This window comes from Pseudogulbenkiania subflava DSM 22618 (genome assembly GCF_900177275.1).
Taxonomy (GTDB): domain Bacteria; phylum Pseudomonadota; class Gammaproteobacteria; order Burkholderiales; family Chromobacteriaceae; genus Pseudogulbenkiania; species Pseudogulbenkiania subflava.
The window spans coordinates 108,823-163,141 of record NZ_FXAG01000008.1; the positions used below are offsets into that span (position 1 = coordinate 108,823).

At 65.1% G+C, this 54,319-nt stretch carries 56 protein-coding genes, 4 tRNA genes and 2 riboswitches (2 of these 62 running past the window's edge); of the genes, 24 read left to right on the top strand and 36 right to left on the bottom strand.

Going from position 1 to position 54,319, the window contains the following annotated elements; genetic code table 11:
- The 3 genes from B9N72_RS09335 to B9N72_RS09345 form a co-directional block, all read right to left on the bottom strand.
- A protein-coding gene (locus B9N72_RS09335; RefSeq protein ID WP_085276136.1) for a cation diffusion facilitator family transporter crosses the window boundary here: on the bottom strand, nt 1-609 show its 5' portion. Its footprint begins 531 nt before the window's first position; only the first 609 of its 1,140 coding nucleotides appear in the window; its start codon is at nt 607-609; its stop codon lies beyond the left edge, outside the window.
- 101 nt (nt 610-710) lie between these two features.
- The gene (locus B9N72_RS09340) at nt 711-1,199 is read right to left on the bottom strand and encodes a diheme cytochrome c (RefSeq protein WP_085276137.1); all 489 of its coding nucleotides are present in this window, start codon (nt 1,197-1,199) and stop codon (nt 711-713) included.
- 9 nt (nt 1,200-1,208) lie between these two features.
- The gene (locus tag B9N72_RS09345) at nt 1,209-1,610 is read right to left on the bottom strand and encodes a DUF1924 domain-containing protein (RefSeq protein ID WP_234985932.1); all 402 of its coding nucleotides are present in this window, start codon (nt 1,608-1,610) and stop codon (nt 1,209-1,211) included.
- Between the two features lie 142 nt (nt 1,611-1,752).
- On the opposite strand from B9N72_RS09345, the gene B9N72_RS09350 reads away from it, so the two are divergent.
- Nucleotides 1,753-2,274, top strand: coding sequence for a cytochrome b/b6 domain-containing protein (locus B9N72_RS09350; RefSeq protein WP_085276138.1), 522 nt, complete (start codon nt 1,753-1,755; stop codon nt 2,272-2,274).
- A gap of 100 nt (nt 2,275-2,374) precedes the next feature.
- Here the strand turns inward: B9N72_RS09350 and B9N72_RS09355 are convergent, their stop codons facing one another.
- The gene (locus tag B9N72_RS09355) at nt 2,375-2,812 is read right to left on the bottom strand and encodes a MarR family winged helix-turn-helix transcriptional regulator (protein ID WP_085276139.1); all 438 of its coding nucleotides are present in this window, start codon (nt 2,810-2,812) and stop codon (nt 2,375-2,377) included.
- Between the two features lie 77 nt (nt 2,813-2,889).
- Between B9N72_RS09355 and B9N72_RS09360 the strand changes: the two genes are divergently transcribed.
- On the top strand, nt 2,890-4,038 hold the full coding sequence (locus B9N72_RS09360; RefSeq protein WP_085276140.1) for an aminotransferase-like domain-containing protein: 1,149 nt from the start codon (nt 2,890-2,892) through the stop codon (nt 4,036-4,038).
- Between the two features lie 122 nt (nt 4,039-4,160).
- Here B9N72_RS09360 and B9N72_RS09365 read toward each other — a convergent pair whose 3' ends face one another.
- From B9N72_RS09365 to minC, 4 genes are read right to left on the bottom strand one after another with little or no spacing between them, the layout of a single operon-like run.
- Nucleotides 4,161-5,099: a hydrogen peroxide-inducible genes activator gene (locus B9N72_RS09365; protein WP_085276141.1), complete on the bottom strand. Its 939-nt coding sequence runs from the start codon at nt 5,097-5,099 to the stop codon at nt 4,161-4,163.
- Between the two features lie 3 nt (nt 5,100-5,102).
- Nucleotides 5,103-5,366, bottom strand: coding sequence for a cell division topological specificity factor MinE (gene minE / locus B9N72_RS09370; RefSeq protein WP_008954950.1), 264 nt, complete (start codon nt 5,364-5,366; stop codon nt 5,103-5,105).
- Between the two features lie 3 nt (nt 5,367-5,369).
- A complete protein-coding gene (gene minD / locus B9N72_RS09375) occupies nt 5,370-6,197 on the bottom strand; it encodes a septum site-determining protein MinD (protein WP_327078289.1) in 828 nt (275 codons plus the stop codon).
- Between the two features lie 21 nt (nt 6,198-6,218).
- On the bottom strand, nt 6,219-6,932 hold the full coding sequence (gene minC, locus B9N72_RS09380; protein ID WP_085276143.1) for a septum site-determining protein MinC: 714 nt from the start codon (nt 6,930-6,932) through the stop codon (nt 6,219-6,221).
- Between the two features lie 358 nt (nt 6,933-7,290).
- Between minC and B9N72_RS09385 the strand changes: the two genes are divergently transcribed.
- Nucleotides 7,291-7,839, top strand: a complete 549-nt coding sequence (locus B9N72_RS09385) for a phasin family protein (RefSeq protein WP_085276144.1) — start codon at nt 7,291-7,293, stop codon at nt 7,837-7,839.
- Between the two features lie 216 nt (nt 7,840-8,055).
- Here B9N72_RS09385 and B9N72_RS09390 read toward each other — a convergent pair whose 3' ends face one another.
- Entirely contained in the window at nt 8,056-8,796 is a 741-nt protein-coding gene (locus tag B9N72_RS09390) for a 6-phosphogluconate dehydrogenase (protein ID WP_085276145.1), read from the bottom strand.
- Nucleotides 8,797-9,246: 450 nt separating this feature from the next.
- A complete protein-coding gene (gene ppa / locus B9N72_RS09395) occupies nt 9,247-9,780 on the bottom strand; it encodes an inorganic diphosphatase (protein ID WP_085276146.1) in 534 nt (177 codons plus the stop codon).
- A gap of 134 nt (nt 9,781-9,914) precedes the next feature.
- Between ppa and coq7 the strand changes: the two genes are divergently transcribed.
- A complete protein-coding gene (gene coq7, locus B9N72_RS09400) occupies nt 9,915-10,535 on the top strand; it encodes a 2-polyprenyl-3-methyl-6-methoxy-1,4-benzoquinone monooxygenase (RefSeq protein WP_085276147.1) in 621 nt (206 codons plus the stop codon).
- Nucleotides 10,536-10,602: 67 nt separating this feature from the next.
- On the opposite strand, the gene B9N72_RS09405 is transcribed toward coq7, so the two are convergent.
- The 5 genes from B9N72_RS09405 to B9N72_RS09425 all read right to left on the bottom strand — a co-directional run bounded on the left by B9N72_RS09405 (nt 10,603) and on the right by B9N72_RS09425 (nt 12,573).
- Nucleotides 10,603-12,015, bottom strand: coding sequence for a sodium:proton antiporter (locus B9N72_RS09405; protein WP_085276148.1), 1,413 nt, complete (start codon nt 12,013-12,015; stop codon nt 10,603-10,605).
- Between the two features lie 241 nt (nt 12,016-12,256).
- Nucleotides 12,257-12,331, bottom strand: a tRNA-Glu gene (locus B9N72_RS09410).
- 3 nt (nt 12,332-12,334) lie between these two features.
- A tRNA-Arg gene (locus B9N72_RS09415) sits at nt 12,335-12,411 on the bottom strand.
- A 5-nt stretch (nt 12,412-12,416) separates the two neighbouring features.
- A tRNA-Glu gene (locus tag B9N72_RS09420) sits at nt 12,417-12,491 on the bottom strand.
- Between the two features lie 5 nt (nt 12,492-12,496).
- Nucleotides 12,497-12,573 (bottom strand) — tRNA-Arg (locus tag B9N72_RS09425).
- A 137-nt stretch (nt 12,574-12,710) separates the two neighbouring features.
- Here B9N72_RS09425 and B9N72_RS09430 point away from each other — a divergent pair.
- Together B9N72_RS09430 and B9N72_RS09435 are read left to right on the top strand one after the other, a co-directional pair.
- Nucleotides 12,711-13,985 (top strand): Y-family DNA polymerase, encoded by a 1,275-nt coding sequence (locus tag B9N72_RS09430; RefSeq protein WP_234985933.1) that lies wholly within the window; start codon nt 12,711-12,713, stop codon nt 13,983-13,985.
- Between the two features lie 2 nt (nt 13,986-13,987).
- Nucleotides 13,988-15,418, top strand: a complete 1,431-nt coding sequence (locus B9N72_RS09435) for an exonuclease domain-containing protein (protein ID WP_085276150.1) — start codon at nt 13,988-13,990, stop codon at nt 15,416-15,418.
- Nucleotides 15,419-15,533: 115 nt separating this feature from the next.
- Here B9N72_RS09435 and B9N72_RS09440 read toward each other — a convergent pair whose 3' ends face one another.
- The 6 genes from B9N72_RS09440 to flhB are packed head-to-tail and all read right to left on the bottom strand — an operon-like array spanning nt 15,534 to nt 22,640.
- Nucleotides 15,534-16,283, bottom strand: coding sequence for a flagellar motor protein (locus tag B9N72_RS09440; protein WP_085276151.1), 750 nt, complete (start codon nt 16,281-16,283; stop codon nt 15,534-15,536).
- Between the two features lie 48 nt (nt 16,284-16,331).
- On the bottom strand, nt 16,332-17,078 hold the full coding sequence (locus tag B9N72_RS09445) for an RNA polymerase sigma factor FliA (protein WP_085276152.1): 747 nt from the start codon (nt 17,076-17,078) through the stop codon (nt 16,332-16,334).
- On the bottom strand, nt 17,075-17,938 hold the full coding sequence (locus B9N72_RS09450) for a MinD/ParA family ATP-binding protein (protein ID WP_085276153.1): 864 nt from the start codon (nt 17,936-17,938) through the stop codon (nt 17,075-17,077). Before B9N72_RS09450 ends, B9N72_RS09445 begins: the two co-directional genes overlap by 4 nt.
- Before the next feature lies 1 nt (nt 17,939).
- On the bottom strand, nt 17,940-19,376 hold the full coding sequence (gene flhF / locus B9N72_RS09455; protein ID WP_085276154.1) for a flagellar biosynthesis GTPase FlhF: 1,437 nt from the start codon (nt 19,374-19,376) through the stop codon (nt 17,940-17,942).
- Nucleotides 19,377-19,382: 6 nt separating this feature from the next.
- Nucleotides 19,383-21,467, bottom strand: coding sequence for a flagellar biosynthesis protein FlhA (gene flhA, locus B9N72_RS09460; RefSeq protein ID WP_085276155.1), 2,085 nt, complete (start codon nt 21,465-21,467; stop codon nt 19,383-19,385).
- A 6-nt stretch (nt 21,468-21,473) separates the two neighbouring features.
- Entirely contained in the window at nt 21,474-22,640 is a 1,167-nt protein-coding gene (flhB, locus tag B9N72_RS09465; RefSeq protein WP_085276156.1) for a flagellar biosynthesis protein FlhB, read from the bottom strand.
- Between the two features lie 204 nt (nt 22,641-22,844).
- Here flhB and B9N72_RS09470 point away from each other — a divergent pair, with 204 nt between their 5' ends.
- Nucleotides 22,845-23,639, top strand: coding sequence for a thymidylate synthase (locus B9N72_RS09470; protein ID WP_085276157.1), 795 nt, complete (start codon nt 22,845-22,847; stop codon nt 23,637-23,639).
- On the top strand, nt 23,636-24,124 hold the full coding sequence (locus B9N72_RS09475; protein ID WP_085276158.1) for a dihydrofolate reductase: 489 nt from the start codon (nt 23,636-23,638) through the stop codon (nt 24,122-24,124). Before B9N72_RS09470 ends, B9N72_RS09475 begins: the two co-directional genes overlap by 4 nt.
- Nucleotides 24,125-24,179: 55 nt before the next feature.
- Here B9N72_RS09475 and B9N72_RS09480 read toward each other — a convergent pair whose 3' ends face one another.
- From B9N72_RS09480 to B9N72_RS09525, 10 genes are all read right to left on the bottom strand, one after another.
- Complete coding sequence (locus B9N72_RS09480) at nt 24,180-24,848, bottom strand: GntR family transcriptional regulator (RefSeq protein WP_085276159.1); 669 nt, start codon at nt 24,846-24,848, stop codon at nt 24,180-24,182.
- Nucleotides 24,849-25,043: 195 nt separating this feature from the next.
- On the bottom strand, nt 25,044-25,898 hold the full coding sequence (locus tag B9N72_RS09485; RefSeq protein WP_085276160.1) for a uracil-DNA glycosylase: 855 nt from the start codon (nt 25,896-25,898) through the stop codon (nt 25,044-25,046).
- A complete protein-coding gene (rimI, locus tag B9N72_RS09490) occupies nt 25,895-26,335 on the bottom strand; it encodes a ribosomal protein S18-alanine N-acetyltransferase (RefSeq protein ID WP_085276161.1) in 441 nt (146 codons plus the stop codon). The genes B9N72_RS09485 and rimI overlap by 4 nt, the downstream gene beginning before the upstream one ends.
- Nucleotides 26,332-27,015 (bottom strand): tRNA (adenosine(37)-N6)-threonylcarbamoyltransferase complex dimerization subunit type 1 TsaB, encoded by a 684-nt coding sequence (gene tsaB / locus B9N72_RS09495; protein ID WP_200810921.1) that lies wholly within the window; start codon nt 27,013-27,015, stop codon nt 26,332-26,334. Before tsaB ends, rimI begins: the two co-directional genes overlap by 4 nt.
- A 36-nt stretch (nt 27,016-27,051) precedes the next feature.
- Nucleotides 27,052-28,275, bottom strand: coding sequence for an EAL and HDOD domain-containing protein (locus tag B9N72_RS09500; RefSeq protein ID WP_085276163.1), 1,224 nt, complete (start codon nt 28,273-28,275; stop codon nt 27,052-27,054).
- A 27-nt stretch (nt 28,276-28,302) separates the two neighbouring features.
- Nucleotides 28,303-30,168: a chemotaxis protein CheA gene (locus tag B9N72_RS09505; RefSeq protein ID WP_085276164.1), complete on the bottom strand. Its 1,866-nt coding sequence runs from the start codon at nt 30,166-30,168 to the stop codon at nt 28,303-28,305.
- A 47-nt stretch (nt 30,169-30,215) separates the two neighbouring features.
- Entirely contained in the window at nt 30,216-30,965 is a 750-nt protein-coding gene (cheZ, locus tag B9N72_RS09510; protein ID WP_085276165.1) for a protein phosphatase CheZ, read from the bottom strand.
- Between the two features lie 45 nt (nt 30,966-31,010).
- Nucleotides 31,011-31,400 carry a chemotaxis response regulator CheY gene (cheY, locus tag B9N72_RS09515; RefSeq protein ID WP_014088171.1) on the bottom strand — a complete coding sequence of 130 codons (390 nt, stop codon included), beginning with the start codon at nt 31,398-31,400 and terminating at the stop codon, nt 31,011-31,013.
- Between the two features lie 49 nt (nt 31,401-31,449).
- Complete coding sequence (locus B9N72_RS09520) at nt 31,450-32,418, bottom strand: chemotaxis protein (RefSeq protein WP_085276166.1); 969 nt, start codon at nt 32,416-32,418, stop codon at nt 31,450-31,452.
- 48 nt (nt 32,419-32,466) lie between these two features.
- The gene (locus B9N72_RS09525; protein WP_085276167.1) at nt 32,467-33,411 is read right to left on the bottom strand and encodes a chemotaxis protein; all 945 of its coding nucleotides are present in this window, start codon (nt 33,409-33,411) and stop codon (nt 32,467-32,469) included.
- A 200-nt stretch (nt 33,412-33,611) separates the two neighbouring features.
- Here B9N72_RS09525 and B9N72_RS09530 point away from each other — a divergent pair, with 200 nt between their 5' ends.
- Nucleotides 33,612-34,757 carry a sensor histidine kinase gene (locus tag B9N72_RS09530; RefSeq protein WP_234985934.1) on the top strand — a complete coding sequence of 382 codons (1,146 nt, stop codon included), beginning with the start codon at nt 33,612-33,614 and terminating at the stop codon, nt 34,755-34,757.
- A 214-nt stretch (nt 34,758-34,971) separates the two neighbouring features.
- Here B9N72_RS09530 and fdxA read toward each other — a convergent pair whose 3' ends face one another.
- Nucleotides 34,972-35,295, bottom strand: coding sequence for a ferredoxin FdxA (fdxA, locus tag B9N72_RS09535; RefSeq protein ID WP_085276169.1), 324 nt, complete (start codon nt 35,293-35,295; stop codon nt 34,972-34,974).
- A gap of 84 nt (nt 35,296-35,379) precedes the next feature.
- Here fdxA and gluQRS point away from each other — a divergent pair, with 84 nt between their 5' ends.
- The 5 genes from gluQRS to B9N72_RS09560 all read left to right on the top strand — a co-directional run bounded on the left by gluQRS (nt 35,380) and on the right by B9N72_RS09560 (nt 43,020).
- Entirely contained in the window at nt 35,380-36,282 is a 903-nt protein-coding gene (gene gluQRS, locus B9N72_RS09540) for a tRNA glutamyl-Q(34) synthetase GluQRS (protein WP_085276170.1), read from the top strand.
- A 139-nt stretch (nt 36,283-36,421) separates the two neighbouring features.
- A riboswitch (glycine riboswitch) is annotated at nt 36,422-36,517 on the top strand.
- A gap of 19 nt (nt 36,518-36,536) precedes the next feature.
- Nucleotides 36,537-36,644, top strand: a riboswitch (glycine riboswitch).
- 31 nt (nt 36,645-36,675) lie between these two features.
- Nucleotides 36,676-37,764 carry a glycine cleavage system aminomethyltransferase GcvT gene (gene gcvT, locus B9N72_RS09545; RefSeq protein ID WP_085276171.1) on the top strand — a complete coding sequence of 363 codons (1,089 nt, stop codon included), beginning with the start codon at nt 36,676-36,678 and terminating at the stop codon, nt 37,762-37,764.
- 96 nt (nt 37,765-37,860) lie between these two features.
- The gene (gcvH, locus tag B9N72_RS09550) at nt 37,861-38,247 is read left to right on the top strand and encodes a glycine cleavage system protein GcvH (RefSeq protein ID WP_085276172.1); all 387 of its coding nucleotides are present in this window, start codon (nt 37,861-37,863) and stop codon (nt 38,245-38,247) included.
- A gap of 99 nt (nt 38,248-38,346) precedes the next feature.
- Nucleotides 38,347-41,202, top strand: coding sequence for an aminomethyl-transferring glycine dehydrogenase (gene gcvP, locus B9N72_RS09555; protein ID WP_085276173.1), 2,856 nt, complete (start codon nt 38,347-38,349; stop codon nt 41,200-41,202).
- Between the two features lie 192 nt (nt 41,203-41,394).
- The gene (locus B9N72_RS09560; protein ID WP_085276174.1) at nt 41,395-43,020 is read left to right on the top strand and encodes an isovaleryl-CoA dehydrogenase; all 1,626 of its coding nucleotides are present in this window, start codon (nt 41,395-41,397) and stop codon (nt 43,018-43,020) included.
- Between the two features lie 42 nt (nt 43,021-43,062).
- Here the strand turns inward: B9N72_RS09560 and B9N72_RS09565 are convergent, their stop codons facing one another.
- Both B9N72_RS09565 and B9N72_RS09570 read right to left on the bottom strand, forming a co-directional pair.
- The gene (locus B9N72_RS09565) at nt 43,063-43,953 is read right to left on the bottom strand and encodes a hypothetical protein (protein WP_085276175.1); all 891 of its coding nucleotides are present in this window, start codon (nt 43,951-43,953) and stop codon (nt 43,063-43,065) included.
- Complete coding sequence (locus tag B9N72_RS09570) at nt 43,954-44,523, bottom strand: LemA family protein (protein WP_085276200.1); 570 nt, start codon at nt 44,521-44,523, stop codon at nt 43,954-43,956. It abuts the gene before it with no gap.
- 87 nt (nt 44,524-44,610) lie between these two features.
- Between B9N72_RS09570 and B9N72_RS09575 the strand changes: the two genes are divergently transcribed.
- Nucleotides 44,611-45,471, top strand: coding sequence for a Rossmann-like and DUF2520 domain-containing protein (locus B9N72_RS09575; RefSeq protein ID WP_085276176.1), 861 nt, complete (start codon nt 44,611-44,613; stop codon nt 45,469-45,471).
- Nucleotides 45,472-45,658: 187 nt separating this feature from the next.
- Here the strand turns inward: B9N72_RS09575 and B9N72_RS09580 are convergent, their stop codons facing one another.
- Nucleotides 45,659-46,363: an SAM-dependent methyltransferase gene (locus B9N72_RS09580; RefSeq protein ID WP_085276177.1), complete on the bottom strand. Its 705-nt coding sequence runs from the start codon at nt 46,361-46,363 to the stop codon at nt 45,659-45,661.
- Nucleotides 46,363-46,941, bottom strand: a complete 579-nt coding sequence (locus B9N72_RS09585; RefSeq protein WP_085276178.1) for a Maf family protein — start codon at nt 46,939-46,941, stop codon at nt 46,363-46,365. Before B9N72_RS09585 ends, B9N72_RS09580 begins: the two co-directional genes overlap by 1 nt.
- Nucleotides 46,942-47,000: 59 nt before the next feature.
- Here B9N72_RS09585 and B9N72_RS09590 point away from each other — a divergent pair, with 59 nt between their 5' ends.
- The 9 genes from B9N72_RS09590 to B9N72_RS09630 all read left to right on the top strand — a co-directional run.
- On the top strand, nt 47,001-47,504 hold the full coding sequence (locus tag B9N72_RS09590) for a YceD family protein (RefSeq protein ID WP_085276179.1): 504 nt from the start codon (nt 47,001-47,003) through the stop codon (nt 47,502-47,504).
- Nucleotides 47,505-47,551: 47 nt separating this feature from the next.
- Nucleotides 47,552-47,731, top strand: a complete 180-nt coding sequence (gene rpmF / locus B9N72_RS09595; protein ID WP_024303785.1) for a 50S ribosomal protein L32 — start codon at nt 47,552-47,554, stop codon at nt 47,729-47,731.
- A 67-nt stretch (nt 47,732-47,798) separates the two neighbouring features.
- Nucleotides 47,799-48,836 carry a phosphate acyltransferase PlsX gene (gene plsX, locus B9N72_RS09600; RefSeq protein ID WP_085276180.1) on the top strand — a complete coding sequence of 346 codons (1,038 nt, stop codon included), beginning with the start codon at nt 47,799-47,801 and terminating at the stop codon, nt 48,834-48,836.
- Between the two features lie 5 nt (nt 48,837-48,841).
- Nucleotides 48,842-49,801, top strand: a complete 960-nt coding sequence (locus B9N72_RS09605) for a beta-ketoacyl-ACP synthase III (RefSeq protein WP_085276181.1) — start codon at nt 48,842-48,844, stop codon at nt 49,799-49,801.
- 100 nt (nt 49,802-49,901) lie between these two features.
- Entirely contained in the window at nt 49,902-50,831 is a 930-nt protein-coding gene (gene fabD, locus B9N72_RS09610) for an ACP S-malonyltransferase (RefSeq protein WP_085276182.1), read from the top strand.
- Between the two features lie 77 nt (nt 50,832-50,908).
- The gene (gene fabG / locus B9N72_RS09615; protein ID WP_085276183.1) at nt 50,909-51,646 is read left to right on the top strand and encodes a 3-oxoacyl-ACP reductase FabG; all 738 of its coding nucleotides are present in this window, start codon (nt 50,909-50,911) and stop codon (nt 51,644-51,646) included.
- Between the two features lie 109 nt (nt 51,647-51,755).
- Nucleotides 51,756-51,995, top strand: a complete 240-nt coding sequence (gene acpP / locus B9N72_RS09620; protein WP_008955003.1) for an acyl carrier protein — start codon at nt 51,756-51,758, stop codon at nt 51,993-51,995.
- A gap of 177 nt (nt 51,996-52,172) precedes the next feature.
- Nucleotides 52,173-53,414, top strand: coding sequence for a beta-ketoacyl-ACP synthase II (fabF, locus tag B9N72_RS09625; protein ID WP_085276184.1), 1,242 nt, complete (start codon nt 52,173-52,175; stop codon nt 53,412-53,414).
- 101 nt (nt 53,415-53,515) lie between these two features.
- Nucleotides 53,516-54,319, top strand: partial view of an aminodeoxychorismate synthase component I gene (locus B9N72_RS09630; RefSeq protein WP_085276185.1) — the 5' portion only. The gene runs 492 nt beyond the window's last position; the window shows 804 of its 1,296 coding nt (coding positions 1-804); the start codon lies at nt 53,516-53,518; its stop codon lies off the right edge, out of view.

Genomic DNA, 54,319 nt, shown 5'->3' on the forward strand with positions numbered 1-54,319 from the left:
ACGGCTGATCATGAAGCCCACCAGCGCCGCCGCCAGCGGGTCGAGGAAGGTCCAGCCCGCCATGTTGCCGATGATCCCCACCGCCACCACCAGCGACGAGGCGGCATCGGAGCGGGCGTGCCAGGCGTTGGCGATGAGCAGGCTGGAGCCGACGCGCTTGGCGATCGCCAGCATGTAACGGAACAGCAGTTCCTTGGCCAACAGGCTGCCCAGCGCCACGTACAGCGCCAGCGGCTTGACCTGCGGCAGGGCCTGGGGGTCGAGGAACTTGCTGGCGGCGTTCCACAGCATGCCGAGGCCCACCGCCAGCAGCAGCACGCCCAGCACCAGCGAGGCGGCGTTCTCGTAGCGGCGGTGGCCGTAGTGATGGTCCTCGTCCTCCGGCTTGGCGCTGTGGTGGTTGGCGAGCAGCACCACGAAATCCGCCAGCAGATCGGACAGCGAGTGCATGGCGTCGGCCACCAGCGCCGAGGAATGGGCGAACAGGCCGGCCACCAGTTGGGCCAGCGTCAGCAGCAGGTTGACACCCACGCTGACCCAGGTGCTGCGCTGGACGGCCTGGTTGCGGGCACCGGCATCGCCGGCTTCATGAGATTCCTGATAGTGCATGAGAGATAGCTAAACCCACGGGTATGTCGTTGGCAGGAGGATACCGCAAAAAAACAGCCATACGCTCCCCGGGCGCATGGCTGTCTGCGGCGAGCCCGGTTTCAGCGCGGAATGCGCACCTGATGCTCGTCGAAGTTGCCCTGTTCCGCACCGCGATGGCACGCCATGCAGTTGGCCGCGCTGCCCACCGATTGGCGCCGGAACACGTCCGCGCGCACCTCCTCGTGCCAGTCGGCAAAGCGCGCGGTGTCGGTGATGCGGGTGACGATGCGCTCGCCCGGCGCGGCCTTGGCCGGCCGGGTGTCGCGGTCGCTCGAGGCGTACAGCAGAAACTGGCGGATTTCCGCCTCGGTGCCCTTGTCGAGCGAGGCGTTGCTGCCGAAATGGTGCGACAGATTGTCCATCAGGGCATTCCACGAGCGGCCGGGCAGCAAGCCCGGCGGGTAGGCCATATGGCAGCTGCCGCACTCGGTTTTCCACGCCGCACTGACCTTGGCCGGCATGGCCAGACGGCGTCCTTCATGTTCTTCGGCGTGGCTGGTGCCGGCCAGCAGCAGGGAAGCGGCAATGAGGGAAGCGAGATAGCGCATGTTCGTCTCCTAGCGCAGGGTAGTCAGGAAGGTGAGGAAGTCGCCCTTTTCCAGTGGGGTGCAGGCGCGCGACAGCACGTCGTCGCAGTTGCGGCGGAACCATTTCTCCACCTTGGCCGGGTCGCGGAAGCGCTCCGGATTGACCGCGCTGGCCATCGGCCCGATCTTGCGGAAGCTCGGCGTCATGCCGCTGCGGCGCGGGTCGTCCGAGTGGCAGCTGGCGCAGCTGATCGCCTTGCCATCCTTGGTGTTGCGGCGGTAGTAGAGTTCCTTGCCGCGTTCGGCGGAAAAGCCGCTGAACCCTGGCGTGCTTCCGCGGCGTAGCCCTGCAGCAGTTCGGCGGGAGAAGAGGCGGCCTGGGCCAGGGGGGGCGAGGCTGGCGGCCAGCAACAGCAGGAAGAGACGGGACATGGGCAGACTCCGGCAAGCAGGAAGATGTCCCCAGCCTAGGAGCGGGGTATTAAGCCGTGCTTAAAACCCTGTCGATTCAATGGTTAATGTCGACTTAAGCGTCCCGCCTTAGCGTATCAGGGTCACATGGCGGAGAAGCATCATGAGTCCCTTCAATCGTTTGCGCTTGTTGCACTGGCTGGTCGCGGCCTTCTTCCTGTTCGGCTACCTGAGCGGCGACGACGGCGGTTTGCTGCACGTCTGGCTGGGGTACGGCCTGATTGCGGTACTGTTGCTGCGCTTGCTGGCCCACCTCGCTAAACTCCGTGGCTTCCCGCCGTTGCTGCCGAGCGCCGGCCAGTGGCAGGCGCGGGGTGTGCCGTTGCTGGGCAAGCTCTTGACGGTGCTGCTGCTGAGTGGTGCCGTGCTGACCGGGGGATCGGGCCTGATGATGGTCGACAACGCCCGGGTGCTGGGGCTGCCCGCCGTGGCAACGGCGGATGCCGCGATGGACGGTGCGGAGGGGACGGAGGGCGAGACGAGCGATAGCGCCAAAGAGGTGCACGAGGCTTCGGCCAACCTCACCCTGCTGCTGGCGGGGCTGCACGTCGCCTACCTGCTGTGTTATCGCCGCCACATGGTGCTGACGATGATCCGGGGGCAGGTGCGCCGCTCGCGTGCCTGACAAAGGCCATCGGTGCTGCGCCCTACGCGGCCGACCGTCAGGCCGGCTTGCCGCCTAGGGCGTAGCACCCGGCCGCTGCCGCCGCGCGACGCGGCGTGTGCTACTTGGCGTGACTCGCCAGGCGCAGGTTGACGTCGAGCCAGCCCTGGTGGGCATCCTTGCCGGCGCCGGCAAACGCCGCCAGCAGCAGCTTCGCCTGCTCGCGGTGCAGCGACTCCTCCAGCTTGCGCCCCTCGATCGTCAACGTCAGCTCCTTCACCCGCTTGTCGTGCTCCGCGGCACGCGCTTCTACCAGTCCCATCTCCATCAGCTGGCGCAGCGGGATGTTGATCGCCTGCTTGGTCACCCCCAGCGCCGCCAGCAGCGCCTTCACGCTCAGTCCCGGCGTGTGCGCCACGAAGAACAGGATGCGGTGGTGCACCCGCGCCAGGCCGCGGCGGGCCAGCATCTCGTCGGGTTTGGCGGTGAACGCCATGTAGGCGTGGAAGAAGGCCTCCATCGAGGCGCGCAGGTCGGAAGAAACGGGCGTGTCGGGCATGTTGACGAGGGCCTGGTGCAGGCGTAAATTGGGTCAAAAAAATTGACATTTATAAGTCCAGCCACTACGAGGGTAGCATGTTTTCAGAACGCATCGAACGACTCAGCGGCTCGCTGATCCGCGAAATCCTCGCCGCCGCCCAGCGCCCCGAGGTCATTTCCTTCGCCGGCGGCCTGCCGGCATCCACCTGCCTGCCGCCGCTGGACTTCCCCGACGTGCCGCCGGCGCTGGCCCAATACGGCACCAGCGAGGGCGAGCCGGAGCTGCGCGAACAGATTGCCAAGGACGTGGCGCGCATCGGCCTGAGCTGCGACGCATCGCAGGTGCTGGTGCTGTCCGGCTCGCAGCAGGCACTCGATCTCGCCGCCAAACTGTTCGTCGATCCGGGTACCCCGGTGATCACCGAAGGGCCGACCTACCTCGCCGCGCTGCAGGTGTTCCGCCTGTTCGGCGCCGCCTTCCACACCGTGGAGCAGCAGGACGGCCAGCTCCCTGCCGCCACGCTGCAGGCCGCCATCGCCGACAGCAAGGCCAAGCTCGCCTACCTGATCCCGACCTTCCAGAACCCGTCTGGTGCCTGCTATAGCGTCGAGACGCGCCAGGCGCTGGCGCGCGTGCTGGACGAGGCCCACCTGCCGGTGATCGAGGATGATCCCTACCGCGCGCTGTCCTATGACGGCGATGCGCCGGCCCCGCTGGTGACGCACCTGAAGAGTGCGCCGTGGATCTACTGCGGCTCGTTCTCCAAGACCCTGGCGCCGGGCCTGCGCATCGGCTACCTGATCGCGTCCAAGGAACTGATGCCGCATCTGCTCAAGCTGAAGCAGGCGGTCGATCTGCACTCCAACCGTCTGGGCCAGTGGTTCATCGCACAGTGGCTGAAGAGCGGCGATTACCCCGCCCACCTCAATCGTCTGCAGCAGAACTACAAGGTCGGCCGTGATGCGATGCAAGCCGCACTGGAGCGCCATTTCTCCGATCTGGCCGACTGGCAGGTGCCGCAAGGGGGCTTGTTCTTCTGGCTGACGTTGAAGAACAAGCGTGACACTCGCACCTTCCTCAAGCCGGCACTGGAACAGCACAACGTCGCCTTCATGCCGGGCGAGGCGTTCTACGCCGATCCGGACACCGGCATCGGCCACCTGCGGCTCAACTTCAGCCATGCCACCCCGGAACGCATCGAAGAGGGCATCGCGCGCCTAGCTGGGTTGATCCGCGCTGGCTGAGGCCAACTAGGCAAGTCAGGGCAGGGGAAGGGGGCAAGCCAGCGTCCTTCCTCGCCCCATGGAAAAGCAAAAAGCCTGACGGGTTATCCCAGTCAGGCTTTTTCGTCTCTGCGGGTCGTCGTTCAGGCCGGCTGCGCGTCTTCTTCCAGCATGGTGACGCCCGGCAGGCCGGAGCGGAACACCGCCTGCTGCAGCGTGGTGACCGCCTTGCGGCGGAAGTACTGCTTGCGCGTCACCAGCATCACGCGCCGCTGCGGTGCCGGCTGGCTGAACGGCACCACCGACAGCAAGGCATCGTCGGCCGGGCTGACCGAGGTCGCCGGCAGCACCGTCACCCCCATGCCGCTCGCCACCATGTGGCGGATGGTGTTGAGCGAACTGCCCTGCAGCGTGCTGGCCAGGCTGCCGGACTGGTGCTGGCGATTGGCGAGCTCGCTGCACGACTGCAGCACCTGGTCGCGGAAGCAGTTGCCCTGGTTGAGCAGCAGCACGCTTTCTTCGGCCAACTGGCTGGGGCGCACCACCGGCTGTTTCTCCCATGGATGCCCCTTCGGCGTGGCCACCACGAACGGTTCGTCGTAGAGCGGGTAGGCCACCGTGCCGGGCTCCTCGAACGGGTCGGCCACGATGATGGCGTCGACTTCGCCGCGCTTGAGCATCTCGGCCAGACGTGCCGTGTAGTTCTCCTCGAGAATCAGCGGCATGTCCGGCGCCAGGATGCGCAGCGCCGGGATCAGCTTGGGCAGCAGGTAAGGGCTGATGGTGAAGATCACCCCCAACTTGAGCGGCCCCACCAGCTCGTTCTGGTGTTCACCGGCCAGCCGCTTCACCGTCTCCGCCTCTTCCAGCACGCGCTGGGCCTGCTCGATCACGCGCTCGCCGATATCGGTCACCGCCACCTCGGGGCCGCCGCGTTCGAACAGGGTGATGCCCAGTTCGTCCTCCAGCTTCTTGATGGCGATCGACAGCGTCGGCTGGCTGACATAGCAGCTCTGGGCCGCGCGGCCGAAGTGGCGCTCGCGCGCCACCGCCACGATGTAACGCAGTTCGGTCAGCGTCATGGCTTAGCGTTCGTGCTCCGGCAACACGATGTTGACCTCCAGCACCTCGAAGTTGTCCTGGCGCTCGAGGTTGACCTTGATGTCGTCCAAGTTGACCGCCACGTAGCGCGAGATCACCTCCATCAGCTCGCGCTGTAGTGCCGGCAGGTAGTCCGGGGCACCGGCACGGCCGTTACGCTCGTGAGCCAGGATGATCTGCAGGCGCTCACGCGCCACCTCGGCCGATTTCTTGCGCTTGCTGCCGAACAAAATGTCCATCAGCGACATGGCTTAGCCTCCGAACAGTCGTTTGAGGAGCCCAACCTTCGGGACGTCGAGGAAACGCATCGGGCGGTCTTCCCCAAGGAAACGGGATACCACGTCGGCGTAGGCCTCGGAGGCATCGGTCCCCTTGAGGTGGATGGCCGGCGTACCCGAGTTGGAGGCCTGCAGCACCACCTGCGATTCCGGGATCACCCCCAGCAGCGATACGCGCAGGATTTCCTTGACGTCATCGACCGACAGCATCTCGCCCTTTTCCACGCGGCTTGGCGAATAGCGCGTGATCAGCAGGTGTTCCTTGACCGGTTCGCGGCCCTCGATGGCGCGACGCGACTTGGACGACAGGATGCCGAGGATGCGGTCGGAGTCTCGCACCGACGACACTTCCGGGTTGGTCACGATCAGTGCCTCGTCGGCGAAGTAGAGCGCCATCAGTGCGCCCTTCTCGATGCCGGCCGGCGAATCGCAGACGATGAAGTCGAAGTTCATCGTGGCCAGGTCGTTCAGCACCTTTTCCACGCCTTCTTCAGTCAGCGCATCCTTGTCGCGCGTCTGCGAGGCCGGCAGCACGTACAGGTTGTCGCAGTTCTTGTCCTTGATCAGCGCCTGGTTCAGCGTGGCCTCGTTGTTGACCACGTTGATCAGGTCGTACACCACGCGCCGCTCGCAGCCCATGATCAGGTCGAGGTTGCGCAGGCCCACGTCGAAATCGATGACCACGGTCTTGTGGCCGCGCAGGGCCAGCCCGGAAGCGAAGCTGGCGCTGGTGGTGGTCTTGCCGACGCCGCCCTTGCCGGATGTCACGACGATGATTTTTGCCACGATGATTCCCTTGATTAACCAGTGATGGAGTGTTCGTTATTCGCCGAGCGCGGTGATCACCAGGCGCTCGTTCTCGAGGAAGACTTGAGCCGGCTTGCCACGGATGCTGTCGGGCAGCGCCTGCTCGATGGTTCGATAGACGCCGGCGATCGACACCAGTTCAGCTTCCATGCATTGCGTGAAGATGCGCGCCGCGGTATTGCCGCGCGCGCCGGCCAGGGCGCGGCCGCGCAGCGGGGCGTAGACGTGGATGTTGCCGTCGGCGATCACTTCGGCGCCGGCGCTGACCATCGCCAGCACCACCAGATCGCCACCCTTGGCATAAATCTGCTGGCCCGCCCGGACCGGGCGGTCGATGATCATCGTCGGGGCGCAGGCAGGGCTTTCCGGTATCGATGCCGGGGCCGGTTCGCTGACCGCCGCCTTGCCGCCGGTGACCTGTCCGGCGATGTGGGCCAGCCCGAAGCGATGAGCCAGTTCCTCGTAGGCCGGGTCAGGATGGCGCAGCGCCACGGCGCGGAAGCCGTAGTGACCGAGCAGGGACAGCACGCGGTCGAGGGCGAGATCGGCGGGGTTGTCAAGCGCGGCCACGTCGAGCACCACGGCCTCGGCGGCGGAAGGCTTGGCGCGATTGCCAAAGCGGCTTTCCAGTGCCTGGGTCAGCTCGTCGAGTTGGTTGCTGCGCAGTACGAAGGCCAGCACGTCGAGGCTGGCCGATTTGATGTCGTAGGTGTTCGCCGTCTGGCTCATGTCGCTGTAATAATGCCTAAAGATAGATTTCTTCTATGAAGGCGAGTGTACTGGCTTGCGGCGGGGCTTTCAATGAAAGTCGCACGCTCTGGCCGACGTGCTGCCGTCATGGATTTGTAATGCCCACGTGTTGTGATATTGTCATGCCCTCACGCCCCGCTGCCGGGGTTTTTTGCCGCCTGGAGTGTTGCAAAAAACCCAACAGATTAGGGGCTTAGAATATTGTGCGATGCAACAAACCGGTTGACCGAAAGGCAGGCTTTGGTTAAAGTGTAATTGCTGCATCGCACAATGCGACAGAGGTACAGGGTTTGTTGCTGTTGTCGCTGGGTTACTTCCCAACTATTCAGGAGTCATTATGTTTACTACTACTCAAGAACTGACCGCTCTTGGACAGGCGCAATTCGATAAAGCTGTACGCCTGTCTTCCCTCTTGCTGGGCAGCGCCGAGCGTTTCGCCGCTCTGCAGTTCGATCTGAGCCGCAAGGTGCTGGCCGAGAACGCCCAGCTGTTCAAGACCCTGGTCGACATCAAGGATCCGAAGGCTCTGGTCGAGCTGCCGGCAGGTCTGGCTCAGCCGGCCCTGGACAAGGCCTTCGTTGCTGCCCGCAGCGTGTACGACGCCGCGGTGACCACCCAGGGTGAACTGACCGCCTTCGTCGAAGAGCAAGTTGCCGAGTCCAACAAGGCCGTGCTGTCCACCATCGACAAGCTGGCCAAGAACGCCCCGGCCGGTTCCGATGTTGCCGTCAGCGCGCTGAAGAACTTCGTGACCTCGTCCAACGCCGCCTTCGAAAGCGTGTCGCAGACCGCCAAGAAAGTCGGCACCGAACTGGCCGAAGCCGGTGTGCAGGCTGCAACCAAGTCCGCCAAGGTCGCTTCCGCTGCCGTTGCCAAGAAGGCCTGATCGGGCCGGCATCGAGCCGAAGCAAAAAAACCCGCCGCAAGGCGGGTTTTTTGATTGTTGACAAACCCCTTTTGCGAAGCGGAAGGGGTTTGTCGTGTAAACAGGAAGGCTGCGGCTTCAATAACGTATCGGGAGCGGCCGGCTTTGCCGGGTCCGCTAGAGTCTCGACAGGATGCGTTGTCCGCCGCCTGGAAACCCGCCGTAAGGCGGGTTTTTTTATGGGTGCGGCTGGCTGAGGGAGTCGAAGATGGCCTGCAGGGCGAGGCCTTGGCCCAGTGCCAGTTCGATCAGTTGGGCCAGGATCAGGGCATAGTGGCTTTGCTGGTAGGCCGGCAGGGCAAAGTGTGCCAGCAATTGCCAGGGATCGTGTGCGTCCTGCTGGGGCGGGTGCTGCGCCAGGTAGAGCTGGGACAGTTGCAACAGGTTGGTGGCCAGTTCTTTTTGCTGGCTGAAGAAATGGTTCCAGTCCGGTGGGCGCGGCGTTTCGCCGGGGGCGGTCCAGCCCGCCTGCAGCAGCAAGCCGAAGGCATAGCTCAGCGCCTCGAACACCGTTGCCACGAAATGGCCGCTGCCGGCGGGGCCGCAGTGCAGCCAGGCCCCCGGCAAGGGCGCCAGCGCATCCAGCACCGGCCTGGCGCCGTCCAGCGCCCGGTCCGAGCCGCCCACGAACAGGGCGAAGCCTTGCTGCACCCCGGGGGCTTGCCAGTTCGCCGCCACGTCGACGTAGCCCAGCCCGTGCTCCCGGCAGTTTCGCTCCCGGGTGGCACAGCTATCCGGAGTGGCGCGCTTCAGGTCCAGCAGCACGCCGCCGTACTGCAGCGCCTGCCCGTCGGCGGCAAAAGCGTGGGAAGCCGGCAGGGAGGGGAAGGGCTCAGCCGGCAAGCCGAACCCCTGCGCCGTCAGGCGGCGTCGAATCCATTCGAGGTAGGGCTCGTTACCGAGCGGGATGATTTGCATGCTTCTCAATACGTCAGGGCGCGAAGTCGAGGGTCGGCGTCCGGCGCGAGATGAACCCGCCCAGTGCCCTGCCAGGTTGTGGCTCCTTGCCATCTTCGACGTGTTTCGCGATCAGTTGCCCATTATCCACGTAGGGCCGGGCCAGCGAAAGCGGCAGAGAGCTGGTGCGGAGCCCCTCCCACTATAACTACCTCTTGCCGGAGAGAGAGGGGGCGGCGGTGAGTGCATCCTGTCTCACTTTAGCCGCGGCGACGGGAAGCGTGAGGTGTCGCCTGGCGCCGCTGCCGGCTGCGTGCGATGGGGGCGGTTCGGGGGGGGGGCTGCGCTAGCGGGGGTATCGTTGCCGACCGCGCTGTGGTGCCGGCGTCGCCGACACGTTGGCCGAAGCAGCCGGCGGAAACAAGAAAGCCGGCGATTCGCCGGCTTGCTTGTCGTTCATCAGGGGAGGACTCAGCCTTCCTGCTTGTAACGCTCGATGCCTTCCACCAGTTCCTTGGTGGCATCTTCGCGCGTGCCCCAGCCCTGGATCTTCACCCACTTGCCCGGCTCCAGGTCCTTGTAGTGCTCGAAGAAGTGCACCATCTGGTTGCGCAGCAGTTCCGGCAGGTCTTCCAGTTGCTGGATCGACTTGTACATCGGGCACAGTTTCTCGACCGGCACGGCCACCAGCTTGGCGTCCACGCCGCCGTCGTCTTCCATCTTGATCATGCCCAGAGCACGGCAGCGCACCAGCACGCCCGGCGGCAGCGGGAACGGGGTCACCACCAGCACGTCCACCGGATCGCCGTCGCCGGCCAGCGTTTGCGGTACGAAACCGTAGTTGGCCGGGTAGAACATCGAGGTGCCCATGAAACGGTCAACGCAGATGGCGCCGGAGTCCTTGTCGAACTCGTACTTGATCGGGGCGCTGTTGGCGGAGATTTCGATCACCACGTTGATGTCGTTGGGCATGTCCTTGCCGGGGGCGATGCGGTCGAGATTCATCTGAGAGGTCCTTTGGTTGAGCGTTGAACACATTTGCCGAATTATCCAGCGATTATAACAGCAAGCCGTCGTCGCTTGCGGGGCGCCAAGGTATAATCCAACGCTTCTTTTTGCTACAAGCGGGACGCCACACCATGCTGGACAAGCTGATCATCGAATTCGACAAGGGGGTGCGTACCCTGTTTGCCCCGGCCGCCAGCGCCCGTCCGCACCCGGATGCCGGCATGCCCGAAGCCGAGATGAGCGAGCAGGAAAAGCGCCACGCGCTGGGCCTGATGCGCGTCAACCACTGTGGCGAGGTGTGCGCCCAGGCCCTGTACCAGGGGCAGGCGCTGACCGCACGCAACGAGGGCGCGCGCGAGGCGCTCAAGCATGCCGCCTTCGAGGAAGTGGAGCACCTGGCCTGGACCGAGTGCCGCATCCGCGAGCTGGGCGGCCATCCCAGCGTGTTCAATCCGCTGTGGTATACCGGCTCGCTGGCCATCGGCGTAGCCGCCGGGCTGTTGGGCGACAAGTGGAACCTGGGCTTTCTGGAAGAGACCGAATACCAGGTCGAGGCGCACCTGAACGGCCACCTGAAAGACCTGCCGGAACAGGACGAAAAGAGCCGCGCCATCGTCAAGCAGATGCGCGACGACGAAGTGCGCCACGCCGAAATGGCGCACGAGCACGGCGCCGCCAAGCTGCCCCTGCCGGTGCGCGGCCTGATGAAACTGACTTCCAAGGTGATGACCTCGGCGAGCTACCGTCTGTAATGCCGTGGCGACGGCAAGGAAAAGCGGGCTGCCCTTGGGCAGCCCGTTTTGTTTGGTGCGGTGGCGTTCAGAAGAACAGCAGCGTCACCAGCAGGAACACCGGGATCAGGATGGCAACCGACCAGCCGATGTAGCCGAAGAACGACGGCATCGCCACGCCGCGCTCCTCGGCGATGGCCTTGACCATGAAGTTGGGGGCGTTGCCGATGTAGCTGTTGGCGCCCATGAACACCGCGCCGGCCGAGATTGCGGTCAGCGTCGGTGCCAGCGTGGTCATCAGCTGGCCAGGATCGCCGCCGGCCAGGTTGAAGAACACCAGATAGGTCGGGGCGTTGTCGAGGAAGCTCGACAGGGCGCCGGTCAGCCAGAAGTAGGCCGGGTTGAGCGGCATGCCGTTGCCGTCGTTGACCATGGCCACCAGATTGCCGAAGGCCCCGGCCGAGCCGGCCTTGAGCATCGCCAGTACCGGGATCATGGTAACGAAGATGCCGGCGAACAGCTTGGCCACCTCCAGCATCGGCCCCCAATTGAAGGCGTTGGCGGCGCGGCAGCGACCCGGCGTCAGCGCCAGCGACAGCGCCGCGACCCCCAGCAGCAGCACGTCGCGCACCACGCTCTGCAGCTCGACCTCCAGGCCGCCAACCGTCCAGTTGATGCCCGGCTTCCAGGTGCCGGATAACAACACCGCGCCGACGATCGCGCCCAGCAGCAACAGGTTGACGCTGCCTTCCAGGCGCAGCTTCGAATCCGGGGTCGGGTCTGCCAGCGGCGGCAGGTTTTCTTCCTTGTGGTAGTAGTGGCGGTCGAGCAGGTAGAACAGCATGAGCAGGATCACGCTGGCGAAGGTCATCAGCGGCAGCTGGTGCTGCAGGGTCCAGCCGAAGCTGACGCCCTTGAGGAAGCCCAGGAACAGCGGCGGGTCGCCCAGTGGCGTGAGCGAGCCGCCGATGTTGGCGACCAGGAAGATGAAAAACACCACAACGTGGGTTTTGTGGCGGCGGTTGTCGTTGGCGCGCAACAGCGGGCGGATCAGCAGCATCGAGGCGCCGGTGGTGCCGGTGAAGCTGGCCAGCACAGTGCCAATCCCGAGGAACGTGGTGTTCACCAGCGGCGAGCCGTGCAGGTTGCCGCGCAGGTAGATGCCGCCCGCCACGGTGAACAGCGCCACCAGCAGGATGATGAACGGCAGGTATTCCAGCAGCAGCGTGTGCAGCAGTTCATGACCGGTAGCGCCGCTACCGTGCTGCAGCGCGAACGGCACGATGAACAGCAGTGCCCAGCCGGTGGCGATCTTGCCGAAGTGGTGGTGCCACAGGCCCGGGGTCAGTAGCGGCAGGATGGCGATCGATAGCAGCAGGCCGGCGAAAGGCAGGGCCCAGGCGGCGGTGAGTTCGGCGCCGTTGAGGCCGGCATGGGCAGCGAGCGGCAGCGCCCCCAGCAGCCAGGCCAGTGCCCCTCTGCGGGTGAGCAGTGAAAGCATGGATGAGCCCCTCGGTTTTTATCGGTGTTGTTCTGGCGACAAGGACGGCCAGTGTAGCAGGGCGAACGGCGGGCGTGACCAGCCAGCATGGCGTGGGCATGGCCTGAGAGGCTTGCTCGGAAGGAGTGGCGATGTCGCGTTAGCGGGGCTTGGCATGTGCCGGCGTGTTTGGCGGAGACAAGGAAGATCAGAAGCGGAAAAACAAAAAGCACCAGCGAGGCTGGTGCTTTTTGAAGAACCCTGGCGTCCCCACGGGGAATCGAACCCCGGTTACCGCCGTGAAAGGGCGATGTCCTAACCGCTAGACGATGGAGACAGCTGGCGCACCCGGAGCGATTCGAACGCCCGACCCTCTGGTTCGTAGCCAGATACTCTATCCAACTGAGCTACGGGTGCGTTGTTGGCGTCCCCACGGGGAATCGAACCCCGGTTACCGCCGTGAAAGGGCGATGTCCTAACCGCTAGACGATGGAGACGTTGCTGGCGCACCCGGAGCGATTCGAACGCCCGACCCTCTGGTTCGTAGCCAGATACTCTATCCAACTGAGCTACGGGTGCGCTGTTTCTCTTCTGACGCTGGCGTCTTTCGAGAGAGGCGGATTCTATAGAGGCTGATTTCGGCTGTCAAGCGTCGTTGGGCATTTTGTGTGCGAGCCAGTACAATGAACGCAGCCCCATGCCGCGCTGATTCCGCCATGACCTCCTGTTTTGCGCAAGTCGATTGCAACAATTTCTACGCTGCCTGCGAGCGGGTATTCAACCCGGCGCTGGCTGGCCGGCCCGTGGTCGTGTTGTCCAACAACGACGGCTGCGTGGTGTCGCGTTCGGCCGAGGCCAAGCGGCTTGGCGTGCCGATGGGGGCTCCGTATTTCACACTCCAGGGGCAGCTGGAGCGGCAGGGGGTGGCGGTGTTTTCCTCCAACTACGCCTTGTACGGCGACCTCTCCAACCGCGCGATGCGGCTCCTGGCCGGCTACGCGCGGGCGCAAGAGGTCTATTCGATCGACGAGTGCTTCCTCGACCTGAGCGGCGAAGCCGAGCCGCTGAGGCTGGCGCGGCGCCTGCGCGACGCGCTGATGCAGGGACTCGGGCTGCCGGCCTGCGTCGGCCTTGGCCCGTCCAAGACCCTGGCCAAGCTCGCCAACCACCTGGCCAAGCAGGAGGCGGCCCTGGAAGGGGTGCTCGACCTGGGCTCGCTCGACGTAACGGCGCTGTTGCAGCGGCTGGAGCCGGTGGCGGTGGAGGAGGTGTGGGGCATCGGCCGTCGTCTCGGCGAGCGACTGCGCCTGGCGGGGATCGGCAACGCGCGGCAGTTGGCCGAAACCGAGCGCGACTGGCTGCAGCGGCGCTTCGGGCTGGTGACGGCGCGCATCGCCGACGAACTGCGCGGCGTCTCCTGCCTGGCGCTGGAGTCGCTGCTGGAGCCCCGCCGCTCGGTGATGTCGACACGCTCGTTCGGGCGCAAGGTGACGGCGCTGGCCGAGTTGCAGGAGGCGGCGGCGATGCACGCCAGCCGGGTCGCCGAGCGTCTGCGCCGCCAGGGTTCGCTGGCGCATTTCCTGCGTGTGGGGATACGCTCCGGCGCACCGGGCTGGGCGCGCGGGGGCGATGCCAGCGAAACCGTGGCGCTGTTGCCGCCGTCCAACGATAGCCGGGTGTTGGCACGCGCGGCGCAGCAGGCCGTGGCACGCTTGTGGCAGCGCGGCGTGCGTTATCACAAGGCCGGGGTGATGGCGTTCGAACTGGTCGACGCGGGACAGGTGCAGGCCGACCTCTTTGCCGGCGATCCGCTCGACGCCAAGAGTGCGCGTCTGATGCAGGCCATGGACGCCATCAACCAGCGCATGGGGCGCGGCACCGTGCGCTTGTTGGCCGAAGGCACGAAGCAGCCCTGGCGCATGAAACAAGACCATCTTTCTCCCTGTTACACCACCCGCTGGGACGATATCCCGGTGGTGAAAGCGAATTGAGCATGCTGTTTGAGCAACCCTGCGCCATCGTCGACCTCGAGACGACCGGCGGCCACATCACCCGCGACCGCATCACCGAGATCGGCATCCTGCTGATCGACGGCGAGCGCATCGAGCGTTACGAGACGCTGGTCAATCCGGGCCAGCCGATCCCGCCCTTCATCGAGAACATGACCGGCATTTCCGACGCCATGGTGGCCGAGGCGCCGCCGTTCGCCGCGCTGGTCGAGACGTTGCTGGAAAAGCTGCAGGGCCGCCTGCTGCTGGCGCACAACGCGCGCTTCGACTACGGCTTCCTGAAGAACGAGTTCAAGCGCGCCGGGCACCCCTTCCAGAGCGAGGTGCTGTGCACCGTCAAGCTGTCGCGCCGGCTCTACCCGCAGCATTTCAAGCACAGTCTCGACAGCCTGATCGCGCGTCATGGCATCGTGCTGGCGGATCGCCACCGCGCCATGGCCGACGCCTTGGCGGTGTACCACTTCATCGAGGCGGCGACGACCGAGCTGGGGCCGGAAGCGGTGCAGGAGGCGGCAACGGCGCTGCTGGCGCCGACCGCCCTGCCGCCGGGGCTGGACCCGGAGCTGCTCGACAGCCTGCCGGACGTGCCCGGCGTGTACTTGTTGCAGGGCGACGACGGGCTGCCCTTGTACGTCGGCCGCGGCGCCAACCTGCGCCGCCAGGTGCTGGCTCATTTCTACGCCGACAAGGCGCACGGCAAGACACTGCACATCGCCGAGCCGATCCGCCGCGTGGAGTGGCGCGAGACACTGGGCGAGTTCGGCGCCATGCTGCTGGAGCTGCAATGGATCCGCGCCCATCGTCCGCGCCACAACCGGCGCGGTGGAACCGGCGACGAATTGTGCTCGATCCAGCTGGGCGAGGGCGCGGACGGCTTCGTGCGGCCGCGCATCGTGCTGGCGCACGAACTCGACTTCAGCCGCACCGCCGATCTGTACGGCCTGTTCCGCCATCCGCGCGAGGCGCGCAAGATGTTGCAGGACATGGCGCGCGCTCAGGGGCTGTGCCAGGCCGTGCTGGGGGTGGAGCAGGTGACCAGCCGCAAGGGGACGCCGTGCGGCGGCTTCCAGGCCGGGCTGTGCCGCGGCGCCTGCATCGGCCGCGAACCGGCGATGCAGCACAACACGCGGCTGATGTCGGCGCTGTCGCGGGTGCGGGTGAAGAACTGGCCGTTTCCCGGCGCGGTGGCGGTGGTGGAGTGGGACGAGGTGACCGGCGAGCGCGTCGAGCACGTGTTCGACCGCTGGTGCTACCTGGGGACGCGCCATGCCGCCAGCGAGACGCTGGAGGGGCTGCCGAGCTTCGATCTCGACAGCTACAAGTTGTTCAGCGCCTATCTCAAGAAGCCGACGCCGTCGAGCGAGCTGCGCTTGCTCGATGAGGGCGAGATGGTGTTCGCCGGGGTGATCGACTGATCCCGGTCTGCCCGGGACCGGGCTGGGGCGTGCCCTGACGGGCGGGGCTGCCCCTCTTCAACGGCGTTTTGGGGAGAAGGTTGCTTGCCGAGCCGCTTCGGCCAACCTTGACGGCTCAGTCGTGCATGGCGAGGAAGCCGCGCAGCCGGTTCTCGATGATGCGCGGGTTCTCGCCGTGGCCGATGGCGACCAGCCCTTCGACGATCAGCTCGCGCATCGCCACCTCGGCTGCCACCAGGTTCTTCAGCTTGTTGGCGATCGGCAGGAACAGCAGGTTGGCCGAACCGACGCCGTAGATGGTAGCGACGAAGGCCACGGCGATGCCGGAGCCCAGCTTGGACGGGTCGGAGAGGTTCTCCATGACGTGGATCAGCCCCAGCACCGCGCCCAGGATGCCCATGGTGGGGGCGTAGCCGCCGGCCGATTCCCAGATGCGCGTGGACTGGCGGCGCGCGTGCTCGAACATCGAAATCTCCACTTCCATCACCGAGCGCAGCGTCTCCGGCTCGGTGCCGTCCACCAGCATCTGCAGCGCCTTGCGGTGGAACGGGTCCTGCTGCTGGGCGACGTAACCCTCCAGTGACAGCAGGCCGCCCTTGCGCGCGCTCTGGCTCCAGTGGATGACGTCACGGATGGTCTTCTCATGATCGAACTGGGGCGGCTGGAATACCCAGCGCGCCATGCGCAGCCCGGTCACAAACTGCTTCGGGGTGCTTTGCAGCATGACGGCGCTGGCGGTGCCGCCGATGACGATCATGAATGCGGTCAACTGGAACAGCGAGCCGATATGCCCGCCTTCCAGCGCCTGGCCGACGATGATGGCGGCCAGCCCCCCGATGATGGCGATGATGCTGATCTTGTCCAAAACGGTGTTCCGTTGTTGTGGTTGTTATGCTGGCGCCCTGGATGCTGGTTACAGCCATTCCCTGAGTTTGCTCCGCACGCGGGCGATGGCCTGGCTGTGCAACTGGCTGACGCGTGACTCGGAGACGCCGAGCACCGCGCCGATTTCCTTCAGGTTGAGCTCCTGCTCGTAATACAGCGCCATCACCAGCTGGTCGCGTTCGGGCAGTGCCTTGATGGCGTCCACCAGGGCGCCGCGGAAATCGCCGTCGGCGAGGCTGGCGAACGGATCGACGGCGTTGTCGTCCGCCACGTTGGCCACCGCTGCTTCGGCGCCGGTGCCGTCATCGTCGTCAAAGTCGCTGAAATGCTGCAGCGAAACGCCCTTGCACTCGCTCAGCATGGCCTGGTATTCGGCCAGCGGCAGACCCAGGAAGTCGGCGATTTCCGACTCCTGCGGCGGGCGTCCTTCGCGCTGCTCCAACTGGTGGATGGCGTCCTCGATCTGTTTGGAGTGGCGTCGTGCCTGGCGCGGCAGCCAGTCCTCGCGCCGCAGCTCGTCCAGCATCGCGCCACGGATGCGCTGACTGGCGAAGGTCTCGAATTGCACTCCCTGAGTTGGGTCGAACTGGCGTGCCGCCTCGATCAGGCCGATGATGCCGACCTGGACCAGGTCGTCCAGTTCGACCGAGGCCGGCAGCCTGGCAATCAGCAGTTTGGCGATCTTCTTGACCAGCGGGGCGTGAAGCTCGACGTCGATGTCACCGTGGAGCGCGCGGCTGCTATACGCCCTGCATTTCAACGACGGCAGGGTCATCGTGTCCTTCCTCCCTCGGCCCAGTCACGCGAGGCCGCGATCAGTACGTCCATGAAGCCGGCCTCCGGGCGCGTGACTTCGGGTGAGTGCCATTGCGGCAGCATGGCGGCCAGCTGGGAAAAGGCGATGGCCGATTCGCTGTCGGGAAAGGCCTCCATCAGCGGCCGGTGCAGGCTGCGGCTGCGTTTCACCGCGCTGTCCTGCGGCACGAAGCCGACCCAGCGCAGCGCCACGTTGAGAAACTCGCCGGTCACGCTCGACAGCCGCTGGAACAGCTCGCGCGCCTCTTCCAGGTGGCGTACGCGGTTGACCAGCACGTTGAAGCGCTGGCGGCCGTACTGCGTCGCCAGGCGCTTGATGATGGCGTAGGCCATGGTCAGGGCTTCCGGCGCCGGGGTCAGTACCAGCACCAGGTTGTCGGCCACGCTGGCCGGCACCGGGTCGTGCGCCGGGTTGGGCACATCCACCAGCAGCATGTGGCTGTCGCGCTCCAGCGAGCCGAATTCGCTGCCCAGCCGCAGCCATAGCTGGGCGGAAAAGCGCGCGCGGTCTTCCGGACGCGCGTACAGGTTGAGCAGGCTCACGCCATGGCGCGACTGCGTCATCATGGTGTCGAGTCCGCCCGGTCCGACGATCTGTGTCTCCAGCGTGGCCGTGGTCGGCACACCGAGCTGGCGCGCTAGCTGCTGTCCCGCCTGGCAGTCGATCAGCAGCGGCCGGCAGCCGGCCCAGGCGAGTCCGGTGCCGAGTCCGGCTACCAGCGTGCTGACCCCGCTGCCTGCGGCACCGACAAAGGCGAAGCTGGGGGCGCGCACCGGCTGGGCGGCGAGACGGCGCAGACTGGCGGCCTGATCCTGCATGTCACAACCAACCGGCCTGGGCCGCGTTCATGATCGGCAGCTCGTCGCCCTGCAGCGCGAACGGCGAGTTCAGGTGCGGGGAGCGCATGGCGCGGTCGATCAGGAAGGCGGCGTTGGCCAGGTGCAGGTCTTCCGGCACGCGCTGGCCGTTGGTGATGTAGAACATCTTGAGCCGGTTGCGGATGATTACGTCCAGACTCGGACCCGTTGCCACGCTCTCGTCGATCTTGGAGAGGATGCAGCCAGCCAGACCGTGGCCGCGGTAATGGCGCACCACGTCTTCCAGGGTGTGGCCGTCGGCGTTGGCCGCCATCAGCAGGATGCGCTGGATTTCCCGTCCGGCGCCGTCGAACATCTGGGTCTGGGCGGCGACGCGCGCATCGCGCTGGCCCATGCCGACGGTGTCGATGAACACGATGTGGCGCGAGGCCAGGTCGGCCAGCGTCAGCTGTAGCTCGGATTCGTTCTGGATCGAGTACACCGGCACGCCGAGAATCTTGCCGTAGATGCGCAGCTGGTCCTGGGCGCCGATCCGGTAGCTGTCGGTGGTGATCAGCGCCACGTGCTGCGCACCGAATTTCATCGTGGCACGCGCCGCCAGCTTGGCTACCGTGGTGGTCTTGCCGACGCCGGTGGGGCCGACCAGCGCGTAGATGCCGCCGCATTCCATCACGTCGCGGTCGGCGTCGGCGCACTTGAGATTGTGCATCAGCGCCGAGCGCGCCCATTTCAGCGTCACCTCGCCTTGATACTGCGCCGGCATCTTGTCGATCAGCTGGCGGATCAGCGTGGCGCTCAGGCCCACCGAGAGCAGGTGCTTGAACAGCTCGATGCGGTTGGGCGCGCGCTCTTCCATGTCCGACCAGGCGAAGCTCGCCAGCTGGCTTTGCAGCAGGCTGCGCAGCAGCTTGATCTCTTCGCCGATGTGTTTGAGTTCCTGCGATACCTCTTCCGGTTCCTCGGCCGGCGCGGGAGCCGGCTTCGCCTGAGGCGGCGTCGCCGCGGAAGCGGCCGGCAGCGGCGGCGCCGGGGCAGGCGTCGGAGCAGCCGCGGCGGGCGGCGGTGACGGGGGCAACGTCTCGCGCCGTGGCGGGAAGGCGGCGCTGGCGGCGAGCTGGGCGGGGGTTGGCGCGGCGGTGGGGGCGGGGGCGTCCAGCGGTTCTACCGGCAGCGCGTAGGTGCGCGCCAGGGCGCGGTTGACGGCGCCGCCGGGTGCCGGGGCGACCGGCGCCGGCACGTGGCGCGGCGGATGCTTGCTGGTCGAGGTGGACAGGGTGGTCGCCAGGTTGGCGACGTCGGCATCGGCCACGGCCATGATTTCCACCCCGCCGCCCATGGTCGGGCGGTTGGACAGAATGAGCGCGTCGGCGCCCAGCTCCTCACGGACCTGTCTGAGCGCATCGCGCGTGGTTTTGCCGAAGAACTTTTTGACCACCATCTACAGTTAGCCTTTGCTGCCCCCGATGACTGCAATTATACGAATGGATTTATTGTCCGGTATTTCATTATGCGAGATCACGCGCAACTGTGGGAGAGCCCGTCGCAAAAAACGCGCCAGCAGCGGGCGCAGCCCCGGCGGGGTGAGCAGCACCGGATTGTAGCCCTGGTTCTCCATCTGCTCCGATTGCTGCGCGGCGCTGGCCAGCAGGTTTTCGGCGAGACCGGGCTCCAGCCCGCCACCGGCCTTGGACTGCACCGCCTGCAGCAGCACGTTCTCCAGCGCCGGATCGAGCGTCATCAGCGGCAGCTCCGCCTCGCCCGGGAACAGCTGCTGGATGATCACGCGCGACAGCGCGGTGCGCACCGCCGCGGTCAGTTCGTCGACGTCCTGCGTCACGCCGACGTGGTCGGCCAGCGTCTCGAGGATGGTGCGGAAGTCGCGGATGTGGATGCCGTCGGTCAGCAGGTGCTGCAGCACCTTCTGCAGCGTGGCCACCGACACCACCTTGGGCACCAGGTCCTCGATCAGCTTCGGCGATTCCTTGGCCTGGTGGCTGATCAGCGCCTGCACTTCCTCGCGGCCCAACAGTTCGGCGGCGTGGGTGTTGAGCAGGTTGGAGAGGTGGGTGGCGACCACGGTGCTGGCGTCGACCACGGTGTAGCCCAGCGTCTGCGCCTCGTCGCGCTTGCCGCCGTCGATCCATACGGCGGGCAGGCCGAAGGCCGGGTCGGTGGTGGCCTGTCCCTTCAGCTCGCCGCTGACCCGCCCCGGGTTGATGGCGAGGAACTGCCCGATGTAGGCCTCGCCGCTGCCGATCTCCACCCCCTTCATCAGGATGCGGTAGGCGTTCGGCTTGATCTCCAGGTTGTCGCGGATGTGCACCGCCGGCACCAGGAAGCCCAGCTCCTGGGCGATCTTCTTGCGGATGCCGCGGATGCGGCGCAGCAGCTCGCCGTCCTGGTTGCGGTCGACCAGCGGGATCAGCCGGTAGCCGACCTCGAGCCCCAACTGGTCGACGTGCTGCACGTCGTTCCAGCTGACTTCGGCCATCTGCTGTTCGCCCGGAGGCGGTGGGGCGGCCTTGGCCAGCTGCGCCTGCCGTTCGCTCTCGCGCTGGCGCTTTTCCATCAGCCAGCCCAGTCCGCCCAACACACTGGCGATCAGCAGGAAGGCGAAGTGCGGCATGTTGGGGATCATGCCGATCAGGCCGATCACCGCGGCGGTGATGTACAGCACCGAGGGCTTGGTGAACAGCTGGCCGAGGAACTGCTCGGACATGTCCTTTTCGGTGCCGACGCGCGACACCACGATGCCGGCGGCGGTGGAGATGATCAGGCCGGGGATCTGCGCCACCAGGCCGTCGCCGATGGTCAGCAGGGTGTAGCTTTCGGCCGCCTGGCTGATCGGCAGGTCGTGCTGCACCACGCCGACGATCAGGCCGCCGACGATGTTGATCAGGATGATCATGATGCCGGCCATGGCGTCGCCGCGCACGAACTTCGAGGCACCGTCCATGGCGCCGAAGAAGTTGGCTTCCTCGGCAATGGTGGCGCGGCGCTTGCGCGCGTCTTCCTCGCCGATCAGGCCGGCGTTGAGGTCGGCATCGATCGCCATCTGCTTGCCGGGCATGGCGTCGAGCGTGAAGCGGGCGCTCACTTCGGCGATACGGCCGGCACCCTTGGTGATCACCACGAAGTTGATGATGGTCAGGATCACGAACACCACCACGCCGATGGCGACGTTGCCGCCGACCAGGAAATGGGAGAACGATTCGATCACCTTGCCGGCGGCGTCGGGCCCGGTATGGCCCTGCAGCAGGATCACCCGGCTGGAGGCGACGTTGAGCGACAGCCGCAGCAGCGTGGTGACCAGCAGCACCGACGGGAAGGCGGAAAAATCCAGCGGCTGGCGCACGTTGATGCCGACCAGCAACACGATCACCGACACCGCGATATTGAAGGTGAAGAAGATGTCGAGGATGACCGGCGGCAACGGCAACACCATCATCGTCAGAATGAGGATGATCAGGACCGGGCCCGCCAGGCGGGTCAGGTTGAAGCGTTTCAGTTGCTCGAGAATAGTATCCATGCCCGCTTAAGGGTTAGCTGTCGGCGCCGCATCTTGCTGGCGTTTGCTTTCCGGGTCAAGGTCGGCGGGGACCTCGACGCTCTCGGGGTAGACCGGGGCCAGCCCGCCGTTGTATTCGTACAGCTTGAGCTGGTAGACGTAGGCGAGAATCTGCGCCGCCGCGCCGTACAGCCGGGAGGGCACCTCTTCGCCCAGCTCGGCGTGGAAATACAGCGCGCGGGCGAAGCTGGGTACGCGCATCACGGTGACGCGGTGCTCGCGGCCGGTCTCGATGATCTTTTCGGCCAACTTGAGGCGGCCCTTGGCGATCACTTGCGGTGCGCGCATGCCCTCGGTGTACTTGAGGGCGACGGCGTAGTGGGTCGGGTTGGTCACGATCACGTTGGCCGAAGGAATCTCCTGCATCATGCGCCGTTGCGCGGCCTGGCGCTGCAACTGGCGGATACGTCCCTTCACTTCCGGCGAGCCTTCCTGTTCCTTGTATTCCTGCTTGACCTCTTCCTTGGTCATGCGCAGCTGCTTGTGGTAGTTCCAGATCTGGAACGGGACATCCACCACGACCAGCAGCAACATGGCGCCGACTACCAGCAGGAAGGTATGGAAGGTCAGCTGCATCATCTTGCCCAGCGCCGTCTCCAGCGGCATCGAGATCAGCCCGATCAGCTCGGCGCGCTCGTTCCAGATCACCCAGGTGGCGACGCCGCCGATCACCACGCTCTTCAGGATGGCCTTGAGCGCCTCGGTCAGCGCGCTGAGCGAGAACATGCGCTTGATGCCGTGGGCCGGGTTGAGTTTGGAGAGCTTCGGTTCGATGCCCTTGAAGGTCAGGTTCCAGCCGCCGACCAGGAGCGGGGCGGCCACCGCCACCAGTGCCAGCCCGCCGAACAGAGGCAGGAGTTGCAGCAAGGTGTCGATCAGGGATTCTTTAAAGCGCAGCAGGACCGGTTCGGTGTGCTGCACCATGTCGTGGTCGAAGGTGAACAGCCGGCGCATCAGCTGTATGACGAAGTCGCCCAGGCGCTCGCCCATCGCCATCAGCAGTGCCACGCCGGTCATGGTCACGGCAAACGTCGACAGCTCGCGCGAGCGCGGGATGTTGCCTTCCTCGCGCGCCTGCTGCAGGCGCCGTCCGGTCGCGGCTTCTGTTCGTTCGAGGTCGGAATCTTCTGCCATGGTGGCGTTATCGCTGCATCGTCATCTGGGGTGGGGGCGGCAGCCGCTAGCCTACCATGATTTGGGCATTTTCCTGGCATGGCACAGGGGTTCAGAAGCAGGAATCCAGATGCAATTTCCTGTTTCTTTATGTTTTTTCCATGTGATAGATTCTGATAAAATTGTTAGCTTTTTCGCCTGTTTAATATCTCCGGCACTGACGACATGAAACAGTACCTCGACCTGATGCGTCACGTGCGCGAGCACGGCCACTACAAATCCGACCGTACCGGCACTGGCACCCTGTCCGTGTTCGGCTACCAGATGCGCTTCGATCTGGCCGACGGTTTCCCGCTTTTGACTACCAAGAAGCTGCACCTGAAGTCCATCGTGCACGAGTTGCTGTGGTTCCTCTCCGGGGACACCAACATCCGTTATCTCAAGGAAAACGGCGTGTCGATCTGGGATGAATGGGCGGACGAGAACGGCAACCTCGGCCCGGTGTACGGCTACCAGTGGCGCAGCTGGCCGGCGCCGGATGGCCGCCATATCGACCAGATCGCCAACGTGGTCGAGATGATCAGAAAGAACCCGGACTCGCGCCGGCTGATCGTGTCGGCCTGGAACCCCGCATTGGTCGACGAGATGGCATTGCCCCCGTGCCATGCGCTGTTCCAGTTCTACGTGGCCGACGGCCGTCTGTCGTGCCAGTTGTATCAGCGTTCGGCCGACATCTTCCTCGGCGTGCCGTTCAACATCGCCTCGTACGCGCTCCTGACCATGATGATGGCGCAGGTGTGCGGGCTCAAGCCGGGCGAGTTTGTACACACGTTGGGCGACGCCCATCTCTACAGCAACCACCTGGAGCAGGCCGACGAGCAACTGGCGCGCGAACCGCGCCCACTGCCGGTGATGAAGATCAACCCGGCCGTGACGGATCTGTTCGCCTTCCGCTTCGAGGACTTCGAACTGGAAGGCTACGATCCGATGCCCCACATCAAGGCCAAGGTGGCGGTATGACGACTCCCTGCATCACCCTGGTGGCGGCGATGGCGGCTAACCGCGTCATCGGCATCGATAACCGGCTGCCGTGGCATCTGCCCGAAGACCTGAAGCATTTCAAGGCGGTGACGCTGGGCAAGCCGGTGATCATGGGCCGCAAGACCTACGATTCGATCGGCCGCCCCTTGCCGGGCCGGCGCAACATCGTGGTGACGCGCCAGCGCGACTGGTCGGTGCCCGGCGTGGAGGTTGCCCACAGCCTGGAGGCGGCGCTGGCGCTGGTGTCGGCCGCCGCGTCGGCCTGCATCATCGGCGGGGCTGACCTGTACCGCCAGGCCTTGCCCTTGGCGCACCGCCTGGAGCTCACTGAAATCGCCGGGAGCTATCAGGGTGACGCGCATTTTCCCGACTTCGGCAGCGGCGGCTGGCAGGAAGTGCAGCGCGAGGCGCATCGCAGCGAGCAGGGACTCGACTACGCCTTTGTGAGCTACCTGCGCGGCTGACCTCCCTGACGAACCGATAGCGCTGCCCGGCACCACAGCCCGGCAGCGTTTTTTTTTACTGCACCCCCTCCAGAGCCTCCGCCGAGGCGGCGGCGAGCCGGCCGTAATCGGCACCGAACTGCCGGATCATCGTCTGGAGCCGGAGCGTGTCGCGCGCGATGATGACCTTCAGCAGTTCTTCCAGAAAGACGTAGGTATGCTCCACCTGCGGCGAGCCGGCGCGCAGGATGGCGTACAGGCAGCGCTGCGTCAGCGGCAGCAGGTCGCGCAGCGTGCTTTCGATGTAGTGGTTGTCGGCAAAACCGTACAAAGCCTGCAGGAAGGCCACCCCTTGCTGATAGAAACCCTGGATGTCGTTGTGCTGACGGCTGGCTTCGAGTTGCCCCAGGAGTTCGAAGAAGCGGGCGAGGTCGTCGTTCTGCCACTGCCGTGCCATATTGCCCACCACCGTATCCAGCAGCAAAAACCACAAGCCGAAAAAGTCGTGCACCTCCCGGGCGCTGATACTCGCCACCACCGCGCCGCGCCGCGGGTAGATGTTCACCAGGTGGCGGCGTTGCAGGATCAGCAACGCTTCACGCACCGAGCCGCGGCTGACATCGAGCTCGCTGGCGATACGCAGCTCCTGGATGCGCTCCCCCGGCCGCATCAGTCCGAGGATGATCTGATTGCCCAGGTGCTGGGCAATCTGCTCGGTAAGGGAGTCGTTAGCCTTGAACCTCATGCATGTTCTCCTGAAAAAAACGGAGTTTTCTGTCTTATTGTCGCCGGGGAGTCAGGCAGGGTGGCGGCGCCCCCCGCCTTGGCCCGTCCGCCGGGTTTTCGAGGACGTCAGTGTAGCGTGAGCAGGCGTGGATGTGAGGGGCGTGTGGTGCGAACGCGGCGTCCGGTGTGCGCGGGCAGAGGGGGAATGCCCCGTTCACTGCCCGGAGAGCTGGCGGAAGGTGCGCCGCGCAAACACCAGGTCCTGCCAGCTCTTGGCCTTGTCGGGCAAGTTGCGCAGCAGGTAGGCCGGGTGGAAGCTGACGATCAGCGGCACATCCTGGTAGCGATGTACGCGGCCGCGCAGGCGCGCGATGCTGTCGTTGCTGTCGAGCAGGGTCTGCGCGGCGAAGCGTCCCAGCGCCAGAATCAGGGTCGGGCGGATGTGCGCGATCTGCTGGCGCAGGTAATCCTGGCAGGCAACGATCTCGTCGGCCGAAGGGTTGCGGTTGCCGGGAGGGCGGCACTTGAGCACGTTGGCGATGTAGACGTCGTGGTTGCTGTCGAGACCGATCGCGGCCAGCATGTTGTCGAGCAGTTGGCCGGCGCGGCCGACGAATGGCTTGCCCTGTTTGTCCTCTTGCTCACCCGGTGCTTCGCCGATGATCAGCCAGCGCGCCTGCGGGTTGCCGCGCCCAAACACTGTCTGGGTACGCGTCTCGCACAGCCGGCAGTGATTGCAGCGGGCGACGGTCTGCTCCAGTTCGCTCCAGCTCAGCACGGGCTTGGCCGACACGGGGAGGGTGGGGGCAGCCTGTTCGGCGAGTACCACCGGGACCGGGGCGGCAGGGGCGGGTGCCGAGGTGCCCGCCTGAACGATAGGGGACACCGGGATGGCGGCCACTACAGGAGCGGGGACGGTTTCGACGGTTGGCGATTCGACGGGGGCGTCGGCCAAGGGCGCGGCCGGGGGCGGTACGCGCCGAGCCGGGTGGTCGTCAAAGCGCGCGTCGCGCGCGCGCCAGAGCGGGCCGAGGCCGATGACGTCACCGATCAGTTGGCGGCGCTTCATAGCTCGAGCTCCATCAACACGGCATGCTCGCGTCCGGATGCGGTCGGATAGTAGTGCTTGCGCAGGCCCGTCTCGACGAAGCCGCTCTTGGCGTAGAGTGCACGGGCAGGCCGATTGCTTTCCCGGACTTCCAGAAAGAGCCGCGAACACCCCTGCCGGCGCAGTTGTTGCAGCAGCTCACCCAGCAAGGTTTGCCCCAGTCCCTGCCCCTGTCGGTCGGGGGCGATCACGATGGTCAGCAGTTCCGCCTCGTCCAGCACTGTCATGCTGACCGCGTGTCCGCACACTTCACCATCGATCTCCAGTAGCAGGAAGGCGTGACCGGCCTCGAGCGAGCCGCGGAACTGCGGCTCGCTCCAGCCATGGGGAGTGGCCGCCGCTTCCAGGGCGGCCAGTTTTGCCAAGTCGGGCGCAGAGGCCGGGCGGAAGGCGATCATCGTTGGCGTGCCTGCTGCTCGCGCGAGGTCAGTGCCACCTTGTTGCGCACGTAGAGCAGGTCGGCTTCGCGTGCCGGGAGGTGGGCGTAGCGCCCGCTTTGCGCCAGCCGTAGGTAACTGGCGGCGTGGGGGCGGATATCGTTGTGAATGGCGCCAAGCTGTGGGCCCCACGTGCTGCTCGCCAGCACGGGGTAGGCGGCAAAGCCGTCGCCGGCGCCCACCCAGCCTTCGCCATCCAGCTGCAGCTCGCTGCCGGCCTGCTCTGGGTCGAGCAGCAGGATGGGGGAAAGGCGGCATGGCGTGCCCAAGTCGTAGCTTGCCAAGTAGACTTGCTGCATGCGGGCGTCGCTACAGGCGACAACCCGCGTCGCACCTGCCTGTTCGGCCACGCTGTCTAGGGTGGGGATGGGGATGACGGGGACTCCGGCGGAAAACGCCAGGCCCTGGGCCAGGCCGCAGCCGATGCGCAGCCCGGTGAACGAGCCCGGTCCCTGCCCGTACACGATGCCGTCGAGTTGCTGAAGCGTCAAGCCGGCATCGCGCAGCAGGCTCTGCACATGGGGCAGCGCCTGTTCGGCGTGTTTCTGACCGACGCGCTCATGAAACACGACGGTGTTGTCATCGTTTAAGACGGCAAGCGACAGGAAGTCCGTCGAGGTATCGATGGCAAGCAGTTTCATGGCGTTTCCGGAGGGCTGACGGGGAAAAGCCATGAATTATAAGCCCAGTTCCTCCACCCAGGCGAGCGCCTCGACGTGAGCCTGATTGAACGGTTCCGGCGACAGTCCGAGCTCCCGGCACAGTTGCGGGACGTCGCGCATCTCCTTGTCTTCGCAGGCTTTGGCCAACTGGAGGAAGGGGGTGAGCCGGTCCGGCTGCTCCTGCAGCACCTGCTTGAACTGGTCGGAAAGGTGGAGGTGTTCCAGAACGGTGGTCATCGGCATGTCGAACAGTACGTCGAGCAGGCTGAACATGCCGATCACGAACAGCGATTCGCAAGCATCGTTAGGCAGGTTGAGCGCACTGCCCAGGAGTTCCATGAAGCGTGCCCGGGTAATAGCGGTCTTTTGCAGGGCGGGCGGCGTCTTGCCATCTTCGTTGGCGGTGACCAGGAGCAGGGTCAGCCAGCGATAGAGCCGTTTGTAGCCCAGCACGGTGACCGCGTGGCTGAACGAACTGATGGTGGTGTTGAGCCCCGCCGCGGCGGAGTTCACGAAGCGCAGCAGCTTGTAGGACAGCGCGATGTCACGCTTGAATACCGCCTCGACTTCCTTGATCTCGGCATCCATGCGCAACAGGTTGAGCAGTTCCAGCGTGTGCGTGAAAGAGGGATGAATGACCTTGGCGGACAGGGTCTCCGGCTTGGCGAAGTAATAGCCCTGAAAACCATCCATACCCAGTTCGCGGCAGAGGTGGAAGTGCTCGTGCGTTTCCACTTTCTCGGCGATGCGGATCACCGGGTAGCTGCGTACCTGGGCGGCCAGCATCTGGAAGTCGCTGGTACCGTGCTTCTGCACGTCCAGCTTGACGTATTTGGCGTATTCCAGCAGCTGGGCCGAAGGCGCGTTGAACGAGAAGCCATCCATGGCGATGCCGAAGCCCTGGGCATGCAGATACTTGATGCGGGCAATCAGCTCGTTGGATGGGGTAATCTCGGGCATCAGGTCGAGAATGACCCGACGCGCCGGCAGCAACTCCAGGAATTCGCTGGTCAGCATGGCTTCGCCGACGTTGATGAAGGCCAGCTTGTTGCCGATCAGCCAGCTGGTTCCCATATTGTGCAGGGTGTTGACCAGAACCTGGGTGTCGGCTTGAAGCGCGGCCAGTGGGCCGGCGCCTTCCGCCTCAAGGGAGGGGCGAAACAGCAGCTCGTAGCCGATGAGCTGCTGATTTCGGTTCAATACAGGCTGGCGTCCGATGAAGGCACTGCTTGTTGTCATTCTGTACCGTTCAGTGTGGGGTAAGCGTCAGATCGTGATCAGTTCGGAGGTCTTGACCACGCCTCCCATGCCGTCCTTCGCTGTCAGCAGGTCTTCCATATCGAGTACCAGCACCACCGAGCCATCACCCGACAGGGTGGCACCGGCCACGCCTTTGGGGCGGATGTTCTGCAGCGGCTTGATCACTACGTCGTCGCGGCCGACGAAGGAGTCGATGGCCAGGATGAAGGAGCGCTCGGCCGATTGCATCAGCACGCCGAAACCGGGCTTCTGGGTCGGTGCCCAGCCGAGCAGGCCTGCCAGGGTCTTGAGCGGCAGGATTTCGTCGCGTACGACGATGGTCGGGTTGCCGGATACTTCCTGGATGGCTTCCGGATCGATGGTGATGATCTCGCGCACCATCGCCAGCGGCACGGCGAAGGGTTGGTTGCAGGCGCGTACCACCAGCACCGGCAGGATCGCCAGCGTCAGCGGTAGCGAGATGCTGATGCGGGTGCCTTCGCCCGGGATCGAGTTGATGTCGATGCGGCCGTTGAGCTTCTGGATGTTGGTGCGAACCACGTCCATGCCGACACCGCGGCCAGACACACTCGAAATCTGGTCCTTGGTGGAGAAGCCGGGCAGGAAAATCAGCTGCAGGCACTGCTTTTCATCCAGGGCGTTGGCGGCCTCGGCGTCGATCAGGCCCTTTTCCACTGCCTTGCGGCGCAGGGCGTCGGCATTCATGCCACGGCCGTCGTCGGTGATCTCGATCAGGATGTGATCGCCGACCTGCTCGGCCGTCAGCTGGATCAGCGACTGCGGTTTCTTGCCGGCGGTGATCCGCTCCGCGGTGGACTCGACGCCGTGATCGACGGCGTTGCGCACGAGGTGCACCAGCGGGTCGTTCAGGTCCTCGATCATGGTTTTGTCGAGTTCGGTTTCTTCGCCGCTCAGTACCAGCTCGACGTCCTTGCCTAGCTGGCGTGCCAGATCGCGGGCGAGGCGGGGGTACTTCTGGAACAGCCGGCCGATCGGCTGCATGCGGGTCTTCATCACTGCGTTCTGAAGGTCGCCGACCAGCAGGTCGAGCTGGCTGATGGCTTCGTCCAGCGAGCGCAGGGTGTTGCTGTCGTTGTTGCCCTGCAGAATCTCGGTGCGCAGCGTGGTGAGGCGGTTCTTGGTCAGACCGATTTCGCCAGACAGGTTGAGCACCATGTCGAGGCGGTTGGTGTCGATGCGGATGGTGTTCTCATGCCCACCGCCGCTGGCCGATTTCGTCACGCTGGTGGTTTTGGCTGGTGCCGGTGCTCGGGGGGGCGCCACCGCGGTAACAGGTTCGCTCTCCGCCGCGACGACGACGGCCGGTGCTTCCACGACGGTACGGTCCGGTGCGGCGGCAGGAACCACCGCTTGGTAGAGGGTGTTCCAGTCGGGCTCGTTGCTCTGGCGAGCGGCCGGGGCCGGGGCTGCCGCCGCCGGCGCGGCAGGGGCTGCCTGCGGAGCCGGGGCTTGTGGCATCCGGCCGGACAGGACGGCGTCCAGTGTCGTCAGCAAGCCGCCGTCGGCATCCTTGGGCATCAGGCCCTGGCCCAGGGTGCCGAACATGTCGCGCACCGTCGCGGTGGCATCCAGGATCACGTCCATCACTTCGGGGTTGAGCTGAAGTTCGGCGTTGCGCAGCTTGTCAAACAGGTTTTCCGTGCGGTGGCAGAGGGTCACCATGGGTGCCACGTTGAGGAAGCCGGCGCCGCCCTTGATGGTATGAAAGCCGCGGAAAATATCGTTGAGCAAGGCGCGGTCTTCTGGCCTTTTTTCCAGTTCGACCAACTTGTTGTCAACGTCCGAGAGAAGGTCGTTGGACTCCATCAGGAAGTCCTGCAACAACTCTTCCATGCCGCCGAATTCGCTCATTTTTTACCCCGCACCGTTATTTATTGTTTCTTGTTGCGACCGTGGTCTCAGAAGCCGAGGCTTTCCAGCAGGTCGTCGACTTGTTGTTGGTTGGTGACCACGTCGCTGCGTCCTTCCGGGTTGACCACCGGACCATTCAGCAGCGTCGGGTTGATTTCCGTTTTCTTCTCTTCCGGCGAGAATTCGATCAGGAAGGCGACGAGGTCGGTTTCGATGGTCTTGACCATGCCCATCATCTTCTTGATGACCTGACCGGTCAGATCCTGAAAATCCTGTGCCATGACGATGTCGAGCAGTTGCGCGCTGGTGGCCTGGGTCTGTTCCGGCACGCTCTGCAGATAACGGTGGGTGTCCTGGCTCAGCTGGCGGAACTCGTCGACCGACAGCATATTGGCGTACAGCCGGTTCCAGCGCTCGGACAGCTGCTTGGCGCTGTTTTCGAGTTCGTCCTGGATCGGCTTGGCGATATCAGTGGCGTTGAGTACACGCTCTGCCGCGGATTCGGTCAGCGTCGAGATGTAGGAGAGGCGGTCGCGGGCGTCGGGAATGGCGTTCGCGACCCGTTCCAGCGATTTGTCGTAACCCATGTCGCGCAGCGCGCTGTGCAGTTTACGGGTCAGTTGCCCGATTTGTTCGTACATGACCGACGGGTTGGTCTCGGCGGGACCTTGGGAGGCCGGCGCCGAGCCCGCATCGCTGCTGATCTGTGACGTGCCGGCCTGGTGCTGCTGGGCAATACTGTCAAATAGTGCCTCGAGATCCGGGGTGTCCCCGCTTTCCAAAACGTGGTCTGGCACGATAAATCCTCCTGAATACTGGCCCGACAAGCCGTGCAGTGGTTCTTATTTGTTTATTGCCTGGAAGATCTTGTTTAGTTTTTCTTCCAGCGTGGCGGCAGTAAAAGGCTTGACGATATAGCCGCTCGCCCCCGCCATGGCGGCTTCAATGATGTTCTCGCGCTTGGCCTCTGCCGTGATCATCAGGAACGGCAGGGGCTTGAGTTGCTGGTCGGCGCGTACCGCTTTCAGCAGCTCGATTCCGGTCATGTTGGGCATGTTCCAGTCGGAAACGATGAAATCGAAATGCTGCGTCTTGAGCTTGTGGAGGGCAACTTGGCCGTCCTCCGCTTCATCGACGTTGGTAAATCCGAGTTCCTTGAGGAGGTTGCGCACGATCCGTCTCATGGTTGAGAAGTCGTCCACTACAAGGAAGCGAAGATTCTTGTCTGCCATCGAGGGTTATCCTGAATTTGTCAATGATTCCTGGCCGCTATTGTAGCGATTACCTTTGCAGGAATGGAATCAGGGTTTCGGCCAACACGGCAGGGTCGAATTTGGCGACGTAGGCATCGACGCCGACGCTGGAGCCCATGGCGCGGTTGGCGTTGGACGACAACGAGGAATGCATCACGACGGGAATGCCGTTGAAGCGGTGATCGGACTTGATCAGGCGGGTTAGCACGTAGCCGTCCATTTCCGGCATTTCGGCATCCACCAGAATGGTCTTGAGGGTGTCGTGCAGCGGAGGGGCATCGCCTTGGTGGCGATTGGCCAGCGCTTGCAGCCGTTCCCAGGCCTCGCGGCCATTGCTGGCCTGCTGGAACTTGATGCGCATCTTTTCCAGCACGCCGGTGATCTCCTTGCGCGCTACGACTGAGTCGTCGACGAAGAACACGTACTGGTCGGCTTCCAGCTGGGCGGTTGGCAGCTCGGGCAGGCGCGGTTCGCCCACCACGCTGGCCAGGATCTGTTCCACGTCCAGAATCGATACCAGCTTGCCATCTTCCAGTTCGGTGATGGCGGTGATCAGGTTCATGCCGCTGGCCGAAGCCACCTCGCCAGACGTCGCGGCAGTGCCCGACATCATGTTGTCGGGCGAGCGCACCTTGTCCCAGTCGACACGGATGATGCGGTCTACCGAATCGACCAGGAAGGCCTGGGTGCTCTTGTTGAACTCGGTGACGATCATGGTTTCGTACTTCTTGGCCGGATCGTTGGCACCGATGAAGCGGGCGAGCGAGATGATGGGGATGATGTTGCCGCGCAGCGAGAGCACGCCTTCTACACCGAAAGGCATGTTCGGGGTCTTGGTGATGGTCGGGGTCTGTGACACTTCGCGGACCTTGAAGACGTTGATGCCGAAGGTTTCCCGCGTGCCTAGCGAGAACAGCAGAATCTCCATCTTGTTGGAGCCGACCAGCTTGGTGCGGGCGTCGATATTGGCGAGCAGGGTAGCGTCGGTGGCTGGCATGTCAAACCTTTCCCGATTTCTTTTTTGAGTGCGGTCGTCAGTGGCGCGTTATTTGCCGATGTGCAGCATTTCGCGCAGCTTGATCGCCAGTTTTTGTGGTTCGAACTTGGAGACGTAGGCGTCGACGCCGACCGACTCGCCGAGCTTCTGGTTGGAGTTTCCGGACAGCGAGGAGTGCATCAGCACCGGGATGCCGGCGAAGCGCGGGTCGCTCTTGATGAGCTTGGTCAGCATGTAGCCGTCCATTTCCGGCATTTCGACGTCGGTGAGCACCAGGTTGACCACGTCGCAGAGCTTGCGGCCGGAGAGGTCGGCCTGAGCGGCCATCCGCTGGAGTTCGTCCCAGGCGCGCATGCCGTTGATGGCGTAGGCATACTTGACGTTCATGGCGTCCAGGGTGCGTTCGATCTGTTTGCGCGCGACGACCGAGTCGTCGGCGAAGAAGATCATGCGCTCTTCCTTGATCGGCTCGATGTTCAGGAAGTGGTGGGCGTCGTCGGTGAGCGAGGTCTCGGCCAGGACTTTCTCGACGTCCATCATCATGACCAGGGTGTTGTTGAGCTCGGTCACGGCGGTGACCAGCCCGCCCATGCGGTTGGTGATCATTTCCGGCGGCACGCGCATGGCCGACCAGTCGAGTCGCAAGATGGTGTCGACAGCCTCGACCAGGAAACCCTGGGTGTGACCGTTATATTCGGTCACGATCATGATTTCGGGCTTCTTCTCGGTGACGATGCCGGCGTACTTGGCCAGGTCGATGATGGGTACGAGTGCGCCACGCAGGCTGACCATGCCTTCCACGGAAGACGGCATTTCCGGCGCGGAGGTGATTTCAGGGGTGCGCATGACCTCGCGCACCTTGAAGACGTTAATCCCGAAAACTTCCTTGCGCCCGGTTCGTTGATCTTCTCCGAGGGAGAACAACAGGATTTCGAGCTTGTTGGTGCCGGCGAGCTTGGTGCGGGCATCAATCTTTTTAAGAAGTTCTGACACGGAAACCTCCGCTGCATCGTGTTTTTTGGGAGTATCGTTTGGAGTGTCGATACGCCTGTTATTAGGGGTGTCGGGGGCCATTGGCTCCGTCCATTACGGCAAATGTACCCCAGATTGGCTTAACCGGTTTGGATAATTATCATACTGATTAATCAGTTTTTACAAATGTGTTGTGGTGAATGACAAAAACTGTTTCAAACTTGCACGACCAGCAAACGCTGGAGCAGGCGTTTGCCCAGTTCAACGCCGTTTCCGGCCAATTGATCGATGCCTACAACCAGTTGCAGGGGCAGGTCAATGTGCTGAATGCGCAGCTGGACGAGGCCAATAACGAGCTTAGGCGTCAACTCTCGAATAACGCGGCGTTGGCCGAGCGGCTCGGCATGTTGCTGGAGGCGCTGCCGGCCGGGGTGATCGAGTTGCTGGCCGATGGCCGGGTGCAGACTGAAAACTCCGCCGCCGAGGCGATGCTGGGGGCGTCGGTGCGGGGGCGGCCATGGCCGGAGGTGCTGGCCGGCTTCCAGCCGACCGACATTGATAACACCTTCTTGTTACCGCGTTGTGGCGAGCAGCCGGCGCGCCGCATCACGCTGCAGTACCAGGATCTGCCGGAATTAGGCGGGCAGATCGTGCTGCTGCACGACGTCACGCACCTGCATCAGCTCTCGAGCGAGCTGGCGCAGCAGCAGAAACTGGCCTCGATGGGCAGTATGGCGGCGTCGCTGGCGCATCAGTTGCGTACCCCGCTGGCGACGGCCATGCTCTACACCGCCAACCTGCGCCAGCCCAGCCTGGGGGAGGTGGAGCGAGAGCGCTTCATCGACAAGAGCCTGGCCCGTTTGAAGGCGCTGGAAGGGCTGATCCAGAACATGCTGAGCTTCGTCAGGGGGCAGGTGTGCGAGCTCGAGCTGCTGGACGTGGCCGGGTTGCTGGAAGAGGTCCGCGCCGTGGTGCAGCCTCATTACGCTGCGCGAGCGGTGCGGCTGGACTGTGACTTTGCGCTGGGCGAGCCGGTGCGGGTGGCGGGAGACCGCAAGGCGCTGGCGGGGATTTTGGTCAATCTGCTGGAGAACGCGTTGCACTTTTCTGCCGAGGACCAGTGTGTGGGGCTGAGTGCGCGGCTGGAGGACGGCGCGGTGCGGCTGTGCGTGGTCGACGAGGGGCCGGGGCTGGGCGACGAGTTGTTGGAGCGGGTGTTCGAACCGTTCTTTACCACGCGCTCCGGGGGGACCGGGCTGGGGCTCGCCATCGTCAAGAAAGTGGTGGAGGAATTGCATGGCAGCGTGCGCGCCGGCAACCGCGAGGGCGGGGGCGCCTGCTTCGAGGTGCGGCTGCCGCTGGCGTGAGCCGAGCCGCTTGCTGCCCCCGCGATCACGGCCATGAGCACGGGCCTTGGCGTGTGCACCGTACAGGCAGGATGGCAAGGGTTTGCCGGGCGAACCGCTACGTGCAAGTCCATCGCTGAGCCAATCCAGAGATTGGCACGCAAGGATTTGTCCGGCGAAGGGGGCGCATGCGAGTGCAATAATGCCAGCTGGGTTTTGCCCGGCGACCCTATAATTATTCTTCCAGGTACTGGGTCTTGCCGGTGACCTCGGCCCAGTCTTCGTGATCCGGCAGGGGGGCCTTCTTGGCGGCGATTACCGGCCAGACCTTGGCCAGCCGGTCGTTGATCTCGATGAAATGCAGTTGGTCGGCCGGTACGTCGTCTTCGGCGTAGATCGCTTCGACCGGGCACTCTGCGACGCACAGGGTGCAATCGATGCATTCGTCAGGGTCGATGGCGAGGAAATTGGGGCCTTCATGGAAGCAGTCGACCGGACAGACATCGACGCAGTCGGTGTATTTGCATTTGATACAAGCTTCGGTTACAACGTAGGCCATCGCGTTTTCCTTTGGCAATTTGGATGCGGACACTCAACAGTCTAGCCAATTTTGCCGCTGTTTGATTTTCCCGGCTGTCTCCCGATGATGTCTGGCTTCACACCCTCCTTGCCCTACCGTGGCCGTTTTGCCCCCAGTCCGACCGGCTTATTGCATGCCGGCTCGCTGACCACGGCCGTCGGCAGCTACCTGGAAGCGCGCACGCGAGGCGGGGAGTGGTTGCTGCGCATGGAGGACCTCGATCCGCCGCGTGAGGTGGCCGGCGCTGCTTCGGCCATTCTGCAGACGCTGGAGGCGCTGGGTTTCGAGTGGGATGGCGTCGTGGAGTACCAGAGCCGGCGCCACGAGCTGTACTGCGCCGCGCTGGATCAGTTGACCCGCGATGGCCTGGCGTACGCCTGTGGCTGTACGCGCAAGGAGATCGCGGCACACGCCCGACGCGGGGTGGATGGCTACGTCTACCCGGGAACCTGCCGTCACGGTTGTGTGGCGGGGCGCGCTGGGCGTGCCTGGCGGCTACGCGTGGAGGCTGGCGAGACGGTATTCATCGATCGCTTGCAGGGGGAGTGCCGCCAGGACCTGGAGCGCGACATCGGCGATTTTGTGCTGCTGCGCGCCGACGGCTTCTGGGCCTACCAGCTGGCGGTGGTGGTGGACGATGCCGCGCAGGGCGTGACCGATATTGTGCGCGGCGCCGACCTCTTGGTGTCGACGCCGCGCCAGATCGCCGTGCAGCGGGCGCTGGGCGTGGATACCCCGAGTTACTGCCACTTGCCGCTGATGGTCAACGCGGCCGGCGAGAAACTGTCCAAGCAGACGCTGGCGCCGGCGATTGCGCCGCAGGCGGCGGCGGACGAGCTGCGTCGGGCGTTGCAGCGCCTGGGTCATGTGCCGCCGAACGAGTGCGGTAGCCTGGCCGAGTTGTGGGCCTGGGCGCGGGGGCATTGGTCATTGGACAAGGTGCCGGCAGGGCCGGTGACGGTGTGAGCCGGGCTTCGGCCAACCTGATCGGAAAAGGGCTCTGCTTGGCCATTGTGTGGGGAAGTAACGTGGCGCTGCGCCTACATAATCGCGGCATGCCGCCGCGTGCGGCTTGCCAGACCGGCAGCCAGCGCCGATAATCTTGCCCCATCTAGCAGGAGAGAGTGGCCGCGCAAGCCGGCCGCCGCCGAAGGCGCAAGTGCACCCGCAATCGCTCAGGCAAAAGGACTGCGAGGATCGGGCCGTCGTTCCATGAGCGGCCCGCCGAATCTGGAGAGCGGCGCCTGGTTCCAGGCGCCCACCGAAGGGGCTAACGGCTGGTGCTGCACCAGTCGGAAAATCTCAGGTGTAGGGACAGAGGGGTGTATAGAAGGATGAACGCACCCTGAAGGACTCCGCATGACGGCCCCGAAACGTACCCCCCTGTTTGACGAACACCTCGCCGCCGGCGCCAAAATGGTCGATTTTGCCGGCTGGGAAATGCCCATCCATTATGGCTCGCAGCTGAAAGAGCACGAACAGGTGCGCAGCGACGCCGGCATGTTCGATGTCTCCCACATGACCGTGATCGACATCACCGGTGCGGACGCCAAGGCCTGGCTGCAGAAGCTGATCGCCAACGACGTGGCCAAGCTGGGCTTCGAGGGCAAGGCGCTGTACTCCGGCATGCTCAACGCCGACGGCGGCGTGGTGGACGACCTGATCGTCTATCTGACTTCCTACGGCTACCGCATGGTGGTCAACGCCGGTACCACCGACAAGGACCTGGCCTGGATGGAGCAGCAGAAAGCCGGTTTCGACGTGACGCTGAACGTGCGTCGCGATCTGGCTATGCTGGCTGTGCAAGGTCCCAACGCCATTGCCAAAGTGTGCGCGGTGAAGCCGACGCTGGCAGACGCTATTAAATCTCTGAAAATCTTCCAGGGCTTGCCTGCAGGCGACTGGTTCTTTGCGCGAACCGGCTATACCGGCGAAGACGGCCTGGAAATCATGGTGCCGGCTACCGAGGCGCCGGCCTTCTTCCGCGAATTGCTGGCGGCCGGAGTGGCGCCGATCGGCTTGGGCGCGCGCGACACGCTGCGTCTCGAAGCCGGCATGAACCTGTACGGCCACGACATGGACGAGACCGTGTCGCCGCTGGCGGCCGGGATGGGCTGGACCATCGCCTGGGAGCCTAACGGCCGCGATTTCATCGGCCGCCGCGCGCTGGAAGCGCAGAAGGAAGCCGGCGTTGCGATGAAGCAGGTTGGTCTGGTGCTGGAAGGGCGCGGCGTGCTCCGCGAGGGGCAGAAGGTGGTGGTCGATGGCGCCGGCGAAGGCGTCATCACCAGCGGCACCTTCTCGCCGACGCTGAAGCATTCCATCGCCATCGCCCGCGTGCCGGCCGCGACCGGCGAGGCGGCCCAGGTCGATCTGCGCGGCACGCTGACCGAGGTGCGCGTGGTCAAGATGCCGTTTGTTCGCAACGGCAAAAAAGTCTTTAATTAAGCCGAGTATCCGGACTGAGTGGAGGCGGGCCTGGCCCGCTTCCAGACGGGGCGGCAAGGCCCCGTCATTAACTTTTTCTACATTGGAGATGCAGTAATGAGCCAAATTCCCGCCGAACTGAAATACGTATCCAGCCACGAGTGGCTGCGCCTGGAAGAAGACGGCACCGTGACCGTGGGCATTACCGAACACGCCCAGGAGCTGCTGGGTGACATCGTGTTCGTCGAGCTGCCGAAAGTGGGCTCCGCCCTGGGCGAAGGCGAGCAGGCTGGCGTGGTGGAGTCGGTGAAGGCCGCTTCCGACGTGTACGCGCCGATCGAGGGCGAAGTGGTGGCCGTGAACGGCGAGCTGGAAGCCGCTCCGGAACTGGCCAACAGCGAGCCGTACGGCCAGGGCTGGTTCTTCAAGGTCAAGCCGAGCAACGTCACCGACCTCGACAAGCTGCTCAGCGCCGAACAGTACGCTCAGGAAATCGGCGCCTGATCGAGCCGAACCGGCCTCGCGTCCCAGGGCGCGAGGCTTTTGTTTTTACGGGGCCGGCGGCGCCGGTCCATAGTCCTCTTGCATCCGGATACTTGCAACATGACACTCTCTGCTCTGTTTAACCACAACGAATTCATCGACCGCCATATCGGCCCCTGTGAGACCGAGAAGGCCGAGATGCTGGCCTACGTCGGCGCCAGCTCCCTCGAGGACCTGGTGGCCCAGACCGTGCCGGCCAACATCCGCTTCAACCGCGCGCTGGACCTGCCGTCGGCGCAGCGTGAAGCCGACGCGCTGGCCGACCTGAAAGCGGTCGCCGGCAAGAACGTGGTGAACAAATCCTTCATCGGCCTGGGCTACTACCCGGTGCTGACCCCGGGCGTGATCCTGCGCAACGTGCTGGAAAACCCGGGCTGGTACACCGCCTACACCCCGTACCAGGCCGAAATTGCCCAGGGCCGCCTGGAAGCGCTGCTGAACTTCCAGCAGATGATCATCGACCTGACCGGGCTGGAAATCGCCAACGCCTCGCTGCTGGACGAAGCCACCGCCGCCGCCGAAGCCATGGCCATGGCGCGCCGCGTGTCCAAGTCCAAGTCCGAGCAGTTCTTCGTCGACAGCCGCGTGCTGCCGCAGACGCTGGACGTGATGAAGACCCGTGCCGAGTACTTCGGCTTCGAGCTGGTGCTGGGCCATCCGGAAGAGGTGGGTAACGGCGACTACTTCGGCGCCTTGTTCCAGTATCCGGGCGAGAGCGGCGAGCTCTTGGACCTGACCCCGTATATCGCCGCAGCCAAGGCCAAGGGCGCGCTGACCATCGTCGCCGCCGACGTGATGGCGCTGGTGGCGCTGAAGTCGCCGGGCGAGATGGGCGCCGACGTGGCGGTGGGCAACACCCAGCGCTTTGGCGTGCCGATGGGCTTCGGCGGCCCGCACGCCGCCTACTTCGCGTTCAAGGACGAGATGAAGCGCTCCGCTCCGGGCCGCATCATCGGCGTGTCGGTCGATGCCAAGGGCAAGACCGCGCTGCGCATGGCGCTGCAGACCCGCGAGCAGCACATCCGCCGCGAGAAAGCCAACTCCAACATCTGTACTTCGCAGGTACTGCTGGCCAACATCGCCGGCATGTACGCCGTGTACCACGGTGCCGAGGGCGTGAAGCGCATCGCCGCGCGCATCCATCGCCTGGCGGCCATCTTCGCCCACGCGGTGAAGGCCGCCGGCGGCAAGCTGGTGTTCGATCGTTTCTACGATACCGTACAGGTCGAGCTGGGCGCGGATGCGGCCAAGGTCTACGCTGCCGCGCTGGCCGCCGGTATCAACTTGCGCGACGCCGGCAACGGCGTGCTGGGTGTGGCCTTCCACGAAGCCGCCAGCGAAGCCGATCTGGCCCAGCTGATCGAAATCTTCACCGGCAAGCCGGCCGACGTCGCCGCGCTGGACGCCGCTGCTGCCGATGCCATCCCGGCCGCCTTGAAGCGCGAATCGGCCATCCTGTCGCACCCGGTGTTCAATACTCACCACAGCGAACACGAGATGCTGCGCTATCTCAAGAAGCTGGAAAACCGCGACCTGGCGATGAACCACTCCATGATCAGCCTCGGCAGCTGCACCATGAAGCTCAATGCCACCAGCGAGATGATCCCGATCACCTGGCCGGAATTCGCCAACATGCACCCGTTCGCCCCGCGCGATCAGGCTGCCGGCTATCTGGAAATGATCGAGGCGCTGCAACAGCAGCTCCTGGCCATCACCGGCTTCGACGCTATCTCCATTCAGCCGAACTCCGGCGCGCAGGGCGAATACGCCGGTATCCTGGCGATCCGCCGCTTCCACGCCAGCCGTGGCGAAGCGCACCGTAACGTCTGCCTGATCCCTCAATCCGCGCACGGCACCAACCCGGCTACCGCGCAGATGCTGGGCATGCAGGTGGTGGTGGTGAAGACCGACGAGAACGGCAACGTGGACATGGCCGACCTGCGTGCCAAGGCCGAGCAGCATGCGGCCAACCTGGGCGCGCTGATGATCACCTACCCGTCCACCCACGGCGTGTTCGAGGAAGGCATCAAGGAAATCTGCGAGATCGTGCACGCGGCCGGTGGCCAGGTGTACATGGACGGCGCCAACATGAACGCGCAGGTGGGCCTGACCCGCCCGGCCGACATCGGTGCCGACGTGCTGCACATGAACCTGCACAAGACCTTCTGCATCCCGCACGGCGGCGGCGGCCCGGGCATGGGCCCGATCGGCATGAAGTCGCACCTGGCGCCGTTCATGGCCAACCACGTGGTGTCCGCAGTACCGGGTGCCGTGGCCGGCCAGAGCGCGGTTGCCGCGGCACCGTTCGGTTCCGCGTCGATCCTGCCGATCTCCTTCATGTACATCCGCATGATGGGCGCGGAAGGCATGAAGCACGCCACCGAGATGGCGCTGTTGAATGCCAACTACCTGATGAAGAATCTGTCGGCGCACTACCCGGTGCTGTACACCGGCCGCAACGGCCGCGTGGCGCACGAGTGCATCATCGACCTGCGTCCGCTCAAGGCGGAGTCCGGCATCACCGAGGTGGACGTGGCCAAGCGTCTGATGGACTACGGCTTCCACGCGCCGACCATGAGCTTCCCGGTGGCGGGCACGCTGATGATCGAGCCGACCGAGTCCGAGTCCAAGGCCGAGCTGGACCACTTCATCGCCGCGATGGTGGCCATCCGCCAGGAAATCGACAAGGTGCAGGACGGCGTCTGGCCGCTCAACAACAACCCGCTGGTGAACGCGCCGCACAGCAAGGCCGACATCGCCGCCGACTGGGACCGTCCGTACAGCCGCGACGAGGCCTTCTTCCCGCTGCCGTACGTGCTGGACAACAAGTTCTGGCCGAGCGTGAACCGCATCGACGACGTTTATGGCGACCGCAACCTGGTGTGCAGCTGCCCGTCGGTCGAAGAGTATGAGTAAGCGTTAGGCGGCGTCGCAGCCGGTGTGTCGCACCGCTTCGGCCAACCTTTGACGGTAAACGGCTCCCCATTGCGGGGAGCCGTTTTTGTTTGCCGGTGTCCGGCTTGCCGGGGGCGGGTGGCGGGTCTAGGCTGCAAAAGGACATGGTGGCCGGCACGCCCTCGGCCAGCGTGCTCCGCCAGGAGAATCCGCATGCCCCCGTCTGCCCGCGAAGTCTTGAACCAGCCGCCGCCTCTGGTCGACTACAACCTGTTCAGCAGCGATGCCGCCTTGCAGGAAGGGGTGGTGCGCGAGGGTGCGGCCTGGGCGCGCGAGCCGCTGTTCCACTGCGGCGCACTGCTGGGTCGGCGCGACAGCTTCGAGCTGGGACGGCTCGCCAACCGCTATCCCCCCTTGCTGCACGGTTTCGACGCCCAGGGCTTTCGGCTCGACGAGGTGGAGTTTCACCCCGCCTGGCACACGCTGATGCGCGGCATCGTCGACCGTGGCCTGCATTGCGCGCCGTGGGAGGAGCCCCGGCCCGGCGCCCATGTGGCGCGCGCCGCCGCCTTCCTGCTGCAGGCCCAGGTCGAAGCCGGCACGCTGTGCCCCACCACCATGACCTTCGGCGCCATCCCGGTGCTGTCGCAGCACGCCGGTCTGACGCTGGACTGGCTGCCGACGCTGTGCAGCCACGACTACGATGAACGCGACCTGCCGCTCGCGCAGAAGCACGGCGGCCTGGTCGGCATGGGCATGACCGAGAAGCAGGGCGGCTCCGACGTCCGTTCCAATACCACGCGGGCCGAACCGAGCGCGGACGGCAGCTACCGCCTCAGCGGTCACAAGTGGTTCTTCTCGGTGCCGCAGAGCGACGCCCACCTGGTGCTGGCGCAGGCGCCGGGCGGTCTGTCCTGCTTCTTTCTGCCGCGCTGGCTGCCGGACGGCACGCGCAACGCGGTGCGCCTGCTGCGGCTCAAGGACAAGCTCGGCAACCGTTCCAACGCCTCGGCCGAGGTCGAGTTCGACGCCGCCTACGCCGTGCTGCTGGGCGAGGAGGGGCGGGGCGTGCCGCTCATCCTGGAAATGGGCGGGCACACCCGCTTCGACTGCCTGCTGGGTTCCACCGGCATGATGCGCCAGGTGCTGGCGCAGGCGGTGCACCATTGCCGCCATCGCCGCGCTTTCGGCCAACGCCTGATCGAGCAGCCGCTGATGCTCAACGTGCTGGCCGACATGGCGCTGGAGACCGAGGCCGCCATCACGCTGGCCTTGCGCCTGGCGCGCGCCGGCGACGCCCCGGACGACGAGGGCGAGACGCTGCTGCGCCGGCTGCTGGTGCCGGCCGGCAAGTACTGGGTGTGCAAGCGCGGACCGGAACTGGCGGCGGAGGCGATGGAGGTGCTGGGCGGCAACGGCTACATGGCGGAAAGCGTGGCGGCGCGGGCCTACGCCGAAATGCCGGTGAATTCGATCTGGGAGGGCTCGGGCAACGTAATGTGCCTCGACGTGCTGCGCACCCTCGCCAAGCACCCGCGCGCACGCGACGTGCTGCTGGCCGAGCTGGCGCAGGTGCCGGGACGTCACCCGCTCTATCGCCACGCCCTGGGGCGCCTGAGCGACCAGCTGCAGTGCCCCGTGGCGGAGGCCGACGCCCGGCACCTGGTACGGCGCATGGTGCTGCTGGTGCAGGCCGGTTTGCTGCTGCGCCACGCCCCGGAAGCGCTGGCCGAGGCGTTCTGTGCCTCGCGCTTGGGCGAGGACTGGGGCGGCAGTTTCGGCAGCCTGCCGTCGACGCTGGCGCTGGCGCCGATCGTCAAAAGGGCATTGGTCATCTAGACGGGCGCCGGCGAGGGAAGAGCGGAGACTCTTGGCCAGGGCTCAGCCCGTGCGCAGCCACAGCAGCAGACCGGTGAGCGCGACGCCCAGGTGCAGCCAGGCGCGCCAGCGGAAGGCGCGGGGGCTGTCGTGCGGCGACAGCGTGATGATCAGGTAGGGTCGGCCGTCGGCCGGTGGCTGCATGTGTAGAGTCAGCGGGGTGGCGGCGAGCTCTTCCTGCTGTTGCCGCACCTCGCGTTCGGCGGCGGCACGAGCCGCCAGCCACTCGCGCTCGTCGATGCGGCCGCTGCGGTCGAGGTCGAAGCGGCGCAGCAGCGCCGGCTGGTCGCGCTTCCACTCCGCCAGCAGGGCGGCTACGTCGCGCCGCTGGTCGGTAGCAGCCTCGCCGCCGATGGCGACCAGCTCCCCGATCACGTACAGCGGGTCGTCGTCGGCGATCCATTCCTCGCGGCACAGATAGTCCTGATCGTGCCAGCTCGCGCGGTGCGCGGGATGGACCTCGGCGTGTTCCGGGTCGACCACCACCTCGCCGTGGCCGTCCTGCAGCAGAAAGGAGGCGTCGCTTTCTTCCTGCCGGGCCGGATCGAGCCGGCCGTCGCGACCGACGTAGCGGCGCTCCCAGCGGAACCAGACGCAACGCCGCCCGCTCAGCGAGCTGTAGAGCGGGGCGCGCTCATGGCTGCGCGCGCAACCGAATAGCTCGACGTAACCCTGGGCCACCGCGCCGGTGCGCGACGTGGGCGTATCGGCGATCACCCGGTAACGGCGGTAATTGAGCCACCACGCCAGCAGGCCGAACGTGATGCACAGCGGCAAGCCCAGCGTGTAGAGCAGGGCCGGCTGCAGCTTGAACCCGAGCAGCAGCGCCAAGGGATAGCCGGCGAAGCCCAGCCAGCCATGGCTGGTCAGCCGGTAAATCAGCCGTTTTCTCACTTAACGCTGGAACAGGGCGGTCAGGTCGACGTCGCGCGTCTCGGCGGTGGCAAAGCGCAGCGGCGTGGCGGGGCGGAATCCGCACAGCCGGGCGATGAAGACGTCGGGGAACTGTTCGATGCGCACGTTGTTGAGGTTGACCGCTTCGTTGTAGAGTTCGCGCCGGTCGGCGATGTTTTCCTCCAGCTGGCTGATGCGCTGCGCCAGGTGAGAAAACTGCTGGTCGGCCTTGAGTTCGGGGTAGGCCTCGGCCACCGCGAAGAGGCGGCCGAGCAGGCCGGACAGTCCGCTCTCCAGTTCGCCGAGCCGACCCAGATTGCCGGCCCGTGCGGCATCCGAGATCGCGGCGCGTGCCTCCATCACCCGGGTCAGGGTAGCCTGTTCGAACTGGGCGTACTGGCGGCACACCTCCACCAGCTTGGGCAATTCGTCGTGGCGCTGCTTGAGCAGCACGTCGATGTTGGCCCAGCACTTGCCGACCTGGTGCTTGAGGCCGACCAGCGCGTTGTAGAGGACGGCGGCGTACAGCAGCGGCAGGGCCAGCAGCAGCAAGAACAGGATCAGTTTCATGTTTTCCATCCAGTCGGGAAATTCAACGATGTCATTGGCAGTATGGCATGACGTTGCGCTGACGCGCAGCGCGGACGAGGAGGTGTCATGGGGCGTCTGAGCATCATCGGCGCCGGGCGTCTGGGGCGCACGCTGGGACGGCTGGCGCACGACGCCGGCTACGCCGTGGTCGACGTGCTGTGCCGCGACGCGGCGCACGCCGCCGAGGCGCTCGCCTTCATCGGCGCCGGTCGCGCCGTCACCGAGCTGACTCAGCTGGCCCCGGCCGATCTCTACCTGCTGGCGGTGCCGGATGCGGCGATAGCCGCCATCGCGTGCCAACTGGCGGCCACCAGCGTGGTGCCGGCCGGGGCTCTGGTGTTTCACGCCAGCGGCGCCGGCGAGGCGAGCCTGCTGGCACCGCTGGCGGCGCGAGGCGTGCGCATCGGCAGCCTGCACCCGGCCTTTTCGTTCGCCGAGCCGGCGCGTGCCGTGACAGGCTTCGGCGGCACGCTGTGCGCGCTGGAAGGGGAGGACAGTGTCTGCGCCGAACTGGAAAGGTTGGCCGAAGCCCTCGGCGGCCGGCCGTTCCGACTGGCTCCCGGCGGCAAGGCGGCCTACCACGCCGCGCTGTCGATGGCGTCCAACTACCTGGTGACGCTGAACGCGCTGGCGCTGCAGGTGGCAGCCGGGGCCGGTATCGACGCGGCGGTGGCGTCGCAGCTGGTGGGCGGACTGATGTGCCAGACGCTGGACAACACCTTGGCGCTGGGGCCGGCGGCGGCGCTCACCGGCCCCATCGTGCGCGGCGACGCCGGCACCGTGGCGCGGCATCTCGCGGTGATCGACGACGCGCTGTGCGCCGACGCCTACCGCGCCATGGGGCGAGCGGCGCTGCGGCTGGCGGGAGAGCGGCTGGACGAGGCGGCACGGGCAGTGCTGGCGGGGCTGCTTGACTCCCCGGGTTGAGACGGACCGGCGCCGTTGCAGAGCGATAGCCCGGCCGATTGCAGGCCAGCCGGGTCCTCCTCCTCACGCCAGTACCCGTGGTGCTCGCAGTAAGTAAAAGGAAAGCAGGGTGAAGCGGAGCGGGGGATAACAAAAGCCGGCCGACATCATCGGCCGGCTTTCATCATTGCCGGCGGGACAAACCGGCTCAGCCGGCGTGGATCACGAACAGCGCCGGGCGCTTGTGGAAGTCCGGCGCCTCCTTCGGCCAGTCCTTGACGCGGCGGCTGACGATGGTCTGGCTGGGCAGCGTCAGATCGGCTGCCACGCACAGTCGGGTGGCCGGGCTCAGCGTCTCGCGCAACTGTTGCAGCAGCGCATTATTGCGATATGGCGTCTCGATGAAGATCTGCGTCTCGTTGCGCTGGCGCGAGCGCTGTTCCAGCTCCTTCACCGCCTTGGCGCGCTCCGCCGCGTCCACCGGCAAATAGCCATGGAAGGCGAAGCACTGGCCGTTGGCGCCGGAGGCCATCAGCGCCAGCAGGATCGACGACGGCCCGATCAGCGGCTCCACGCGGTAGCCCTTCTCGTGCGCCAGCGCCACCAACTGCGCGCCGGGGTCGGCCACCGCCGGGCAGCCGGCTTCTGACACCAGGCCCAGGTCGAGCCCGTCGGCCAACGGCTTCAGCAGCGCCGCCACGTCGGCCGGCTTGGTGTGCTCGTTCAGCGTGGCGAGCGTCAGCTCGCGGATTGGCGTGGTCACGCCGAGCGCCTTGAGGTGTTTGCGCGCGGTCTTTTCCGCCTCCACCACGAAATGGGTGATGTGCAGCACGCGGGCGCGCTCCGGCTCCGGCAGCCAGGGCGTAGCCTCGTCGCCGAGCGGGGTGGGGATCAGGAATAGCGTGCCGGCCATCACAGGATCTCCACGCTTTCGTTGCCCAGCATCGTCACCAGCTCGAACAGCGGCACGCCGATCAGCGAGTTGGGGTCGTCCGATTCGATGCGGGCGATCAGCGCACCGCCCAGCCCCTCGCTCTTGGCCGCGCCGGCGCAATGCAGCGCGTCCGGCTCGCGCGTCAGGTAGTGGCGAATCTGCGTCTCGGAGAGTTCACGCAGGGTCACCCGCGTCAGCCCCACCGTTTCCTGCACCCGGCCGGTGGCGCTGTTCACCAGTGCCAGCGCAGAGTGGAACAGCACGGTGCGGCCGCTCATCCACGCCAGCATCTCCACGCCGCGTTCGAATTCGAGCGGCTTGCCGATCTGCTGGCCGTCGAGCAGTGCCACCTGGTCCGAGCCGATGATCAGCGCCGCCGGAAAGCGCCCGGCCAGCGATTCGGCCTTGGCGCGCGCCAGCCGCGTGGCGGTCATGAGCGCGGTTTCACCGGGCAGCGGGGTTTCGTCGCAATGCGGCGCCACGGCCTCGAACGGCAGGCCCAGGCGCGCGATGATCTCGCGGCGGTAGGGGGAGGTGGAAGCGAGGACAATCTGCATGGTGTGAATGCTTGATTCTTTTGACAAATCGGGGAGGCGAATTATATCATGCGAGGTTTATGTCTAAACCGATTTTGATCGATCCGCTGAAGTTTGCCCGTGAGGGCCGCTCGCAGACTGGCACCCTGGCCATCGCAGCGCTGGATCCACGCATACACGACGACCTGTCCGGTACGGACGGTGAGGTAAACTATACCCTCACCGGCCATGTCGACGCGTTACGCCGTGCCGTGCTCAGGCTCACGCTCGACGCCACGATCTCCGTGCGTTGTCAGCGCTGCCTTTCCAGCATGCCGTATGTGCTCAAGACCGACTCCTCGGTGACGCTGTTCACCGACGAAGAGAAGCTCGAAGCGGCCTGCGAGGCCGACGAAACGCTCGACGCCATCATGGCCGAGCCGGAGTTGGACGTGGTTCGGCTGGTCGAAGACGAAATCATCATGGGCTTGCCGCTGTCGCCGAAACACGACGATTGCGGTACGGATGCCCTGACGCGCGCCAAGGCCGACAAGCCGAATCCGTTCGCGGTACTGGCGGCGCTCAAGGGAACCAAGTCCGAGTAAACCGGATTCGTGTAATAGAATCTACTTGAAATTCTTAGGAGTTGACCATGGCCGTTCAACAGAACAAAAAGTCCCCGTCCAAGCGTGGCATGCACCGCGCCCACGATTTTCTGACCGCCCCGGCTCTGGCCGTTGAGCCGACCACCGGCGAAGCCCACCTGCGTCACCACATCAGCCCGAACGGCTTCTACCGTGGTCGCAAGGTCGTCAAGACCAAGGGCGAGTAATCGCTTTTTTCCGCACAAACTTTACCTGTCAAACAACAACAGGTAGGTTTCACTACCGTACACGTTGATGACTATCACCGTAGCGGTTGATGCAATGGGCGGTGACGTTGGCCTCAAGGTCACCGTCCCGGCATCGATCCAGTTTCTCCAAGACCATCCCGACGCACGACTCATTCTTGTAGGTGACCAGACCGCCCTTGAGGCGGAATTGGCGCTGCATGGCTCCGTCGCGCGCGACCGTCTGCGCCTCCACCACGCATCCCAGGTGGTGGGCATGGACGAATCGCCGCAGCTGGCCATGAAGAACAAGAAGGATTCGTCGATGCGGGTCGCGATCAACCTCGTCAAAGAAGGCGAGGCGCAGGCGGCTGTGTCGGCCGGCAACACCGGTGCCCTGATGGCCACCGCGCGCTTCGTACTCAAGACCATTCCCGGCATCGACCGCCCGGCCATCGCCAAGCTCTTGCCCACCAGCAAGGGCACCAGCTGCATGCTGGACCTGGGGGCCAACGTCGATTGCACGCCGGTGCAACTGCTACAATTCGGCATCATGGGCTCCGAACTGGTGTCCAGCCTGTCGGGCAAGGCCAACCCCACGGTGGGTCTGCTCAACATCGGCTCCGAAGACATCAAGGGTAACGAGACCGTCAAGCAAGCCGCCGAACTGCTGAAAGACGCCGCGCTGAACTTTTACGGCAACGTCGAAGGCAACGACATCTACCGTGGCACGGTGGATGTGGTAGTCTGCGACGGATTTACCGGCAACGTGGCGCTCAAGACCTCCGAAGGTCTGGCGCACATGATTGCCTCCTTCCTGCGCGAAGAATTCACCCGAAGCTGGTGGACGCGGCTGTGTGCGCTGGCCGCCATGCCGGTCCTGAACCACTTCAAGAAACGGGTGGATGCCCGCCGCTACAACGGCGCGAGCCTGCTGGGCTTGCGCGGCATCGTGGTGAAAAGCCACGGCGGCACCGACGCGCTGGGATTCCGGTACGCGCTGGAACAGGCTTGCGAGGAAGCCGGCTCCAACGTGATTGCTCACATCGCCGAGCGGGTTGCCGAGCAACTACAACACATCAAGCAATCCGAGGCAGCAGCGAACTGAGACACATGGCCTATTCACGCATTCTCGGCACCGGCAGCTACCTGCCGCCGACCGTGCTGTCGAATGCGATGCTGGCTGAGCGCATCGATACCAGTGACGAGTGGATCGTCTCCCGCACTGGTATCCGTGCCCGCCACATCGCCGACGAGCAGGAAACCACCAGCGATCTCGCGTGCAAGGCGGCTCAGGCTGCGCTTGCTGACGCGGGCGTCGCCGCCGACGAAATCGACCTCATCGTGGTGGCGACCACCACCCCCGACATGGTCTTCCCCAGCACCGCCTGCCTGCTGCAGGAAAAACTGGGCGTGCACGGCTGCGCCGCGTTCGACGTGCAGGCGGTGTGCGCCGGCTTCATGTACGCGCTGATCACGGCCAACAACTACATCAAGTCCGGTATGGCCAAAAAGGCGCTGGTGGTCGGCGCCGAGGTGATGTCGCGCATCCTCGACTGGCAAGACCGCCGCACCTGCGTCCTGTTCGGCGACGGCGCCGGTGCCGTGGTGCTGGGCGAGTCGGACGAACCCGGCATCCTGCACGCCAAGCTGGCCGCCGACGGTCGCTACAAGGACATCCTGAACACCCCGGCGCAGATCGCCGATGGCAAGATCCAGGGCATGCCCTACCTGCACATGGACGGGCCGGCGGTCTTCAAGTTTGCCGTCAAGGCGCTGTCGGACATCGCCGAGAAGACACTGGGCGAGGCCGGCATGAGCAAGGACCAGGTCGACTGGCTGGTGCCGCACCAGGCTAACCTGCGCATCATCGAATCCACCGCCAAGCATCTGGGTCTGCCGATGGAGCGCGTGGTGGTGACGCTGCCCGAGCAGGGCAACACCTCGGCCGCCTCGATCCCGCTGGCGCTCGACGTCGCGGTGCGCGACGGCCGCATCCAGCGTGGCCAGACCGTGATGCTGGAAGGCATCGGCGGCGGTTTTGCCTGGGGCGCGGTGCTGCTCACCTTCTGATGACACAAGCACGCCAAGGCGTGCGCCGTCCTGCGATCAACGCGTCGGGACGGCGCCCCTTGGCGTTCCTCGTTCCTGACGTTTTCTTGGGAGATTCACCATGTCGTTTGCCTTCGTTTTCCCGGGCCAGGGCTCGCAAAGCCTCAACATGATGGACGGCTTCGCCGACCTGCCGGTGGTGAAGCAGACCTTCGACGAAGCCTCGGCCGTGCTCGGTGACGACCTGTGGGCCATGCTCAAGGCCGAATCGGCCGACGCCATCAACGCCACCGTCAACACCCAGCCGCTGATGCTGGCGGCCGGTGTCGCCACCTGGCGCGCCTGGCAGGCCGTCGGCGGCGCGCAGCCGGCCGTGCTGGCCGGCCACAGCCTGGGCGAATACAGCGCGCTGGTCGCCGCCGGGGCGCTGAGCTTCGCCGACGCCGTCAAGCTGGTGCGTCTGCGTGCCCAGGCGATGCAGGAAGCCGTGCCGGTCGGCTCCGGTGCCATGGCCGCCATCCTCAACCTGTCCGACGACGACATCCGCGCCGCGTGCGCCGAGGCGGCGCAGGGCGAGGTGGTGGAAGCGGTCAACTTCAACTCGCCGGGCCAGGTGGTGATCGCCGGCGCCAAGGCCGCGGTGGAGCGTGCCATGGAGCTGTGCAAGGCCAAGGGCGCCAAGCGCACGCTGCCGCTGCCGGTGTCGGTGCCGTCGCACTGCGCGCTGATGAAGCCGGCCGCCGAGCGTCTGGCCGCGGCCCTGGCCGAGGTGGAGATCAAGGCGCCGACGATTCCGGTGCTGCATAACGCCGACGTGGCGAGCTACAGCGATCCGGCACAGATCCGCGATGCGCTGGTGCGCCAGCTCTACAGCCCGGTACGCTGGACCGAAACGGTGCAGAAACTGGCCGCCGACGGTGTGCTGCAACTGGCAGAATGCGGTCCGGGCAAGGTGCTGGCCGGGCTCGCCAAGCGCATCGACGGCAACGTCAAGGGCTTCGCGCTGACCGATGCCGCGGCGCTGCAAGCGGCTTGCGAAGAGCTGAAATAACGCGATCTGCGGTAAAAAAGAGACACTTCTCCGTCGCCATGTCATTCCGGCGGCGGGGCATTTCGAGGAGAAAGTTGATGAGTCTGCAGGGTAAAGTGGCGCTGGTGACCGGTGCGTCCCGCGGCATCGGTGCGGCGATTGCCGAAGCACTGGCCGCCGAGGGAGCCAAAGTCATCGGCACCGCCACCTCCGAGGCAGGGGCCGCCGCCATCGGCGAGCGCCTGGCGGCGCAGGGCGGCGTGGGCATGGTGCTGAACGTTGGTGAAGAGGGTGCCATCGAGGCGCTGGTCGACACCATCGCCAAGGAATACGGCGACATCGCTATCCTGGTCAACAACGCCGGCATCACCCGCGACGGCCTCTTGATGCGCATGAAGGACGAGGACTGGGACGCCATCATGGACACCAACCTGAAGTCGGTGTTCAAGGCCTCCAAGGCCGTGCTGCGCGGCATGATGAAGGCGCGCTGGGGGCGCATCGTCAACATCGCTTCGGTGGTGGGCGCGATGGGCAACGCCGGTCAGGCCAACTACGCGGCCGCCAAGGCCGGCATCATGGGCTTTACCAAGTCGATGGCGCGCGAGGTCGGCAGTCGCAACATTACCGTCAACTGCGTGGCGCCGGGCTTCATCGACACCGACATGACCCGTGCTCTGCCGGAAGCGCAGCGCGAGATGCTGGTGCAGAAGATCGCCTTGGGCCGCCTGGGCGACGCCAAGGACATCGCCGATGCCGTGGGCTTTTTGGCGTCGGATCGCGCGGCCTACATCACCGGCCAGACATTGCATGTGAATGGTGGCATGCTGATGCCCTAATCCGCCTGTTCACGGGCGGTTAAAGCATTTAGGTAGGCTACTCTAAATTTTTTTTGTAGAATACTCGGGTTTTGTTATCCCGAATCAGAAAGGTAAAGGGTTAATACAAATGGAAAACATCGAACAGCGCGTCAAGAAGATCGTTGCCGAGCAACTGGGTGTGAACGAAGCCGAAGTGAAAATCGAATCTTCCTTCGTCGACGATCTGGGCGCTGACTCCCTGGATACCGTTGAACTGGTGATGGCTCTGGAAGAAGAGTTCGAGTGCGAAATTCCGGATGAAGAAGCCGAGAAGATCACCACCGTTCAGCAAGCGATTGACTTCGTCAACGCTCACCTGAACAAGTAATTTTTTTGCTGTACCCAGGGACCTCTGCCCGATAGCGCCTTGCGCTCATAGCAGAGGTCCTTTTTGTTGGCGGCTTCGAAACGGGTGTCTGTGAGCGCCCCGGTTTTGTCTGATCTGGGTGCGGCCGTTTCGAAACAATCGGGAGAACGCCCTCCCTGCCTTTGCGGAGAAAGCCCCGTGACCAAACGTAGAGTAGTAGTAACCGGCCTTGGCCATGTGTCCCCGGTGGGCAACGATGTTGCCTCCGGCTGGGCCAACCTGCTGGCCGGCAAGTCCGGCATCGGCACCATCACCCGCTTCGACGCCAGCGACCTGGCGTGCCAGATCGCCGGTGAGGTGAAAGATTTCAACATCGGCGACTACATTGCGCCGAAGGATGCACGTCGCATGGACGTGTTCATCCATTACGGCATCGCGGCGGCCTTCCAGGCCATCGCCGATGCCGGGCTCGAGGACATTCCCGATCTCGACAAGACCCGCGTCGGCGTCAACATCGGTTCCGGCATCGGCGGCCTGCCGCTGATCGAGGAGACCGGCGTGGCCCTGATGGAAGGCGGTCCGCGCAAGATCGGCCCGTTCTTCATCCCGGGGTCGCTGGTCAACCTGATCGCCGGCCACGTGTCGATCTTTAAGGGTTACCAAGGCCCAACCTACGGCATCGTCTCGGCCTGCACCACCGGCGCGCACTGTATCGGTGACGCCGCGCGCCTGATCCAGTACGGCGACGTCGACGTGATGGTAGCGGGCGGGGCCGAAGGCGCGATCTCGCGCCTGGGTATCGGCGGTTTTGCCGCGATGAAGGCGTTGTCAACGCGCAACGACGATCCGGCCACCTCGTCCCGTCCGTGGGACAAGGGCCGCGACGGTTTCGTGATGGGCGAAGGCGCCGGCGTGCTGGTGCTGGAAGAGTACGAACACGCCAAGAAGCGCGGTGCCACCATCTACGCCGAGCTGGTCGGTTTCGGCATGAGTTCGGATGCGCACCACATCACCGCGCCGAACAGCGACGGCCCGGCGCGTGGCGTGAAGAATGCACTGCGCGATGCTGGCATCAACCCGGACGAGGTGGACTACGTCAACGCGCACGGCACTTCCACCCCGTTGGGTGACGCCAATGAAACCACCGCGCTGAAGATTGCCTTCGGCGAGCACGCCAAGAAGTTGGTGGTGAACTCGACCAAGTCGATGACCGGCCACCTGTTGGGTGGCGCCGGCGGTGTCGAGGCGGTGTATTCGGTGCTGGCGCTGCACAACCAGATTTCGCCGCCGACCATCAACCTGTTCGAGCAGGATATCGAAAGCGGTTGCGATCTGGACTACGTCGCCAACACCGCGCGCGAGATGAAGATCGACGTGGCGATCTCCAACTCGTTCGGTTTCGGCGGCACCAACGGCACGCTGGTATTCAAGCGCGTCTGAGTGATCTAAGCCTCGATTGACAGTCAAAACCGCTGCGTTACACTCGCAGCGGTTTTTCTTTTTTTGGCCAACGTCGATCCGACGCGGCCCCAGGACCGGTCATGTTTACCGAACGACTCGATGTTTCCCCCGATCTGCTGGCGCTGCACGCCGCCGATCGGGCCCGTTTCCCCTACCTGCTGATGTCCTCCGGCGAGCAGGGCTGGGACATGCTGTTCGCTCTGCCGGGCGAAACCCGGCTGTTTTACGACGGCGAGGGCGGCGCGTTTCTCGACGCGGTGCGCGCCATCGCGCCGCAGCCGGTGGACAACCCGCACCGGCTGCCCTTCGTCGGCGGCTGGTTCGTGTTTCTCGGCTACGACCTGCTGTCGGAGTTCGAGCCCAGCGTGCCGGCCGGGGTGCCGGACAGCTTCCCGCTGGCGGCGCTGGCGCGCGTGCCGGCGGCGGTGCTGCTCGACCGCGCTGCCGGCCAGGGCTGGCTGGTTGCGGAAAGTGCAGAGGCGCTGGCGGAGCTGCGCGCCAGGGTCGCGGCCGTGGCGCCGTTCACGCCGCGCCCGGTGGCCCTGCAAAGCCTGACGGAGGACGATCCGAACTGGTACACCGATGCCGTGGTGCGGCTCAAGCGCTACATCGTCGAAGGCGACGTGTTCCAGGTCAACATCTCGCGCGGCTGGCGTGCCACCCTGGCCGACGCGGTGCGCGCCGCCGACCTGTTCACCGCGCTGCGCCGTACCAACCCGGCGCCGTTCTCGGCGCTGGCCGACTTCGGCGCGGTGCAGATTGTCAGCTCGTCGCCGGAGCGGCTGGTGCGGGTCAGGGACGGCTGGGCCGAGACGCGGCCGATCGCCGGCACCCACCCGCGCTCACCCGACCGGGTTGAGGATGCAGCGCTGAAGCAGCGGCTG

Coding starts and splice junctions, on each gene's coding strand:
- gluQRS (WP_085276170.1), top strand. CDS start 35,380: ATGATGTCTGGCTTCACACCCTCCTTGCCCTACCGTGGCCGTTTTGCC.
- gcvT (WP_085276171.1), top strand. CDS start 36,676: ATGACGGCCCCGAAACGTACCCCCCTGTTTGACGAACACCTCGCCGCC.
- plsX (WP_085276180.1), top strand. CDS start 47,799: ATGACTATCACCGTAGCGGTTGATGCAATGGGCGGTGACGTTGGCCTC.
- B9N72_RS09590 (WP_085276179.1), top strand. CDS start 47,001: ATGTCTAAACCGATTTTGATCGATCCGCTGAAGTTTGCCCGTGAGGGC.
- cheY (WP_014088171.1), bottom strand. CDS start 31,400: ATGGCAGACAAGAATCTTCGCTTCCTTGTAGTGGACGACTTCTCAACC.
- B9N72_RS09430 (WP_234985933.1), top strand. CDS start 12,711: ATGACCTCCTGTTTTGCGCAAGTCGATTGCAACAATTTCTACGCTGCC.
- B9N72_RS09390 (WP_085276145.1), bottom strand. CDS start 8,796: ATGCAAATCATCCCGCTCGGTAACGAGCCCTACCTCGAATGGATTCGA.
- B9N72_RS09475 (WP_085276158.1), top strand. CDS start 23,636: ATGACGACTCCCTGCATCACCCTGGTGGCGGCGATGGCGGCTAACCGC.
- B9N72_RS09570 (WP_085276200.1), bottom strand. CDS start 44,523: ATGAAACTGATCCTGTTCTTGCTGCTGCTGGCCCTGCCGCTGCTGTAC.
- B9N72_RS09385 (WP_085276144.1), top strand. CDS start 7,291: ATGTTTACTACTACTCAAGAACTGACCGCTCTTGGACAGGCGCAATTC.
- B9N72_RS09575 (WP_085276176.1), top strand. CDS start 44,611: ATGGGGCGTCTGAGCATCATCGGCGCCGGGCGTCTGGGGCGCACGCTG.
- B9N72_RS09470 (WP_085276157.1), top strand. CDS start 22,845: ATGAAACAGTACCTCGACCTGATGCGTCACGTGCGCGAGCACGGCCAC.
- B9N72_RS09485 (WP_085276160.1), bottom strand. CDS start 25,898: ATGAAGCGCCGCCAACTGATCGGTGACGTCATCGGCCTCGGCCCGCTC.
- B9N72_RS09580 (WP_085276177.1), bottom strand. CDS start 46,363: ATGGCCGGCACGCTATTCCTGATCCCCACCCCGCTCGGCGACGAGGCT.
- flhF (WP_085276154.1), bottom strand. CDS start 19,376: ATGGTGGTCAAAAAGTTCTTCGGCAAAACCACGCGCGATGCGCTCAGA.
- B9N72_RS09355 (WP_085276139.1), bottom strand. CDS start 2,812: ATGCCCGACACGCCCGTTTCTTCCGACCTGCGCGCCTCGATGGAGGCC.
- B9N72_RS09450 (WP_085276153.1), bottom strand. CDS start 17,938: ATGCAGGATCAGGCCGCCAGTCTGCGCCGTCTCGCCGCCCAGCCGGTG.
- B9N72_RS09560 (WP_085276174.1), top strand. CDS start 41,395: ATGCCCCCGTCTGCCCGCGAAGTCTTGAACCAGCCGCCGCCTCTGGTC.
- B9N72_RS09350 (WP_085276138.1), top strand. CDS start 1,753: ATGAGTCCCTTCAATCGTTTGCGCTTGTTGCACTGGCTGGTCGCGGCC.
- acpP (WP_008955003.1), top strand. CDS start 51,756: ATGGAAAACATCGAACAGCGCGTCAAGAAGATCGTTGCCGAGCAACTG.
- fdxA (WP_085276169.1), bottom strand. CDS start 35,295: ATGGCCTACGTTGTAACCGAAGCTTGTATCAAATGCAAATACACCGAC.
- B9N72_RS09500 (WP_085276163.1), bottom strand. CDS start 28,275: ATGACAACAAGCAGTGCCTTCATCGGACGCCAGCCTGTATTGAACCGA.
- B9N72_RS09605 (WP_085276181.1), top strand. CDS start 48,842: ATGGCCTATTCACGCATTCTCGGCACCGGCAGCTACCTGCCGCCGACC.
- rimI (WP_085276161.1), bottom strand. CDS start 26,335: ATGATCGCCTTCCGCCCGGCCTCTGCGCCCGACTTGGCAAAACTGGCC.
- minC (WP_085276143.1), bottom strand. CDS start 6,932: ATGAGCCAGACGGCGAACACCTACGACATCAAATCGGCCAGCCTCGAC.
- B9N72_RS09405 (WP_085276148.1), bottom strand. CDS start 12,015: ATGCTTTCACTGCTCACCCGCAGAGGGGCACTGGCCTGGCTGCTGGGG.
- gcvH (WP_085276172.1), top strand. CDS start 37,861: ATGAGCCAAATTCCCGCCGAACTGAAATACGTATCCAGCCACGAGTGG.
- B9N72_RS09345 (WP_234985932.1), bottom strand. CDS start 1,610: ATGTCCCGTCTCTTCCTGCTGTTGCTGGCCGCCAGCCTCGCCCCCCCT.
- B9N72_RS09505 (WP_085276164.1), bottom strand. CDS start 30,168: ATGAGCGAATTCGGCGGCATGGAAGAGTTGTTGCAGGACTTCCTGATG.
- flhA (WP_085276155.1), bottom strand. CDS start 21,467: ATGGATACTATTCTCGAGCAACTGAAACGCTTCAACCTGACCCGCCTG.
- B9N72_RS09365 (WP_085276141.1), bottom strand. CDS start 5,099: ATGACGCTGACCGAACTGCGTTACATCGTGGCGGTGGCGCGCGAGCGC.
- fabD (WP_085276182.1), top strand. CDS start 49,902: ATGTCGTTTGCCTTCGTTTTCCCGGGCCAGGGCTCGCAAAGCCTCAAC.
- B9N72_RS09360 (WP_085276140.1), top strand. CDS start 2,890: ATGTTTTCAGAACGCATCGAACGACTCAGCGGCTCGCTGATCCGCGAA.
- B9N72_RS09340 (WP_085276137.1), bottom strand. CDS start 1,199: ATGCGCTATCTCGCTTCCCTCATTGCCGCTTCCCTGCTGCTGGCCGGC.
- B9N72_RS09480 (WP_085276159.1), bottom strand. CDS start 24,848: ATGAGGTTCAAGGCTAACGACTCCCTTACCGAGCAGATTGCCCAGCAC.
- tsaB (WP_200810921.1), bottom strand. CDS start 27,015: ATGAAACTGCTTGCCATCGATACCTCGACGGACTTCCTGTCGCTTGCC.
- fabG (WP_085276183.1), top strand. CDS start 50,909: ATGAGTCTGCAGGGTAAAGTGGCGCTGGTGACCGGTGCGTCCCGCGGC.
- B9N72_RS09520 (WP_085276166.1), bottom strand. CDS start 32,418: ATGCCAGCCACCGACGCTACCCTGCTCGCCAATATCGACGCCCGCACC.
- gcvP (WP_085276173.1), top strand. CDS start 38,347: ATGACACTCTCTGCTCTGTTTAACCACAACGAATTCATCGACCGCCAT.
- coq7 (WP_085276147.1), top strand. CDS start 9,915: ATGCTGGACAAGCTGATCATCGAATTCGACAAGGGGGTGCGTACCCTG.
- B9N72_RS09435 (WP_085276150.1), top strand. CDS start 13,988: ATGCTGTTTGAGCAACCCTGCGCCATCGTCGACCTCGAGACGACCGGC.
- minE (WP_008954950.1), bottom strand. CDS start 5,366: ATGTCGCTGATGGACATTTTGTTCGGCAGCAAGCGCAAGAAATCGGCC.
- ppa (WP_085276146.1), bottom strand. CDS start 9,780: ATGAATCTCGACCGCATCGCCCCCGGCAAGGACATGCCCAACGACATC.
- B9N72_RS09585 (WP_085276178.1), bottom strand. CDS start 46,941: ATGCAGATTGTCCTCGCTTCCACCTCCCCCTACCGCCGCGAGATCATC.
- flhB (WP_085276156.1), bottom strand. CDS start 22,640: ATGGCAGAAGATTCCGACCTCGAACGAACAGAAGCCGCGACCGGACGG.
- B9N72_RS09445 (WP_085276152.1), bottom strand. CDS start 17,078: ATGACCCTGCCGTCGTTGAAATGCAGGGCGTATAGCAGCCGCGCGCTC.
- rpmF (WP_024303785.1), top strand. CDS start 47,552: ATGGCCGTTCAACAGAACAAAAAGTCCCCGTCCAAGCGTGGCATGCAC.